Raw genomic sequence first — 56,930 nt, forward strand, 5'->3', positions numbered from 1 at the left:
GAAGTGGGCATCGGCACGGTGGCGGCGGGGGTGGCCAAGGCCAACGCCGACATCATTCAAATCTCAGGGCATGAAGGGGGCACCGGGGCTTCCCCCTTGAGCTCCATCAAACATGCCGGGGCACCTTGGGAGCTGGGCCTGGTGGAGGTGCATCATGCCCTGCTGGAAAACGGCCTGCGGCAGCGCTCCATCCTGCGGGTGGATGGCGGCATTCGCACGGGTTGGGAAGTGGTGATGGCGGCCATGCTGGGGGCAGAAGAGTTTGGCTTTGGCACGGTGGCCATGATTGCGGAGGGGTGCATCATGGCGCGGGTGTGCCACACCAACAACTGCCCTGTGGGAGTGACCAGCCAGAAGGAGGAGTTGCGCAAGCGCTTCCCCGGCACGCCAGATCACGTGGTGACCTTCTTCACCTTTGTGGCGGAGGAGGTGCGCCAAGTCTTAGCGCAACTGGGCTACCGCTCTCTGAAGGAGGTGATTGGACGGGTGGATCTGCTCTGTCCGCGGGCCGATGCCGTTCTGCAGAAAACCCCATCCTTGAACTTGGAGTGTCTGCTGCGAACTCCCCCCGGTTTTGATCCCAACACCCTGCCCGACTGGTTGGAGCATGAGCCGGTGCATTCCAACGGCCCGGTGCTGGATGAGCAGATCCTGGCTCAGCCGGAGGTGCAGAAGGCGGTGGAAACCTGCGGCACGGCCACGGTGGAGATCCCTATCGCCAACACCGACCGCTGTGTGGGCGGGCGCATTGCCGGAACCTTGGCCCGCTTGTACGGAGATACCGGCTTCGCCCAACAGGGGGGGCAGTTGGATCTGCGCTTTGTCGGCAGCGCCGGCCAGAGCTTTGGCGCTTTTACACTGGCGGGGATGCGCCTGACCCTGACAGGAGAAGCCAATGACTACGTGGGCAAGAGCATGTGTGGCGGCGAGATCGTCATCCTGGCTCCCCCTGAGGCGCCCCGCGATCCGGCGGAAAATGTAATCCTGGGCAACACCTGTTTGTACGGGGCCACGGGCGGATCCCTGTTTGCCAACGGCCAGGCAGGGGAACGCTTTGCGGTGCGCAACTCGGGAGCGCAGGCGGTGATCGAGGGATCCGGCGACCACTGCTGCGAGTACATGACCGGTGGGGTGGTGGTGGTGCTGGGGCGGGTGGGCCGCAACCTGGGAGCGGGGATGACCGGCGGCCTGGCCTATGTGCTGGATGAGCAGGGCGACTTTCCCGCCAAGGTCAACGGGGAGATCGTGCGCATTCAGCGGGTGCAGACAGCAGCAGCAGAGGCACAACTGAAGAGCCTGATCCAGGAGCACTATCGCCGCACCCATTCCCCCAAAGCGGAGCGCATTCTGCAAAATTGGGAATCCTATTTGCCTCTGTTTTGGCAGGTGATCCCGCCTTCGGAGGAGGGCAGCGAGCTGACGGATCCCTTGCGATCCCAGCCGCTGGCAGTGGAGTCTTAAGGATCTCTCAGAGCCTGCCGGTAACACTTCTTATCCCCACGACGGCCAGAGAGGCTGGTAAACTGCGAGAGTATACCTGGCCTTTTCATCCGCTTTAAATCACTATGAGTCCCAGTTTGCAAGCTGCTCAAACTCAAGCGCGAGTGCCCACCGAGACCATCCTGACGCCGCGCTTCTACACCACCGATTTCGAGGCCATCGGCAAAATGGGCTTAGGGGATCGAGAGGCCGATTTCCAGGCCATCCTGCAGGAGTTTCGCGCCGACTACAACCGCTATCACTTCGTCCGGGGTGAGGAGTTCAACCAAGACTGGGAAAGCCGCCTGGATCCGCAGGCGCGCCGGCTGTTTGTGGAGTTCTTGGAGCGCTCCTGTACAGCCGAGTTCTCCGGTTTTCTCCTCTACAAGGAGCTGTCGCGCAAGCTAAAAGAGACCAACCCCGTTTTGGCCGAGTGCTTTGCCCTGATGAGCCGCGATGAGGCCCGCCATGCCGGCTTTCTGAACCGCGCTATGGGCGACTTCAACATGGCCTTCGACCTGAGCTTTCTCACTAAGCACAAGTCTTACACCTATTTCGCGCCGCGTTTCATCTTCTATGCCACCTATCTCTCGGAGAAGATCGGCTACTGGCGCTACATTCTCATCTACCGCCACCTGGAGGCCCACCCCGAGGATCGCGTTTACCCGATCTTCAACTTCTTCAAGAACTGGTGCCAGGACGAGAACCGCCACGGCGATTTCTTCGCGCTGATGCTCCTGAGCCAGCCCAGGCTGCTGCAGGGGTGGGTGGCCAAGCTGTGGTGCCGCTTCTTCTTGCTGTCGGTGTTCGCCACTATGTACCTCAACGATGTGGGAGAGCGCCCGGATTTCTACCGCCTCATCGGGCTGGATCCCCATACTTATGACATGGAGGTGATCTACAAGACCAACCGCGAGGCGGCCAAGGTGTTCCCGGTGGTGTTGGATGTGGAAAACCCTGAGTTTGTGCGGCGGCTGCAAAAGTGCGTGGCCAACAACGCTAAGCTGAGGGAGATTGCCCGGGGATCCGGCCCCTTCAAGGGTTTGCGCAAGCTGCCCCTCTACTTGGATAACTTCTATCAGTTTTTGCGGCTGTTCCTCCTGAAACCTCGGAAAGCTGGCTTCTACCTGTGGGAGCAGCCGGAGCCCCGTTTTGAAGGAACGGCTGTTTCTGCTTGAGCCGTCTTGCCCTCAGCTTGGTACCCGTACAGCCTCATAGGTCAGCCATGAACATTGCCGCTGAGATTACGCCGCTCTTTTTGCTGGGAACGCTGGCCTTTTTGGGTTGGGGCTTCTGGAGAGCCCGTCGGCGGGGATCCTTAGCCGTTTGGGTGTGGTTACAGGGATCCCTGCTGCTGCTGCCCTGGGTGGTCTTCCTAGGGCTGTTGCTGCTGGGAATCTACCTCAACTTTGCCGGTTTCCTGCTGCTGTTGCTGGTGTTTACAGGGCTTTACATTGCTGTGGGGCGCAAGACCCGCCAGTTGGCCCAGCAGGAGCTGCAGGCCCGTCGCGAGCAGTTGGCTCGTCTGGAAGAGCAGGGGGAAGCCCCTTCGGCAGGGGAGGCGCCTTTGGAAGCGCCTGCGGTTCTGCAGCGGATCTCGGCTGAGGATCTGCAGGCCATTCAGTCTATTTTCGGCCTCGATACCTTTTTCGTCACCGAGACCGTCCCCTATGGGGAAGGGGCGATTTTTAAGGGCAACCTGCGCCAGGAGGCGGAGGTGGTGGTACCCCTGCTGGTGGAGAAGCTCAAAGAGCAGGTGGGCAGTCGCTACCAGCTCTTTTTGGTGGAGGATCCGGCGGAAAAGCCGGCGGTGGTGGTCTTGCCGGATGAGATTGTCAACTACCGCGCCTCAAGAGGGGCGCAGATCCTGGCAGCCGGCTTGCTGCTGGCTAGCTTTCTTGCCACCCTGGAGGTGGGAGCCAATCTCTTGGGCTTCCGGCTGTTGGATGCGCCGGGGCGCTGGGTGGAAGCCCTGCCGGTGGCGGCCGGGATCTTCGCCATCTTGCTGGTGCATGAGACCGGACACCGCTGGATGGCGGGCAAGTACGGCGTGCGCCTCAGCCCTGCTTTTGTTATCCCCAGCTTGGGGATCGGCACGCTGGGATCCCTAAACCGCATCCAATCGCCGGTGCCCAGCCGCAAGGCCCTCTTCGACATTGCCTTTGCCGGCCCGGCAGCGAGCGGGATCCTGTCGCTGCTGGTGCTCTTGGCTGGCCTGAAGCTCTCCGGCTCCGAGGGTCTGTATGTGCCCACGGAGATCTTCCGCAGCTCCATCCTGGTAGGCACCCTAGCGCGGCTGGTGCTGGGATCCCAGTTGCAGGCGGAGCTGGTTCCCATTCATCCTTTTGTTGCCGTGGGCTGGATTGGCCTGGCAATCACCGCCTTGAGCCTGCTGCCGGCAGGGCAGCTGGACGGGGGTCGCATTGTGCAGGCGGTGTACGGGCGGAAGACGGCGGCCCGCGCCACCTTCATCACCCTGATTGCCTTGGCGGTGGCGGCCATCAGCAACGTCTTGGCCCTCTACTGGGCGCTGCTGATCCTGTTCATCGCCCGCGAGCCAGAGCGTCCACCGCAGGATGAGATTACTGAAACCGACGGTCAGCGGGATGCTTTGGCATTGCTGGCCCTCTTTTTGATGGTCATGACCCTGTTGCCGATTGCTCCGGCCTTGGCGGGCTTTCTCAATTTCCCCAACGGCTGATGGGGTAGAGGCCCAGGATCCGCCGGCGAGAGGAGCTCACTGTGTCTGGACCGGGGAAAGGCTTTGGCCTAGGCAGAGCTGGAAAGGACAGAGGAGAGCACCTGCAGCGTCTGTTGGCCCAAGCCGTTCGCCATCACCAGGCAGGGCAATGGCCACAGGCTGTCTCACTTTACCAGCAGGTGCTGCAAGCCCAGCCCACCCACCCCGAGGCACTGCACCTCTTGGGGGTCTGTCGGCAGCAACAGGGATCCCTGGACGACGCGATTGCCCTGATCCGGCAGGCCCTTGCCCACCAGCCCTGGTTTCCCGACGCCCACTTTAATTTGGGAATTGTTCTCAAGCAGGCGGGGCAGCTGGCGGAGGCGAAAACTCACCTGCAACTGGCCCTAGAGCAGGGGGGGCCGGACGCGGAAGTTTTGTACCAGCTGGGGCTGGTGCTGCGGCAGCAGGGGGATTTGGAGGCGGCCCTTGTCCCCTTGGGACAGGCCCTGGAGCTGCAGCCGGACTTTGCCGATGCCGCCTACACCCTGGCCATCCTGCTGCGGGATTGTGGCCGGGAGGAGGAAGCGGCGGAGCTGTTCTACCAACTCTGGCAAGCGGATCCCGCCGACTTGGCCGCGGCCCTGGGCTGGTGTGTTAGCCAGTTGCCCTTGCTGTACGCCTCGGCAGACCAAGTTTCCGTGGCTCGGGAGCGCTACCGCCAAGCCCTACAACAGGTGAAGGGCCGCTGGGAACACCTGCCGCGGGATCCCGAAACCCTGGAGCGAGCAGCTGCCGGGATCGGCTCCGTCCAACCCTTCTTTTTGCCCTACCAAGGCCAGAACGACCGCGATCTGCAGCAGCTCTACGGATCCTTGGTGAGGGACGTGATGGCGGCCCGCTATCCCCAGTCCTCCGTCCTCTGGCAGCGACATTCTGGCCGAGTGCGGGTGGGCATTGTCTCCGGCCTGTTTCGGGATCACTCCGTTTGGAAGATCCTGACTCGCGGCTGGGTAGAAGCCCTGGATCGTGCTCAAGTGGCCCTCTACGGCTTCCACACCTCGGTCATCCAAGATGAGGTCACGTGCTCCCTGCCCCCTCGTTTTGAGCACTTTGTGGCCGGATCCCGCAGCATAGAAGAATGGCAAGCGGCTATTCGAGAGGCACAGCTGGATGTGCTCCTCTACCCGGAAGTGGGCATTGACCCGGTCTGTGCCCAACTGGCCGCCCTCCGCTTGGCGCCGGTACAGGCGATGGCCTGGGGCCACCCGCAAACTTCTGGCCTGCCGACAATAGACGTTTTCCTCAGCAGCGAGCTGATGGAGCCGCCGGACGGGGCCGGCCATTACACCGAGCAGCTCCTGCCCCTGCCTGGCATCGGCACCTACTATATTCCCCTAGAAGTTGACCCCGCCCCTGTGGACTGGCAAGCTTGGGGGGTGGATCCCGACAGGGTGCTTTACCTCTGCGCCCAATCCCTATTCAAGTACTTACCTCAGTACGACGAGGTGTTCCCCCGCATCGCCCGGGAAGTGGGGAAGTGTCAATTTCTATTTTTGCGGGGCCGCCTCTCCCAAGGGATCCGCGAGCGCTTTTGGCAGCGGCTGCGACGAGCCTTTCAGGCCTATGACCTAGCTGCCGAAGAGTATGTGGTGCTCCTACCGGAACTCTCGCCTGCAGAATATGCCGCCTACAACGCCCTGGGGGATATTTACCTGGATAGCCTCGGCTGGTCAGGGGGCAACACCACCCTGGAAGCCCTGCCCCACGGCCTGCCCATCGTCACCTTGCCCGGATCCCTGCTGCGGGGCCGCCACACCTACGCCATCCTGCAGCAGATGGGGATCCTGGATACCATCGCCCACACCCTCGATGAATACGTCCAGATTGCCAGTCAGTTGGGCTTGGATCCAGAGTGGCGAGAGCAAATGGGCCAGCAGGTGAAAGCACGTCAAGATCGCGTCTACCGGGATCCCGCGCCGATCCGCGCTCTGGAAGAGTGGTTGCGAAGCCTGAAGACCTGAGGGGGCAGTTTGGGTGAAAGGATAAACGGGCGAGTGTTGTCCTCTTGAAGGGATCCCGGACAGATGGCAGGATAGGCGGGGTTGTCTTGCCGGGCTTTGCCCATGTCTTCTGAGTCTGCTCCCGGTCAGTTCCCCAGGCCGGAAAACGCCCCCGACAACTTGCCCTCCCTTTCAACGCGCCTGAAAGAGATTGCCGTGGTATTCCTGCGGCTGGGATCCCTGGGTTTCGGCGGCCCCCAAGCCCACATCGCCATGCAACACGATGAGGCGGTGATCCGGCGGGGCTGGATGAGCCAGGAACAATTTACCGAAGGGGTGGGCCTATGTGAAATGTTGCCAGGGCCAGCTTCTACCCAGATGGGGATCTATGTCGGCTATGTGCGGGCAGGCTGGTTGGGGGCGGTGCTGGCGGGGATTTGCTTCATTGCCCCTGCTTTTGTGATCGAGGTGATTTTTTCTTGGCTTTACTTTCGCTTTCAGGGGGTGCCGCAGCTAGAGGGGATGTTTTTTGGGGTGGCCCCGGTGGTGATCGCCATTATCCTGGCCTTTTGCTGGAAACTGGGCCGTAAAGCTGTGAAGGATTGGAGCCGGGGGCTGATCGCGGTGGCGGCCTTTGCCCTGCTGCTGATTGGGGGGGTGAATATCCTGTTGCTGTTCGGGCTGGCGGCTCTGGTGGGGCTGCTGCTGTATGGGCCCAAAAAAGGCCCACTATCGGGGATCCCGATTTTACTCCCTTGGCCAGTATTGACGTTGGCCCAGACGGTAGTGGCCACGGTTCCACCGGAAACCCTTATCCTGAGCAGCTTTTGGGGTCTGGAGCGGATTGGTGCCTATTTCTGGCCTTTGACCTTGTTTTTCCTGAAAGTAGGCGGCACCATCTTCGGGGGAGGGCTGGTGATCATCCCCTTCATCGCCGACGAGGTGGTGGATCAGTTGGGCTGGTTGACGCCGACAGAGTTCTTGGATGGGGTGGCCATTGGGCAATTTACTCCTGGCCCGGTGGTGCTGACGGCAGCCTTTATCGGCTACAAGGTGGCAGGGGTGCTGGGGGCTCTGACGGCAACAGTGGCCATCTTTGCCCCTTCTTTTGCCTTTATTTTGCTGGCAGCTCCGGTTCTGTTGCGCATACGGCACAATGCTTGGGTGAAGGGATCCCTGCAGGCAATTACCCCAACGGCCCTGGGGGCTGTTGCTGCGGCTACAGTGCCCTTGGCCCAAAATGCGCTGCTACAACAAACAACTCCCGCTTCGCTGGTGGCTTTGGGGATCGGGGTAGCGGCCTTCATTGCCTTGATGCGCTTTCGCCAGCCCACTTGGCTGTTGGTGTTGATGGGAGGGGGGGCGGGTTTGCTGGCCCGAGGTCTGCTGGCCTAAAGGTTTTGCTCCCTGGCCCTGCTTTCTCCTTGGGGGTGAGGGAATGACCCTGATTCAGCCTGATGGCCACGGCACTAACTGGCTTGGGCCAGCCCTTCCTCAGAGGGATCCCTGCCTTCCAGGCGACAAAACAGTTGCCGCATGAGCAGCTCCCGTTGGCCAAGAGACAGGTGAGGGGCAAGGGTGCCGGGAAAGTGGGGCATGGCGAGGGTGACACGATCCAACAGGTCGGCGCGGCGATGTCTCTGTTGAATAGCCCAAGCCCGTTCCAGAAGGTTTTGGGCTGCTTCTGGCGCTAATCCCGCTTGCTCCGATAACCACGCTGCCAGTTGTTCCAAATCGGGGTCGAAGCGCAGCCGGTACATGTAGATCAACATGCCGATCCCGATCACCAAGCCCAAGCCACTGGCTACATAGGCGGCTTTGATGGAAGTTCCCGGCAGATAGGCCACCGCCGACACGCGCAAGATTTCGTAGGGGATGCGGATCAGGCTATAGCCGACAACATAGGTCCAAACCCAAGTGCCATCTTTGAGTTTGGGAAAGCGCCAGAACATTCCCATCAAGAGGGCAAATAGAAGCAGGTTGAGGACGCTTTCGTAAAAAAAGATGGGGTGAAAAAACTCAAATTGGCTGTATTCCGGCTCGCGGGCTTGGGGAGGAATGTACACCCGCAGCGGCCAAGGGCTGTCGGGAGGAATAGGGGCACCGTAGGCCTCAGAGTTGAAAAAGTTGCCCCAGCGCCCAATGGCTTGGCCCAAAATCAACCCCGGCGTGAGCACATCGGCGTACTTCCAGCCGTTGATCCCGGTGGTGCGGCAATAGAGGTAAAGGGCAAGCGCGCCGGCCAACACCCCACCGTGGATGATGAGACCCCCCTGCCAAATGGCAAAGGCCGAGAGGGGGTTGTCTTGGAACTCTGACCAGTGGGTGAGGACGTAGTAGAGGCGGGCGCCCAGAAACCCAGATATTACCAACCACAGGGCCAGTAGCTCCACTCGTTCACTGGCTTTGCCAGGCTCTTTCTCTAGATGACGAGATTCTGCCAACGCTTTGGTCAAGATCAAGCCGACCAACACGGCCACTGCCATCAATAGGCCATACCAGCGTAGGCCCAGCCCTCCCACCAGCGGGGTGCCGGGGGGAAAGCGGAAGACAAATTCTCCAGGTGAGCTGAAGGTAAGGCCCAACAGCCCTGCACTCCATAGGTTCATCGACAACACGCTCTGCACCCCAAAATTGCTCAACTCAGTTCCACCAGTCGGCTTTATCAACCTCACCCGCTTGGGTTAGCGGGACGGAGTCCCTTCCGGGCTCTTCTCCCCTATCCCCGGCAGCCATTCACAGGCTCCAACAGGGATCCATTCTCCCCGATCCTGAAGCAGCGCCAGTCCTCGTTCCCGGTTGACCCGATCCTACAGGCCCGTCACGGGCAAGATTCCACCCTAGAGCCCATACCTTTACCAAAAAGCTAGGTCCAAAGCCCTGCCCTTCCAGGACGGCTTTTGCCCTGTTAGACCTGCGATAAGATACACCCACGCTGGTCAGAGATGCCAAACTCCTCAAGGCCACTCCAGCGCAGTACCAAGCCTTCGATGACGGAGTACACCGGCCAAGTGGTGGGGCTAGATGGGGGCGACAGCAGTGGGCAAGCTGTGCCGTGTCTCCAGTCTTTGCGTTGTACCGAAAGGAGATGGAGGATGTCAACTGGACAGGGGTGTGGATCCCGGATGGGTTGCAGTTGGTATCCATTGCTCCTGAGGCCAAGGCGGTGATGCAACACTGTTATGGCGGCTACACCACCAACCTGACTCTGGAGGAGTTCATCCGCCCCGAAAACTACCTGGTTCATACCCTGGAAGGACAACCGCTCCCGGTAGGGCCGGTGCGCACTTTGATCCCTCACCCATATGCCTGGAGTTTCCCCCCTAAGATCAGCTGGGCTTTTGGGGGAGCAACGGCTACTACATGGGCGGTGAACCCTGGGCCGAAGAACGCTACAGCAATCTATAGAGGCTCTGAAATTTTGCGCTCCTTTAGCAGGGATCCCTCGAAGTTCTTTGCCGCTATCTGCCGTTTTGGCCGCAAACTGAAGAGAGCACCTTGGTTGCCGTTGCTGCGAACGCCTGAGGTGCCTGTGTCTTTAGATCTCAAAGAAAGCTTAAATAGCAAAGCTCAAAAGATCCATTCGACTCCGTTCCGCTTACGCAAACACTAGAAATCATGGGATCCCGTTCACCGCGTCCAGCCCGGCCCATCCGTTCCGGCCGCTATCCGGCCAAAGAGCTGTGCAGCCAGTGCGGCCTTTGCGATACCCGCTACGTGGCCCAGGTCAGAGAAGCCTGTGCCTTCTTGGACCAGCAACTGACCCAGTTGGAAGAACAGACCCACGGGCGATCCCGGGAATCGCTGCGCTCAGGATCCCTTGCCGTCACCGATACCGATTACTTCGGTGTCTACGAGGCGATGTACACAGCCCGCAAGCGGGATCCGATCCCGGGGGCCCAGTGGACGGGCATTGTCAGCAGCATTGGCATGAAGGCCCTCACCACTGGCTTGGTGGAAGGGGTGGTGTGCGTGCAGGCGGATGAGCGGGATCGCTTTCAGCCACGGCCCATCCTGGCCCGTACCCCCGAAGCGGTCTGGGCGGCGCGAGTTAACAAGCCAACTCTTTCTCCCAACTTGTCTGTGTTGGAGCAGGTGGAGCAAAGCGGCCTCAAGCGCCTATTGGTGATCGGGGTGGGCTGCCAAATTCAGGCTTTGCGGGCGGTGGAAAAAAAACTGGGCCTGGAGAAGCTGTACGTGTTGGGCACGCCCTGTGTGGACAATGTCAGCCGTGCCGGGCTGCAAAAGTTTCTAGAAACCACCAGCCGCTCCCCACAGACGGTGGTGCACTACGAGTTTATGCAAGACTTCCACATCCACTTCAAACACGAAGATGGCTCGGTGGAAAAGGTGCCCTTCTTCGGCCTCAAGACCAAAGAACTCAAGGACGTGTTTGCCCCCTCCTGCCTCAGTTGTTTTGACTATGTGAATGCTCTGGCAGATCTGGTGGTGGGCTACATGGGATCCCCCTTGGGCTGGCAGTGGCTGCTGGTGCGCAATCAGCGGGGGCAAGAGCTGTTGGACTTAGTCTGGGAGGAGCTGGAAACCCAACCGGTGATCTCGCAGGGATCCCGGAGGGCGGCAGTGCAGCAGGGGATCCCTGCCTACGATCAAGCCCTGACCCTACCGATGTGGTTGGCCCAGATCATGGGGGCGGTGATCGAGCGGTTTGGGCCACGCGGTTTGGAATATGCCCGTTTTTCCATCGATTCCCACTTCACCCGTAACTACCTCTATGTGCGCCGCCACTATCCCCAGAAGTTGGAGCAGCACGTGCCCCCCTTTGCCCGGCGGATTGTGGAGCAGTATCAACTTCCCAAGGACTGAGAATTACGGTCATTTCGATTCAAGCCAGGACACTGCAACCACCCTAAAACTTTGAAGGAACGGGTCTATAGGGCTTTTCTCAGTGGCGCAGGCGTCTCACCCTAACCTGAAACGACTATATGCGGTCACTTCAAGTAGCCAATCAAAGGGTTTGTCGCGTTGATCCCTAGCTCCCCCTGGGAGAGAGGCCGGGGGTGACGGAGGATCGAGAATGGCTATTGATCTAAATCCTTCAGATCCTTGCCAGAAGGGATCCTCGCGGCTCCTTCATCCTATGGCTCAGCAGTAGCGGATCCCAGCTTCCGCCCAGCGATCGATAGCCTGACCTATGCGCTCGCAATCGGCAATTAGGCTAATCCGCACGTAGCCCTCTCCTCCCTCTCCAAAAGCGCTGCCGGGGGTTACGACCACGCCTGTAGATTCCAGCACCCGCAGGGCAAACTCCGTCGATCCCTCAGGGGTGCCGTCGGCAGCGCGGGGGGTAGGGATCCAGAGATACATCGTCGCCAGTGGCGGCTCGATCCGCCAGCCCAACTCCGCTAGGCGGCCGATCAGATAGTCGCGCCGGCGGCGGTAGCGCTCTTGTACCTGCTCCAGGTAGCTATCCGGCAGGCGCAGGGCAGTTTCGGCGGCCTTTTGGATGGCGGCAAAAATGCCGTAGTCGAGATTGGTTTTCAGGGTGCGCAAGCTCTGGATGATCTGGCGATTGCCCACCACAAATCCCACCCGCCAGCCGGCCATGTTGTAGGTTTTGGAGAGGGTGTGGAACTCCACTGCCAAGTCCTTGGCGCCTGGGATCTGCAGCAGGCTGGTGGGCCGGTAGCCGTCAAAAGCCAGCTCGGCATAGCACAGGTCGTGCACCAGGATGAGATCGTAGCGGCGGGCAAACTCCACCACCTCCTCAAAAAAAGAGCGGGGCGCAACTGCCGCCGTCGGGTTGTTGGGGTAGTTAAAGTAGAGCACCCGCGCCTGCTGAGCCACTTCCGGCGGTATTTCTTGCAGATCGATCAACCACCCCTTCTGGGGGCGCAGCATCATCGGGTAGATCTGCCCGCCGGCAATCATGGGGCCGCGAAAATGGGCTGGATAGGCAGGGCTGGGCACCAACACCAGATCTCCGGGATCCACATAGGCCAGAGCCAGGTGGGTCAGCCCCTCTTTGGATCCCAGCAAAGGCAGCGCCTCTCCATTGGGATCCAGCTCCACCCCGTAGCGGCGCCAGTACCAATCCGTGATCGCCTGGCGGAAGCTGGCCGTGCCCTCAAAGGGCGGGTAGCCGTGGTGGGCGGGATCCGCAATGGCCGCCTGCGCCGCCTCCACCACCGGCTGTGGGGTGGGACCATCGGGGTTGCCCATGCCCAGATCGATCAAATCCAACCCCTGCTGGCGGGCGCGGGCCTTCAGCTCATCCAAGCGGGCGAAGACATAGGCGGGCAGCTTGTTCAGCCGCTGGGCGGGAACGAGAGCGCGGTTCATGGCAAGAATGGGGAAGGGGCACAGCCGGTGCCTGATGGGAGGATAGGTACCTAACTTACCGCCAGACCTGCATCCAAAGCAATGATCGAGATTGGCGGCTTTGGACATCTGGGATCCCAAACAGCTAGGATAGATATCCCAAGTTATCGACGAGCCAACAGTGCCCCTACCTCTTGTGGCCATTGTGGGCCGCCCCAACGTGGGCAAATCCACCCTCGTCAACCGCATGGCGGGGGTGCGTTCGGCCATTGTGCACGATGAGCCCGGCGTGACCCGGGATCGCCTGTACCAGGAGGTGGAGTGGAACGGGCGCCGCTTGCGGGTGGTGGACACCGGCGGCCTGGTTTTTGGGGATGACAGCGAATTTTTACCCCACATTCGCCAGCAAGCGATGGCAGCCATGGCCGAGGCGCAGGCCGTGATCTTCGTGGTGGATGGCCGAGAGGGACTGACACCCGCCGATGTAGAAGTGGCCGATTGGCTGCGCAAACAACCCCTGCCGGTGGTGGTGGCCGTAAACAAGTGCGAGTCGGGGCAGATGGGCCTGGCTCAGGCAGCAGCCTTTTGGGAGCTGGGGCTGGGGGATCCGATCCCCTGTTCCGGCATTCATGGCAATGGGGTAGCCGAGCTGTTGGAGGCGGTGCTGGCTCACTTGCCCGAAGTGACCGAAGAAACGGTGGGTGAGCCGGATCCCATTGCCGTCTCGATTGTGGGGCGGCCCAACGTGGGCAAATCCAGCCTGCTCAACCGCCTGGTAGGATCCGAGCGGGCCATCGTCAGCCCCATTTCCGGCACCACCCGCGATGCCATCGACACCGTGGTCACCTGGGAAGGGCAGCCCTATCGCCTCATCGATACCGCCGGCATCCGCAAAAAAAACCGCGTGCAGTACGGCATTGAGTTCTTCAGCATCAACCGGGCCTTCAAGGCCATCCAGCGCTCGGATGCAGTGCTGCTGGTGATCGATGCTTTGGAGGGGGTTACCGAACAGGATCAGAGGCTGGCCGGGCGCATCGAAGAAGAGGGCCGCGCCTGCGTTGTCGTCGTCAACAAGTGGGATGCAGTAGAAAACAAAGATACCCACACCATCAACGAGTTCACCCGCGAGATTCGCGACAGGCTTTACTTTATTGAATGGGCGCCGCTTCTGTTTGTCAGCGCCCTCACCGGGCAACGCACCCACAAAATCTTTGAGCAGGTGAATACCGTGGTGGCCGCCCACCGCAAACGGGTTCCCACCGCTGTGGTCAACGAAGTGCTCCAGGATGCTCTTGCCTGGCAATCGCCCCCCACCAACCGCCAGGGCAAGCAGGGCAGAATTTACTACGGCACCCAGGTGGCGGATCGGCCCCCCACCTTTGTTCTGTTTGTCAACGATCCCGATTTGTTTAAGGATAACTACCGCCGCTTCCTGGAAAAGCACTTCCGGCAAAACCTGGACTTTACCGGTACCCCCATTCGCTTTCTCTGGCGCGGCAAATCCGAGCGCTTGGTTGGGCGGGCGGTGCGAAAATTGGAGAGATCCCTGACCTCTCGTTAGGCCCTCTGGTCTACTGAAAGCCTATGGCTGTGGATCCCAACGTCAAAACCCTGGTTGACAACCGTCGCGCCCGCTTCGAGTACGACATCTTGGAGACCTATGAGGCCGGGATCCAACTGACCGGCACAGAGGTGAAATCGATACGAGCGGGCAAAGCCAACCTGCAAGACGCTTTTGCCCTCTTTCGGGATGGGGAAGCATGGCTGCACAATCTGCACATCTCCCCCCATGACACCGCCAGCAAAGTGTTTAACCACGACCCTACCCGCCGCCGCAAGTTGCTGCTGCACCGCCGCGAGATCGACCGCCTACGGGGCTTGGTGGAACAAAAGGGCCTGACCGTGGTTCCCCTCAAGCTGGTGCTCAACCGCGGCTGGATCAAAGCCCATCTGGGCGTGGCCCGCGGCAAAAAGCTCCACGACAAGCGGCAGGCAATCAAAGAGCGGCAAACCCAGCGGGAGATTCAGCGGGAACTGAAGGAACGATAAATTTCTCCCTGAGCCCCTGCTGGCTTCCACGTCGTTTGCCAAGCGCCTTTTTGTATTCTCAGATACAGCGATCTGCAGCGGGATCCCGATGATGGATGTAGTCTTCCGGCTTTGGATCCCTGTTCTGTTGGAGCTGCCTGTGAACTGGAATCTTACCCGCGCTTTTTCTCCCTCGAGAGGCTGGGCTATTGGCCTGGCAGTCGCCGCTCTACTGGGATCCACCCCCACAACGGCGCAGGAGACCTTCAAAGTGGGCATGGTGCTGGTGGGGCCGATGCAGGATGGCGGCTGGAGCCAGGCGCATGTGGAGGGCAGCGAATACGTCAAGGCCAAGTTGCCCGGTGTCGAGTTTGATTACCTGGATAAGGTGAACCCGGCGGATCGGCCCAATGTGCGCGCCTCCCAGGTGGCGGATGACATGATCGCCCGAGGGGCCAAGGTTATCATCTTTACTTCCGATGACCACAAAGACGACGCGATTGAAACGGCCCGCAAGCATCCTGAGATCGCAGTTATCCATGCTTCTGGGGACATGGCCTGGAAGGAAGGGAAAAATTACATCGATCTGCCCAACTTGGCCAACATCATGCCCCAGATGGAAGCGATGCGCATGGTGGCTGGCTGTGCTGCAGCCCTGGGCTCCGAAACCGGCAAAATTGGCCTGTTGGGACCTCTGATCAACGATGAAACCCGCCGTTACGCTGCTGCTGCTTACTTGGGGGCCAAATACTGCTGGGAAACTTACCGAGATCGTCCTGAAGAGTTGCAGTTCCGGGTGACCTGGATTGGCTTCTGGTTCAACATTCCAGGGGTTACTTTGGATCCAAGCAAGGTTGCCGATGACTTTTACAACGGCGGCTTTGATGTGGTGATGTCGGGGTTGGATACGCCGGAGGCGGCGGTACAAGGCAAGCGGGCTGCTGAGGCCGGAAAGCGAGTGCGCTACACCCACTACGGCCTGGCCAGCGGTTGTAACTTTGCGCCCGAAATTTGCCTGGGGGTTTCCTACTACAACTGGGGGCCAGGATACAAGCAATTGATCGAGGCAGCTCGCGCGGGCACCTTCGAGAGCCAATTCCTGCGTCCGCCCATCGACTGGTCGGATATCAACAACCCGGACACGTCTTCGGCGGGGTTCATCATGGGAGAAGCCCTGAAGCCGGAAGACAAGGCCAAGCTGGAGGAGTTTATTGCTGGCTTGGGGAATGGCAGCATTCAGCTCTTCAAGGGGCCGCTCAACTTTCAAGATGGCACGCCCTTCTTGGCTGAGGGAGATGTGGCCAGCGAGGTCGAGATTTGGTATCTGGGCCAGTTGCTAGAGGGCATGGAGGGAGCCAGCAACTAGCGGAAGGCGTTCTAGGCTCCGGGGAGGGGGAAGAAGCGGTCGGTGGCTTTCACCCGCTGACACCAGGCTCGGATCTGAGGAAAGGGCTTGAGGTCAAACCCGCCCTGCTCCGCCACATGGGTGTAGGTGAAAAGGGCGAGATCGGCGATGGTGTAGCAGTTGCCCACAAAAAATGCTTTCCCCTGCAGGTGGCCTTCCATGATCTCCAAGGCCTCTGTTCCAGATTTCAAGTTCTGGGCGATCACGTCAGCATGGGCCTCTGCTTGGCCGGCCCGCACCCAGAAGCGAGTGGTGGCGATGTAGCGGGCAATGCGGGTTTGTTCAAAAAGCAACCACTTCAAAATCTCGGCCCGTTCCAACTTGTTTTGGCCGTAGAGGGGGGTGTCTTCTGCCAGGTAGACCAAGATCGCGGCGGACTCGGCCAAGACCGTTCCATCTTCCAGTTCCAAAGCCGGGATCTGGCCCAGGGGGTTTTTGGCCAGGTACTCGGGGCGGCGGTTTTCTCCGGCCCTGGAGTTGACTTCAACCGTCTCATAGGGGATCCCCAATTGCTTGAGGAGCAATTCCACTTTGTAGCAATTTCCGGAGGTTGGGATCCCGTACAGTCGCAACATTGTGGTTAACCTCAGCCCAAAGCACCTTACAAAGAACTTCGTCCTAACAACGCCAACGGCAACCCAATCAACAAAAACCCTCTGTCCCTAACACTTTTTTAGCAGCTTTGTTCTTCCAACTCCTGCATCTGCCGGCGGTATTCCCGCCCAAAGGCTTGCAGCAACCCTTCTGCATGGGAAAGAGGCCCTGCTTCATAGGCACGGGATCCCACCCCTTGCTGGGTGAGCTCGCACAGGTGCCAATCCTGTCGATTGGTGCGATCCCACAATTCCACCACCTCGCTGGGATCAAAACCATCCAGCGCCAAGGTCTCCGGCTCAAACAGCCAATCGCAGACGACCCGCGTCCGGTCGGATCCCTGGGGCCACAGAGTGTGGGTCATGACATAGTCCGGCTGCAGGCTCAAGAATAGATTGGGCATAAGGGTGTAGTAGTAGGCCCGCCGTTGGTTCTCGCCTCGCACGGTGGAGATCAGGGGCAAGCTGCGTTGGCCACTCATGTTTAGGCTGGTCACATCTGGGTTGAGCAACATGTAGCCGCCCAAAAAGGGGCCTTCCATCAGGTCGTTGCGACCGCTGCGAGCCGGCGAAAGACGGGCCAATTCCGGGTGAATGAGGGGGCAGTGGTAGCACTCAGAGTAGTTTTCAAACAGCAATTTCCAGTTGGCCTGAACGTTGTATTCAATACGATGACCTCGCCACAAAGCAGACAGGTTCCACTCTCGGAAACGACCTTGCAATGGGGCAAAAACCTCATCGAAGGGCTGAGGATGGCGGCTGAGGTTGACCCAGACGAAGCCTTCCCATTCTGCCAAGGCAGCGGAGTGGAGGGGATAATCTTCACGGCGAAAGTCTTCCACCTCGTGCATCTGGGGAGCCGCCAACAATTGTCCATCCAGCCCATAGCGCCAGGCGTGGTAGGGGCAAGGGATCCCATCGGCAAAATGGCCTTGGAGCTCGCTGCAGAGTCGGGTTCCTCGATGGCGACAGTGGTTGAAGAAGGCATGGGCTTGCCCCTTGGGATCCCGTACCAGGATCAGGCTTTCTCTGAGCACCTGCACCTGCAAAAAGTCTCCGGGTTGGGCCAGATCGGCACTGCGCCCCACGCAGAACCACTGCCGATAAAAAATCCGCTCGATCTCCGCCTCAAAACGGCTGGAGGAGACGTAGTAGTGGCCCGGCAGGGTGCGGGCGCCGGGTTGAACCGTAGCGGGATAGAAAGCGGTCATAGCGCGGGGCAGCAAAGCAAGATGGGAAAAACTGCCGTTGAACTCCAAAGGCTTTGCTATCCAAGCTAACGCAGGGATCCCATCCGGCATCTATTCCAAGCAGATCCAAGGCATTTTTAAGGCATTTTTGAAGCATTCCCCCCAAGCACGCTGTGCTGCTCGCGCAAATACCCCAGTCTCCTACCCACAAGGGGAGAGGGGGGCATAAGAACTCCGTCCTGCTGACGCAAATGGCTTATTCCCGCTAGGGGGACGTAGCGCTGTAGCCCAAGTCGCGCAGAAGGTGCTCAGAGCGCCGCCAGTGGGGCCGCACCTTGACAAACAGCTCCAGGTACACCTTGCCCAGGATCAGCTTTTGAATCTGCAGGCGGGCTGCCTGGCCGATCCGCTTGAGCCTTTCCCCCCCTTTGCCGATGAGGATCCCCTTTTGCGAGTCCCGCTCTACATAGAGGGTGGCCAAGATGCGGGTGACGTTGGGGGTTTCTTCCACCTGGTCGATGGTCACGGCCACGGAATGGGGCACTTCCTCGCGGGTCTGCAGCAGCACCTGTTCTCGGATCAGCTCCGCCATGATGAACCGCTCCGGCTGATCCGTCACCAGATCCGGCGGGTAGTAGTAGGGGCCGGTGGGCAGCAGATCGATGGTGGCTTGGATCAGGGGTGTCAAACTGCTGGGATCCAAGGCAGACACCCAAACGACAGGAGCGCCGGGGCGCAGGGCTTGGTAGCTCTCTTGGTGAGCTTGGCGCACGGCAGCATCCCGAGGAAGCAGATCCGCTTTGTTGCAGACGATCAGGCAGGGGGAAGCAGCAGGGATCCGCTCGGCAATAAAAGCATCCCCGCGTCCTGCCGGCACCGATCCATCCACCACGAAGAGGATCACGTCCACAGCGGCAATGGCTGCCTGGGCGTTGTGTACCAAGATTTCCCCCAGGCGGTGGTGGGGTTTGTGGATGCCAGGGGTATCCACCCAGATGATCTGGGCTTGGGGTAGGGAGAGGATCCCCTGCAGGCGGTTGCGGGTGGTCTGGGCCACGGGAGAGGTGATGGCAATCTTTTGTCCCACCAGGGCGTTGAGTAGGGTGGACTTGCCCACATTGGGCCGCCCGATCAGCCCCACAAACCCCGACTTAAACCCTGGCGGGGCAGCCGGGATCGCAGACAGTTCCCCACTGCTGACACGACCGGGCGCCGATTCCCCTTCTGCTGCAGCAGCGGAGGACTCTGTCCCGCCGTCGCCAATGGATCTGTGTCCCTCAGGGGAGGGATCCCTCCCGTCTGAAGGAGAATGGGGATGTCCGGCGCTCTGCTCTCGTAGCTCTTCTAAAGGCTCTGTCCCGCTGTCGCGAACGGCCATAACTTTCACCCAACCTCTAGCGGATAGAGTAGGCTGCTGAGGCGGCAGGCAACTGCAAGGATAGGGATCCCAGCGGGGCCAAGGTGGTGCCGGGGTAGTAGAAAGCGAGGATTTGTGCCGCGTTAAACCCCTGCCGAGCCAGGGTATAGGAGCCATACTGGCTCAGGCCCACCCCATGGCCAAAGCCGCCACCGATGAAGCGATAGCCTGCCAATCGCTCCCCTTGTTTCAGAGGCTCTATCCGAAACAGGGTGCTGTACAGGCGAGGAAAAGCCAAGCGTACCTGATCCTTGCGCAAAAGAATCGAGCGGATCCCTTCTGCCGTCTGCAAGTCCAATTGCATCACCTGCACCCGGCCACTGGCGGAGCGCTCCAGGATCTGCATCCCCGCGATGCTGCTCCAGGTGGGCATCGGGATCCCTAGGTAGTCTTGGCCGGCCCGCAACTGGGTGTTCAGCTCCTCCAAAGATAGGGAGAACTCCCAGCGGAATAGGCGGGATACTCCTGCTTCGTTGAAGCCCTCTCGCTGGGCCAAAAACGCCTGGAAGCTGCTCTCCTGCCGCAAATCCAGGGGCTTACCCGGTTGATGGCGCTCCTCGCCCTGCGGAGCACGATGGGCAATATCCGCTTGCGGGCGTAGGTAGGGGCGCGGATCCCCGTCCCAAACATCTTCAAAGGCCGCCGAGATGCCGCCATTGGTAGAGGAATAGACAGCATCCACCAGCTCGCCATTGTAGGTGAGCACCAGGCCACTGGTTTGGCGAATGGCCTCGTCAGCCCGCGGGTGGGTTCCGGTCAATCCCTTGTAAACCTGGCAGTGGGTATTGGCACAGAGCTGATAATCGTCAACCTGAAAGCGGTGGAGGTTCTTGAGGGCGTAGGTGCGCGCCAAAATCGCCTGGGCGGCCATCGCGGCAAAAGGGGCCCCTGGCCCCACCTCGTGGGGAACTACCCCCCGCAAATAGGTTTCCAGAGGCACGGCATTGACCACAGTGTAGCTGCCGTAGGCATTGGGCTGAATGGTAATAGAGCCGGCGTAGTGGCGGTCGTTCACCCGCAGATAGCCAGCATCGGAGGTCACCCTGAGGCGGGTGCGGTGGTAGCGAAAGTGTTCATGAACCCAGCTTAGCTCCGCCCGTTCGCGTCGCTCCTGCACCTCGAGCCGCACATGGGGGATCCCTTCCTTCTGGGCATACTGCTGAATCTGGATCAGTTGTTGCGGGGTGTAGGCGCGGTTGGCCCACACCTGCCATTCTTGCGGCTGGGCGATCTCGGTGCTGATGCCCAGAGACTGCCAATGGTTGGCGTTGGCCTCGGCACTCTCAAAACTTTTGTGGCTGCTGAGGATTAGACGGTATACGGTTTCCGGGGTGGTCAGGGCGCGATTGACAATGCCGATGCTGACCCGAGGCGTTCGCTGGGTCTGGGTGCTGCCGTCTGCTTGAGGGAATTCCAGGGTGAGAAGGGATCCCATCGGCGCTGCCAGCTCCACCTGATCCGTCTCAGAACGGCCAAAGCGTTGCACAATGCCTATATGCAGGATTGGGTTTTCGGGGGTGGCTGCCGTGGCCAAGGTCTCTTCACGAACTCCGGTTGCGTCGGCGGCATGGAGCGCCAAGGCCGTCAGCAACAGGCCCAAGCCGGAAATGAGGGTGCTCTGTTTGCGCCAGCGGGACGGAGCCCCTAAAAACCGACGGGGTTTGGCAGTGAGAGCCTGACAACTGGCCATGGCCGCTTTATCCTAAAACACACCCTGTCGATTTTACCCCCATCTTTTTTGGCCTACCTGCAGCGATTGCGTCAGCAGTGGGGAGCACCATGGATGCTTTTCCTTGCCTGTCTGTTGCCAACAACGGTGATGGATTCCCAATCGCGACAGTGGGACGGAGTTCCTACTTGGCTCGTTCTTCTCTGCACAAGGGATCCGGCTGGAGGCTGGGCTGGGATCCCACCCGTTCCCCTTTTGTTGCGCTGGTGGGGGGAGAAGCCTGGGCGCTGGAGCTCACTCAGGAGGAGTGGCAAGCGTTTGTGCAGGGGGTGCAGCGCCTGCAGCAGGATATGGAGGCCATCGCCTCCCAACTGATGGCGGAGGAGGGCATTACGCTGGAGCAGACTTGCCCTGCTTTGACGTTGATTGCCAGCGGCAGCGCCACCGCCTGGGGCCTCTACGTGCAATTGCATCAAGGCCGGCGCGGAGAAGGTTTTTGGCCTGCTGATGTTGTCCCTGAGCTATGCCAGGCCCTCGCCCAATGCTTTCAGGAAGCTCTCTAGCCCCCTGAAGCCTGCAGTCTGGATCCCTGCCTGAGAGAACCCATGGATCTGCACCATCTGCACACCTACATTCGTCCCCAACAGCTTGAGGGCTTGACCGCATGGGATCCCGGCTGGAACTGGCTGGCCGGGGGGACTTGGCTCTTCTCACAGCCGCAACCCCACCTGCGGGGACTGATCGATTTGCATCCTCTGGACTGGAACGAGCTGGAAATCAGTGCAGAAGGGTTAAAACTGGGGGCAACCTGTACCTTCCAGCAACTGTTGCAATACGATTGGCCACCCCATTGGCCAGGGATCCGCGCCCTGTGCGAGGGAATGGCGTCTTTGGCCTCTTTTAAGGTGGCCCACTTGGCAACGATAGGGGGAAATCTCTGCCTGGCCCTGAGTGTCGGTGTCGTAGCACCCGTGTTGATCGCTCTTGAGGCCACCTACACGCTGATCGATCTGCAGGGATCCCTGCGCCACATCCCCGCTCAGGACTTTCAAATCGGCCCCCAACAAACTCTGCTGCAGCCGGGCGAAGCCTTGCGATCCATCTGGATCCCGGCCCAACGGCTGCGCGGCCCCAGCACCTTTCAGCGGCTCGGCATCACCCAAACGGATCCCGCCTTGGTGATCGTCGCTGGATCCCGCGATCCCGACTCAGGCGATTATCGCTTCGGACTCAATGCTGCCCTTTCACCCCCACAACTGGTGCGGCTGGGATCCCGGCCCGATCCAGAACATCTTCCCCAACTTTTGGCAGAGCAAGCCCACGGCTGGATCGCGGATTTTCGGGCCAGCGCCCTTTACCGCCAACGCATGAGTGAGGTATTGATTCGCCGCTGTATAGACATCTTGGGCTAATCGGGGTATTGCCCCATCCCAACAGGGGGCTGAGAACGACGTACTCATCCTGCCAAAGCTCCCGCCGCTCTGAAAGTAAAGGTTTTAGGCGTGGGTCAGTGCCCCAGTTTGAATCGAAATGACCATAAGTCTGACATTCCCGTCCATAGGATTGAGATAGCCACAGGCAAAAATTCATCTGTTGCTGTTCCAAAAATGGGTAACACATAAAAGTTTGGGGCAGTAGCAACTGGCAGTGTCACCCCATAGACAGCCGCGAAAACAGTTCACAGTGAACTCAGATTTATCTGGCCTTAAAACTTGAAGCCAGTTTACAAAAAATTTACCTACAGTTGATATCCAGTGGGGTTTTGGATTCAGGAGTTCGCGTGATTTGACAGGGAAAGTTTTGGATCCGCAAAGGGTAACCTGAAACCAAGGAAAGGCTGGAATACTGGGGCAAGCTCCTTTGGGTTTAGCTAAGTGCCTGATTTCTCCCGAAGCGGGACTGGAACTGCTATGAGTCGGTTTTCCCCTCATGAAGTGTATCTCCGGAGAATCCTCTTTCGTCTGGCCACTGCGGCTCCTCGTGGCATGACATTGATCGAGTTGCTGGTGGTCATCGTGATTGTCGGTACTCTCTGCGCGGTGGCCATTCCCAACCTGCTCAACCACATTCGCCGCTCCAGAGTTGCTGAAGCCCAAACAGCTTTGGCGACCATTGGCCGCGCTTCGGAAATCTTCCGCATGGACTTTACGGTTTATCCCTCCGGCTACGCCGATATTCAATTCGGAGGGATCCACGGGGATCGTTATCTGCAAGATCCCTGGCAAGCCCCCAACTATCGTCTCCCCGAAGTTGTTCCTCCCACTCCTGGCCCAGCTGGCATGCGTTGGATGACGGAGTCTCACACCTACACAGCTGCTGGTGGGGATCCCCTGCGCTGTGACATCGGCCTTGGGGATCGCCAGCAAGAGGTTTTGGTCTCCGGCTACAACCTACACAACTCCTGCAACCTCTATCGTTGACCTGCCCAGGCAGGAGTCTGGCGGCTTGAGGAAGCGGGACTGGGCGGACTTGAACCGCCGACCTAGCGCTTAGGAGGCGCTTGCTCTATCCATCTGAGCTACAGCCCCTTGTCGAACATCCTACTGCTCTTAGCCCCCATCTCAGATTACAGCCCTTTTGCAGATGAGGTGATACCCGACCAGTTCTCATCATGCCCCAACTGGGTCTGGCGTTATCGGTTGTGTTGTTGACATTGACCTGCTAGACATCTTCTGTGATGCTAAGAAGTGTTAAGCTAAGGACTTGGATCCCAAACCGAGGTCAGCCCTATGGAATCCCTTTCTGATCCCTTCGTCAATCCCCCCATTTACTCTGCCATCGCCTTATTCAGCTTTTTTGCTGTTATCTTTGGCATCATTTTCAAGGACAATTTGGAATACCAGGTGGCCCTTTGGCAGCTCAACCGGGATAGCCAAGCGCAAATTCGCTACCGCACTCCTGGGGTGATCCTCACCTACAGTCTCTGCTGCCTGTTTACCTCTGGGTTTGTGGCCGCGTGTCTGAACGTGTTTGGCCTGTCTATGGCCTTGGCCGCCTGCGTCGGTGGGATCCTAGTGTTGAGCACGGCAGGCTTGGTGTGGTGGCAGTTGGGATCCCTGATGGCTCTGTTGGCTGCCGGTGGATCCCAGGCCATCGATATTGACTCTTACGGAGCAGGGGCCATTTTGGATTCTGAGGCGGCAGCACCCCCCGAGGGAGAATAGGATCTTGGAGTAGTCTTACCCCATGCCCTGGTCTAGCTGGATCAGCTGGATCCAGAAGAGCGTGCCTACAGAGTAGAGAAAGCTTAAGAAGTTTCTGGCCAACTTGTTAAAACGAGAGAACAAGTGCCAGCTCAGCTTTTGAAAAACGCCTCTTTCTGTAAAAAATTACAAATTATAGTCATTCCAAACTAGACTGGGACACTCCCCAAGCGTTCCGCCTCGCCTCCGTGACCGCTCCCAGAGGAGAGGGGAGCTAGAAAGCAATACAACGGAAATGTTTCATCCCTGTTTAAAATGACTATACTGGTTACAATCTCTCGCCACCCTCCTATTTTTCCCAGAAAAAATTACCACTTGACCCCTCTATCCTTTTCCTTTACTTAGGCATTCTGGCTTCACTTGACTTCAGCTTGCTAGCCTTGCCTTGATGCAAAATAAGCAACGGAAAAAGGCTACCACTTAAGCAAGTTGAAGCTCTCCATATCGATAGTGGCGCGGTTGCGGTAGATCCCCAGCACGATGGCCAAGCCCACTGCGGCCTCGGCAGCCGCCACAGTGATGACAAACACCGAGAACACCTGGCCGCGAATCATCGCTGAATCGACAAAGTTGGAGAAAGCCATGAAGTTCAGGTTCACCGCATTGAGCATCAGCTCAATCGACATCAGGACGCGAATCGCATTGCGGCTCACAATCAATCCGTAAATACCAATGCAGAAAAGAATCGCTGCCACCACCAAGAAAAACTGCAGTTGCAACATCGCGATGAGCTCCATGTAGATACACAATGACAGGGGCCTCGGGAAAGCTCTAGGTTTTATGGCCGAGAGCAGTCAGCTTTAGCGGGTGCTCACCAGCTCTGCCGGTCGTTCTGACTCTGATTCCAGCTGGGGTCGGGCCCGCTCCAGCAAGCTCAGATCCCCTTCTCCGGCTTGGGGAAGAACAAACTCCCGCCGCGCCAAGACAATGGCCCCAATCAACGCCATCAGCAGCAAAACAGAAGCCAGCTCAAAAGGCAGAAGATAATCGCTGAAGAAGTGGCCGCCGATCACCAACACACTGCTCAAAGGTTGGATCGGCTGCAGCGGCCAAGGGGTGTTCAAAGCCATCGCGGCTAGAAGGGCAAACAGACCCAAACAGACCACCGCCGTCACTCCGTTGCGCAGCCAGCCCAGCTTCAGAGGAGCAAAGTTGTAGCGCCGATTCACCAACATGATGGCAAACAGGATCAACACATTAACCGCGCCGACGTAGATCAGAACTTGGGCTGCGGCCACAAAATCGGCATTCAAGAGGAGATACAACCCGGCCATGCTCAGGAAAACGCCCCCGAGCAGAAAACCGGAATAGACAATGCTGGGGGCCCAAACCACGCCTAGCGCGAAGCCAATGGCCATCGCCGATAGCACCACAAACGTAACCAGTTGTACGCCTTCTCCGAGGGTCATGAGAGATCCGTCCTTAGCCAGTTTCTATTGCTGCTCCCTTACCACTGTACTGTCCTGGCGGATTTAAGAGAAGCCCGACTCCTTTTTCAGATCGATAGAGAAATCTCTAGAGTTGGGTCTCACCAACTGCCGCCCGCTCCGCCACCTCCGCTGCTACCGCCACCGAAGTCTGAATCTCCACCTGAATCTCCACCGAAGTCTGAATCTGTGTCTGTGTCGCTGAGCTCGGGGATGACCACCTCTCGCTCGCTGCGGTACCCGCAGATAGGACAGCTCAGGATTTCCAGCTTCAAGCCGCTAGAGGAATAGGTGGCTTCCCTGAGAACCTGTGTGGTGAGGTCGAGGGTGAGGGCTTGGCACCGAGGGCAGTAAAGGTGTCGGGAGAGCGTGCCTTCGCGCACAACCACAGCTATTCCTTGACAGGTAGGACAAAACCAGCCGTAGTAGCGAGCTCTGCCGCGGCTCCTGGCCAGGCGATGCTCTTGGGGAAGGTACTTATCCAGAAGCTGGGGCTGGATGAGTCGCATGGGTCGACCACAGGCTTGACAGACCACTGGCTGAAAAGGGATCCCACGCTTCCGGCCCAAGGTGCCGTCAGTGGCCATAGCAGCCACAACCGGCAGAGCGAACCCCAGCCAGTTGCCGCTGGACAATCCTAGGAACACGCCAAGGCAGAGGGATCCCGAATAGAGGAAGAGACGAATGGGGTCGCTCTGAACCGAAGAGAGCACAGCACCTATTCTTGGATCTCTGCGTGTCAGGGAGAGGACTTGTCTTCCCCCTCGCTCAGCCCTTAGAGAGACGGGCATGCGAGAGCGCTGCCACCCCAGTCCCAAAATGATGATCCCCAGCAGCAGCAGGATCCCTTCCACCAGGGAAGAATCAATGCCCTGGGCCACTGCCCCAGAAGAAGTTGCAATCGTTGAGGTGGTAACTCCAGAAGCTGCCGCAGGAACATTGGCAACGGGCTGGCCCTGCAACACCGAGGTCAACTGCCGCACCCCCGCCAGAGTGCCGCCATCGAAATCCCCATTGCGAAACCGAGGCTGGATCTGCTGGTCGATAATCTGCTGGACTCGGCTGTCGGGGAGGATAGCGACCAGGCCCCTGCCCGTTTCGATTTCCACCCGCCGATCCCCTACCGAGATGAGAAACAAAACCCCGTTGTTTTGGCCTGCCTTGCCGATCCCCCAGTAGTTAAATAGCTGCGTGGTGAAGTCTTTTGGTGTTGCATATCCCTGAGTATTCGGCACGGTAACCACTGCCACCTCGGCACTGGTGCGCTGCTCAAGCTGAGTGATAAGACGGTTGAGCTCGTTTTCGGTGCTGCTGCTGAGGATGTTGGCGGTATCGGAAACCCACCCTCCATACTGACGGCGGGGGTTGGGCACTTGTTCAAGGGTAATGGCCCAAGCGGGCTGCGGCAGCAGGGATACAACTAGCAAAACTGCCGCCCAAACTTTCGGCATGGCTTACCTGGCTGAGCGCTGCCTAGGTTCTAGCACAGCTGTCTCGGCTAGACTGGCAGTCCTTTTCCCAGGGAGAGAGGGGAGTTGGGGAACGGTTGAGACAAGCCGCTTCTTGTTGCTAGTAATTGTTAACAGCAACCGGCCCTCAGTCCGGCCAGGGGAGCCAGGCTTCTTCTTGCCATTCCACTTCAAAGCACTCCCGGGCGGCCTGGAGAAAATGTTCGATCAAAGCAGGGATCCCTGGCGCCGTGGGGCAAATGTCGTAGATACCAATCACCTGCGAGCCGGGCAGATACCGTTCCCACAGCTCTAGATTGGGTTGCAATAGGAGGGATCCCTGTTGCAGGATCCCCCAAGGTTGCCACAGTTGGGCGTTGCCCATCAGCTTTTTGCCCTGCCAGCTCAAGTCAGCACGGGTACGGGAGGCAAAGCAACTGGTCTTGTTGCGGTAGCCGGGATCCCGGTGGCTTCGGCCGTGAGCAAAAGCGGGCTCATCTATGGCAATGCCCAGCTCCGCCAACCCCTGCACCCAAAAGCGGCAACAGAAGTCGTACACCCAGGCCCGCTGCAAACTGGGCAACCTGGCTTGCAAGTAAGAAAGGGGCAACACCAAGCTGTAGGTCAGCTCTGCTGCATCCTCAGCCGCCTGATGGAGCACCGCCCTTCCCCCCGTGGGTCGGCGCACAATCGGGATCCCTGGCAGGGGATCTGGCCAAACCTGGTGCCGTCCCAGCGAGAGGGTGAGCCGATCCCAGCCATAAAAGCGCAGGCAGGGGTGAGGGTCATGGCGCAGCCGCTGCAGAAGCCAGGCATCCTGCTCCATTTGCCGGGCCCCAGAGGCCACGCGGTAGGGGAGCCAGTATCCCTGGGATCCCATCCCGGCAAAGCCAGACCCTAAACTTTGGGAAACTCCGCCTGGAGGGGCTCATCATATTCATCGGCCAAGCTGGCCACAATGGTGATGGCCCGGGAAATTTCGCCCGCTGTGATCCCTTCCAAGGTGCGGTAGTGGTTCAGCACCACCTGGTTGTTCCAAATGCAAAAACGCGCCTCTAGGGTGTCGCTCCAATTCTTCTCCAGGAGCTTCTGCATCAACTTGGCGGGTTCTGCCACCGGCAGAGAGAGAACAGGAGACCATACCAAAAGGGTGTCTTCTGGGGATTCGCCGCTCAGATGGACGAACACTTCTGCCGTGCCGTAGGTGAACTTCCAGGTGTGTCCCTGCTCATGGTTTTCGTAGGCCGCATCCTCTTTGAGGCTGGAAACCACCGCCGAGACAACCTCAACGCAGCGAAGGGGCTCTGGAAAAACCTCTGGCGAAGGGTTAAAGGTGCTCATGAGCGGCTCACTGTAGACCATGGTCTTCCCCCTATTCCCTATCCAACCACCTCAACTATACCGCTATACCGCCTAAGACTCCGACCTATCCGGTCATCGCTTTGGGATCCTCAACTCAGGCGAGAATGAAACCGTTGGCAATGGTTCACTAAGTGGCCGGACAGGTGAGGGCAAGCGATCCCCCCCGCCAACTGGAGAGAGAGCCTGTTCAAAAGTCTTTCGAAGAACCTGAGGGAAGCTCTATGGAATCTCCATCTCATCTCCCCCAGAAAGCCATCGGCATTCTCGGAGCCCTGCCCGAGGAAGTGGCCATGCTCACCGCAGCAATGGAAACCTGCTCCATCCATACCCATCTGGGGCGACAGTTCCACCAGGGATCCCTGGCGGGGCAACCGGTGGTGGTGGTACAAGGTGGGGTGGGCAAGGTGCGGGCGGCAACCACGGCGGCTCTGTTGGTGGCCCATTTCCCTTTGCAGGGGATCATTTTTACCGGTGTGGCCGGGGCCTTGGCCGATCACCTGCACATGGGAGATGTGGTGCTGGCCCATGCGGCGATTGAGCACGACTTTGGCACCGGACGACCCGAGGGCTTTGTCTTGGGGATCGACTTTATCCCAGAGCTGCGCCACCCACTGGCCGAGGCCGATAGCGCCCTCTACGACCTGATTGTGGCCCATCCCGAGCGGATCCCTCTCCACCCCCTACAAGGCCGGGATCCCGTCATTCATCAAGGCTTGGTGGCCACCGGCGATGTGTTTGTGGCCGACGCAGACCTACGCCGACAAATCCGAGAACGCACCGGCGCTTTGGTTGTGGAGATGGAAGGGGCAGCCGTGGTGCGAGTAGCGCAAGAAGCCGGGATCCCTTGTTTGCTGGTGCGCTCGGTTAGCGATGCAGGGGACGATACGGATTTCTTGAGTTTTTTTCAAACGGCGGCGCTCAACTCGGCCGCAGTCGTCCGCACCATCCTGCAAAGTCTGCCCCCGTCCTTGCCTTAGCCCAAGTGCGCAGATCCCCTCCTCTAGCGCAAAAGACGCAAAAGAGGAGTTGGGCATGGTTGCGTTCGCGTCAGTTGTTCATCTCCCGCTCCAGCTTGGCCATCGAGATCTGGCTTTCCAGGCGGGAAATGCCTTCGCGAAGGGTTGCCACCTGTGCTTCAACTTCATCCAAAGATTTGCGAACCGCTTCTGCTGCGCTCATGTGCTGGTTGCGCCGGACCAAAGCCTCGCGGGCAAGGTCATCCTGGTTCTGTTGGCTGGCTTTCTCAGCCCTGACAAACCAATCTTCGGCCTTTTGCAAAATTTCGTCGTACCGCCGTTCCAGTTGCTTGCGACTGGCCAGGGTTGTGGTCAGGCTGCGCTGCAATTGTTTCAGATCCCGCTCCATCTGCCGGATGCTCACCCTCTGTCGGCTGGGCTTTCTCCACAGCACCTTGCTCAGACCCACCATCACCACCGCAGTAGCAATCCCCACACCCGCAGCCGCCGCCGGATTTTCACGAATCAAAGAACCATCCAAAACATTGACCCCCGCAAAGGCCGAGGTTTGCGTGGCCGTCTCCCGAAACTCCCAAGGCATCACCGGATTGCGTTGCTGCCAGAAGCCTAACCGCGCCGCTTGGGCCGCCTCTTGGGCTTCTAGGTAGCGTTGCCGATTGGCCCCGTGCAAAAAGCGCTCGTAAACCACCGCCTGACCCTGGCGCAACATCTCCAAATTCACCAAACCATCGGCGTTGTACACCTGGGCAATGTGAAGCCCTTCCGGTGTGACATAGAGGGTATCCACCTGCACCAGGGATCCCGTCGGGAGCAAGTTTTGCAGAGCCTCTTGGGATAGCCGCCCCCAGCGCCCTTGGGTCAGCTCCGGCGCATCCACATAGGCCAGACGGAAACGGGTTGGCCTGCCGTTCAAGTCCGCCCAGAAGGTATCCCCATCCACCACCGACCGCACCCGGGCCGTCCCGGAAGATTGTGCTGCCGCCGGAAGAACAAGCCAACTGCCCGAAAGGACAGCCACAGTCATCAGAAGGGAAGTTCTTGAGGTCATGGGGGTCACTCCTATTGTGCAGAACAAGAACAAAAGTTAAGAAATAATAAGATAGAGAAGTTTGGGGGAACAAACCGGAATCCCAGAGCGTCCTTGGGGATTGCCGTGAGGCTGGCTGCTGCTCTTCCCTGGCAAAGGCAACAGAGCCAGCTGCTCCCTACGTCGGAAAAGCGAACCTCTCCCACGAAAAGCCGCGGCTCTCGAAGAGTCGGCTCGTGGGGTCGGCTTAATTTGGGTTAGAGTTTAGCTCACCTTTTGGGGCAACGTCACAGCCCTAAGGCGCAATCTTTGTCCCCCGGATCAAATCACAGGCGCAAGCGATAGGGTTCTTCGTCGGGGAAGTCGGGCAGAGGAGGGGGCAGGATCTCGATCTCCCCCGTAGGCAGCGTTTGCAGCACGGTACCCAACTGGACCAGTTGTTCCAAGACAAACAGGCGGGTATCCCGGTCGGTGGTGGAGTTATACACGCTCAGCCAAACATCGAATTGGGAACGGCGGCTGAGAGGACTGCGGGCGATGTTATCCCCCAACTGGCGAAATTCATCTCCAGGCAGGCCCACCTGCTCTCGCCAGGCAGCAGCTTGGTAGTAATCGGTGCGGCCCGCTTCCGCGTCCCCCAGAAACATAAAGTTAAGTAGGGCGCGATCCACATAAAGTCGCCAGGCGTCAGGGTTGTTTTGGGGGTTGAACTGCTGCAAGCCGCGATCCAAAATCTCGACGGCTTTTTCCGGCTGGCCGGCCCGATAGGCCAACACCAAACTAGAGAGCCGGTAGCCCAAGAGGAAATGGGGATCCAGCCGCAGCATGTGATCGAAGTAGTCGTAGGCCAGGCCATAGCCAGTCAGGGTGCGAGCCGGTGCATCCCCGTAGTACTGGATCAGCTCCAGCCACAGCCAGGAAGCCCCCAAGTTGCGGTAGCCCAGCCACCCCAGCGTATTGGCCAGGGCAATGTTGCGGTTTTTGCGGGCCTCGGCATTTTCCAATTCTCCCAGATTGATCCGCTCCAGCATCGGCAACTGCAGCCGCACCACCAGGATCCCACACAGAAACGCCCCCCCAACGGCGGCCAGAGTGCCTGCCAGGGAGAAGCGAGAGCGACGACGGGGCAAGGAAGCAGTAGCCATGGCAAGTTTTTTGCGGATCCCTGAGGCTGTCGCGACCAGGGCTACACTCAATCATAAATTGAACCGTTGAGCCTTTCCCCTGCCTATGGCCAGCTCTGCCCTCTCCGCTTCGGAACGAGCCTTGAGCCTTTACGAGGCTCTGCCCTACCCTAATGTGCCCCTCTCGCAGACGGCTCGCAATGCCCTGCCGGAGATGTTTAAGATGAGCTACACCACGGCTCAGTACCTGCGCACCCATACCATCGTCCCGCCAGAGGGCAAGGTGTTGTTGAATGCCGGCTGTGGCTCCGGCTGGGAAACGTTGATGATGGCCGAGGCCAATCCAGGGGCCCAGATTGTTGCCTGTGATCTGTCTCCTGCTTCGGTGAAGCTCACCCAAGAACGCCTGCGCCACCACGGCTTCGCAGATGCCGAGTTTTATGTCCTCAATCTGCTGGAGCTGGAGCGTCTGGGGATCCAATTCGATTTCATCAGCCTCAATGATGTTTTGTATTTGCTGGAGGATCCCACCGAGGGCCTGCGGGCCATGAAAAATGTCCTCAAGCCCGATGGCATCATCCGGGCCAATCTCCACAGCCGCTACCAACGGCAGGTGTTTTTCCGCCTGCAAGAGGGGTTGCAAAAGGTGGGGCAATTTGACGTTCCGCCAGCAGTAGGGGCCAAGAATGTGCGGGAGTTCATGGGATCCCTGCGAGAAGAAGTGGCCCAGGCGGTGTTCTGGAACCCGGCCAACTATGCCGAAGATGCGGCCATTATGAATAATTACCTACTCTCCAACGACAAGGGGTTCACGATCCCCGACCTGTTTCGCATGTTGCAGCAGGCGGGGTTGAGCTTTTTGAGCTTGGTGGATAGGCCCGACTGGTCGGTGGAGTCTTTGTTTAAAGAGGTGCCTGAGTTTGTGCGGCAGCGGTTGGCAACCCTCAGCATCATGGAGCGGCTGCATCTGTATGAACTCCTTCGCCCTGTCCATCGCCTCATCGACTTTTGGGCGGAGCATGCCGGCTCTTCGCCGGTGCTGCCTTGGAGCGACGAAGATTGGCTGTCGGGATCCGTACAATTCAATCCCCTGTTGATGGACAACCCCCGCTTTCGCCAGGAGTACAGCAAAGCCCTGCAAGAGAAGCGGCCCTACGAAATGCAGTGGACAGGAGCCACCCACGGGCGGATCAGCATCCCTGCCGAGAAAGTGAGCTGGTTGGCGCCATTGCTCCAAGGGCCAACGCCGGTTCGAGAGCTGATTCAACAGGCCGTCCAGTTGGGATCCCCAGATGAAGAACGAACAACCGCTGAGGTGCTGACCTTCCTAACCAACCTAGAAGACTTTCTTTTTTTGATGCTGCAGTAGGCAGCTCCCCAAGTTCTGGCTGCCCATACCTGTCTGTTGTTTGTAACCTATGAGTCAGATGTCTGCCCGGTCGGGATCTTACTGGCGCGCAACCCTGACGCGGTGGTTCCCACAGCCTCTGGCTCGCTGGGTGGCCGGGATCACCCTCTGCAACCTGGCCATCGGGGTGATCCTGGTGGTGTTGGGCAACCACACAGCTCCTTACGTGCGGGACTTTAACTGGCAACAGCAACGGGTGGGGGCGCAAGAAGTGCAGATGGTGCTCACCTTCAACCGCCCGATGGATCCCGTCAGTGTTGAAGAGCATTTGGAGATCCAGCCCCCTCTGCCAGGCCGAATGCGCAAGCTGGGTCGCCGCTTTTTTTGGACGCTGACAGAACCAGCCCCTTACGGCCAGACCTACCGGGTGCGCCTGCAGGCAGCCGTGGATGAACGGGGCCAGCCCATGGCCCAGCCTTTCGAGGGAGAATTCCGCACGCCGGATCGGCAGTTGCTGGGGATCAGCACCGAACCTGCCCAGCGAGGGCGAATGTTTCTGTTCAACCTGGAGACGGGAGCCGCTACTCTGCTGACTCCAGCTGGGGTCAAGGTAACCCAAATGCAGCCCAGTGCTGATGGCCGCTTCGTGTACTATTTCGCCACGGCCACCAACCTACAGCACCAGGATCTGTACCGGCTGGATCTGGAGGATCTGTCTTCGCGGTTGCTGCTGGATCATCAGGGTTACCAAAACCTGCGCTTCCAAGTCTCGCCGACGGGGGAACTGGTGGTGGCAGAGCGGATCCCGCTGCAACGGGATCCCATGGCTGCCGTCCAGACGGAGCTGTGGATCCAGAAAACGAGCCGGGATCCCTTTGAACGTCTAGAGCTGGATACGGCGGTGGGGGGAGATTTTTTCATTAGCCCCGATGAGAGCAGCCTGCTCATCTCGCAGGGACAGGGGGTGGGGATCGTACCCTTGCATCCACGGGCGGCAGCGGAGAGCTTTCTAGCCCAGTTCGGCCAAACCTTAGCCATCCGCCCCGATGGGGCTTTCGGGGCTTTGCTGCGCTTCAATCCCGACTACACCCGCAGCCTCTCCATCGTCAGCAATACCGGCAACAGCGAGGAGATTTTGAGAACCCAGGGATCCATCCTGAAAGGGGCTTTTTCCCCTCGGGCGCCCATCTTCTACGCCTTGGTCAGTGAGGTCTCTCACGTTAGCGGTGCGGAGCATTATTCTGTTGGCGAGGTCGCGATGGACTCCCCCAGCTACACCGAGTCGCCCCGCCTGCTGGCGATAACGCTCGGCACTGAAGCAGGCAACGCCATAGAGGTGGTTCGAGCCACCTATCCCGTCGATCTGGACTTCAGCATTTCCCCGGATGGACGCATGCTGGCCTACACGCTCTTGGAACCGTTCCCAGGGATCCCGGATCCCTCGGCTCCCCTTAGCCGTAGCGGGCAAGCCATCATGGCCTCGCAAGTGTGGTTGGTGGATTTGCAGGACGGGCTGCCCATTCCTGATGGACAAAGTGGTTCGCACCGCTGGCGGGAACGCCGCCTACCGCTGGGCAGCAGCACGCTGGCTTGGATCCCTTAGAGCGGGAAAGCCACTTGGGGAGCAAACCTGCCTAGAATCAAGACAGGGTGTGCGAGGAGAGGTGATATGCGGCTCATTGACGAGCAGGGGCGGCTTTTGGGAAAGGTCAGCCTCTTGGATCTGGGAGCTCTGGCAATTGTGGTGGTGGCCATTGTCGCCGTCTTGTTCTTTCCGGGTCGGCAGGCGGGCAGTGTCGTCCAGGTGGGAGGTGGCCCCACGCTGCCGGTGGAAGTGGACATGATTGTGCGCGGGGTCAGCAGCCGCTCTATGGAACCTTTTCAGGCGGGGCAGAAGGCTGACCTGATCATCCGCAACCAGCCCTACGGCCAGGTGGAGGTGGTGCGAGTGGAAAATGTCAGCCGTACCGTGCCGGTGGTTTTCCCCGATGGGCGGGTGCAGAACTTGCCCGATCCCGAAGCCTATCGCCTCGATCTGGTGTTTACCTTGCGAGGGCGCGGCCAGCGGACGGAGAATGGCATCGTCCTGGGCAACAATCGCGTCAAAATCGGTGTTCCCCTAGAGCTAGAGACCTTTGGCTACAACTTGCGCGGCACCGTGATGGACGTGCGGCTGCCGCAATCGTAGAGGATGTCAACCCCAATGCAGCTACAGGAAATTGCCCAAAAATTGGGGTGTGCCTACGAGGGGGATCCCACCCTGGAAATTCACAGCGTGGCCAGCCTGGCGGAGGCTCGCCCAGGGGAGCTGAGCTTTCTCAGCGAGGCCCGCTACCTACCTCTCTTGGAGCAAACCCAGGCCAGCGCCGTCATCGTGGAGGAAGGGCTGGCTTTGCCCTGTTCCATTGCCTGCTTGCGGGGCAGGGATCCCCGTCTGCTCTTTGCCCAGGCCATTGAGCTGTTCTACCAACCCTACCGCCTGCCCGTTGGCATCCACCCCACCGCTGTGATCGATCCCAGCGTCGAGCTGGGGGAGGGGGTGGCCATCGGGCCGCACGCAGTGGTGATGGAGGGAGTGAAAATTGGCGACCACACCCAAATTCACCCCAATGTCACCATCTATCCCCACGTGCGGATTGGATCCCGGTGTCAGCTTTTCGCCAACTGCGTTATTCACGAGCGCACGGAGATTGGGGATGATTGCCTCATCCACAGCGGCGCTGTCATTGGCGACGACGGCTTTGGCCACATTCCTCTGGCAGATGGCTCCTGGCGGCGCATGCTGCAGGCGGGCCGAGTGGTGCTGGAAGACAACGTGGAGGTAGGCAGCAACACCACCATCGACCGGGCCGCCGTTGGCGAGACCCGTATTGGCCGCGGCACCAAGATCGACAATCTGGTGCAAATTGGCCACGGCGTGAAGACGGGATCCCACTGCCTGATCATCGCTCAGGTGGGCATTGCCGGCAGTACCCAATTGGGCCACCACGTCATCTTGGCCGGGCAATGTGGCTTGGCCGGGCACCTGCACATTGGCGATGGCGTGCGTGTGGCCGCCCAAACAGGCGTCACCAGCGATATCCCCGCCGGTCAAACGGTGGCAGGCTACCCCCATCAACCCATTTCCGAATGGCGCAAGAGCATGGCCGTCCAGCGGCACTTGCCTGAGCTGCAACGTACCTTGCGCGAGCTGGAAGCTCGTGTGGCCAAGCTGGAACAGAGCAGGGAATCATGAGAGACGGCAAAAGATGCGGATCCCCATAAGTCCCCCGCCTTGTCCTGTCGGCCCTAGCTCTGCTCCAGCAACGACCGCAAAGTGTTCAGGTACTCGTTGATGTTGCGCCGGTTGCCGCCGAAATCATATTCCCCAACACGGCCTTCGGAAGTAATGTGTAGACGAGTATGGCCAGGATCCCCTTCTATTGGCGACAGCGAAACCGTTAGATCGTCCACGAACTTAAAAAAGTTGGTGCGGGAGATCCCCTTCACTTCCATCGCCTCAGCATCCACAGAGACCAGTTCCCCCCGCTTCCAAACTTGAAAGGCTTGCTCAGCCGCTTTTAACACCTGGTCTGGGCTAGCTGCAATCACAACTTCCTGTTGGGCGCGATTGTAGGGGGATCCACCCAGGGTGGCCGCTTGTAAGGTGGGGATCCCGCTTGCCAAGCCGAAAAGCAGCACCGCTATCACCACCAAAAGTTTCCAGAAAGACATGCGGACAAAAGGAGAAGTTTACATCTCTTATTATGCCTTTCAGTTAGTAGAACGCTCCTGTTATCACCCTGTCAGCCTGAAGCAGAGCACCTGCCGGCGGTTCTATCGATGGGTTAGCCTACAGCTAATTCACTTGCCCCGAGTGCAAAAATGCTGGCCCAAGAAAAACTCCAAGAGAAAGCCGAGGAAAAGATTACTCCCCTCACCCGCCAGCAACTGGCGGAGCTCATGCCCTCGGCCCAGGGGCTGCTCAGTGATGAACCCGAAATGGAACACTCCCTGCATGCCCTGCAGCTTTTGATTCTGGTCAGCTGCCTCGCCCGCCTCTGGCAAGACCGCAACGACTACTTCCTCGCCTGGAACCTCACCGTCTACTACAGCCGAGAGCAACTCAAAAATAAAGACTTCCGCGGGCCAGATCTGTTTTTGGTCAAAGGGGTAGAAAACCGCCCCCGCCCTTCTTGGGTGGTGTGGGAAGAAGGTGGCAAATACCCGGACTTGATCATCGAGCTGCTTTCGGAATCGACTGCCAAAGTGGATCGGGGTGAGAAGCGGGAGCTTTACGAAAGGATTTTCAGGACACCGGAGTACTTTTACTATTCTCCGGAGACGCAGGAGTTTATGGGTTTGCGACTGAGGGGGGAGAAGTACGAGGAGATTGAGCCAACGGAGCAGGGCTGGCGCTGGAGCGAGATGCTGGAGCTGTATCTGGGGATCCATAACCAACAACTGCGCTACTTTTTCCCAAATGGGGAGCTGGTGCCTACTCCTGAAGAAGCTGAGAGAATCGAGCGCCAACGTGCTGAGCAAGAGCGACAGCGAGCAGAGCGCCTGGCCCAGAAGCTGCGGGAGCTAGGGGTGGATCCCGATACCTTGTAAGGGAGAGAGGAGAACTGGCAATGACTAACCCGAACCCAATTACGGAGGTACTGGATCCGGTTTATCTACCCGAGTTGCCCCCCACCCAAGACGAGCTACCCTACGACGACGGCGAACCTATGGAAAGCTGGCGGCACAGGTGCCAGATGGACTTGCTCATCTCCACTACCCAAACCTGGCTGCAGCAGCGCCCTGATGGCTTTGTCGGTGGCAATATGTTTCTCTACTACAGCTTGGAGCAGACCCGCGGCCGCAATTTCAAAGGGCCGGATTATTTTGTGGTGTTGGGTGTGCCTAAAGGCGAGCGCAAAAGCTGGGTGATTTGGGAGCAGGGCAAAGGGCCGGACGTGGTGATTGAGCTTCTTTCTCCCAGCACTGCCCAGGAGGACAAGACAAGCAAAAAGCAACTTTATGAGCAGATTATCCGGGTGCCGGAGTACTTTTGGTTTGACCCGTTTGATCCAGAAGACTGGGCAGGGTTTCGGCTGAGGGGCGACCGCTATGAGCCAATTCAAGAGGATGCCGAGGGTTGCTTGCCGAGCGAGGTTTTGGGATTGTGCCTAGTGAAGTGGGAGGGCAGGTTTCGGGACATCGAGGCCACCTGGATTCGCTGGGCCACTGCTGCTGGGGAACTGGTACCCACCGAGGCCGAACTGGAGCGGCAAAGGGCTGAGCAGGCCGAACAACGGGCAGGGCGCCTGGCCCGGAAGCTACGAGAGCTAGGGGTAGATCCAGACGCCCTGTAGACAGCCAAGTAACTCAAGACAACAGATGGATCCCTAGGAGGCCAACAGCAACACAGGTAGCTTTTGAATAGCAGGCCGTAATCCCTTGGGAAAGCGCTCCCGCTTCAAGAGATAGCGATAGTTGAGTTGGGGAATAAGTCTCTCCCATTGATAGGGGTTCAAGCCAGCTACCACTGAACAGAACGGCTCTCTACTGAGCTCTAACCCCTCTTCCATGAGCCTGAGAGCTATGTTGCCTGCAGCTATCTCCAGAGTTTGATTGGCCAGTTGCGGATCCGGATCCCCTAGGAAGATCAAAGCATAGTCTTCTGGCTGAGGACTGCGCAGAATTGGCTCCAGCAAGCCCTCCAGTTCTTGGATAAGCTGCTCTGTCTCCATTTCCCAGTAGGGGAAAAGGCCCACGTTGATCTTGCTCAGGCGGATCCCTTGTGGTTTGGAGGTTTCTGTTAGGCTATCTCTCATCACTACCAGGTTTTCTGAAGGACTCAGCCAAACCCCTGTGTAATCGACGCTATGCAACCTGAAAAAGGCTCCGATTTCCTGCTCGAAGTCATGAACAGCTTTCCAACATCCCTGCCAGTGTCCGTAATCATCGATTTGGATGAATCCTTGAGAATGAACCTGATCATAGAAATGATGAAAAATATCCATCGTTGATTGATACCAGTCAGCATCTGCATGCAGCAGAGCAATCTCACCCACTTGCTCTCGATAGGCAGGCAAGGTGTCAGCAAACAGCCCTGGCACGGGGACAATGAGATCCCAAACTCCCAGTTCCTTGGCAACCACCTCTAAGTTCTCCGAAATGGGTGCTGCTAAGGCACCGGATCCAAAACCCGTATCGTTGGCACCAACTCCTCGATAATCTCGATCCACCTCTGTTGGATCAGGCATACCTGAGAAGGTATCGAAAGCATATAGCTTGCGAGGTCGACGGCTGTAGTTCTTAATCACCCAGGCCAGCAAAGCTGAGCTTCCACCCCTGCAAACACCACATTCTACAAAGTTCCCAGGAATGTCTTCTTCACAAACCTGCTTAGCCAGTGAATAAAGGCTCCAAAGACGCTCAAAGCCCAGCAAGGTAAAAGATTTAACTTTCTCTAGCACCCTAGACAACTCAAGGTTACAGACCGGATAGTCCTTGAGGTGCTCTGGCAATGTCCAATTCACAGCAGGGTCTGGAATATGCTCAACGGGCTTGACATTGCCTCGCCAGGCCACTCCCATAATTTGCATGGTCTGGTAAATCATCGTGTTCCAGCCCCTGTCTCTCAAGTAATTCAAACCTTCAGCCACATCCGGCGAGGCTAGATCATGAAACAGAATCAAGGCATCCTCAGCAGCATAGCGCTCTGCCACTTGAGCATCCTGCAAGGGGGCTGGTGAGTCATGATTCCCATCGATGAAAATCAGAGACCAGCGACAATCCTCTTGCTGGGCAATCTCCTCCACCTTCCCTGGGCTATAGCCAGGGTAGAGATTGACATTAGAGCTAACTCCAGCCGAGCAGAGAGACTGGTTCACGCTCTCATAAGCCAGTGGATTTTCCAAAATTGGATCGACAACATCGAGAATAACACCTCCTGCTGACAGGTGAGCAGTTGACCAGCCCAACCAACAGCCGATCTCCAGAGCAGATTTTCCTCGAAACTTTAGCGCAGTATTGTACAGAATGTGTGCCTCGTCCCGACTAACAAAGCCGATGGTAGGTTGACGTAGATCCGTATGCCAAAGGTGAGGAACTTCTTTCCGTAGATAAGGCCAGGGGTGAGAGCTTGGCTCGGCCGCAATCATTGAAGGAAAGCTATGGTCAAGATGTATTCTAATCTGGTTAGGCGATACGTAGTCGTATCTCTTGACCGGAGTGGAGATGATGCCTGAATACCGCAAGCTAGCTTCAATTTTAAAACCTTCAGTTGTAAGCGCAATATGAGTCGGTCTCACCTTAACGTCGGCTGTAAGATGTATGATTCCTACTGGATTGTGAGGTGGAAAAGGATCCACCCAAATTTTCCTTTGCAAATCCCATTGGGGCATCTCATAATGGGCTAGCCAGTTGCAATTTAATGGCAAAAGTTCAACTCTATCCAGACCTATATCTCTATAAATAGCCACGTTTAGAGCAAACTGGTCTGTCCACAAATCAAGGCACCTAGAAATAGCTTGACCTAATCTTTTGCCCCATATTGACCAATGAATAGACTGTCTGGCACCAGAAAACACACCAGCATTTAGCAGAGGCTCTATATCTAAACGATCAAATTCCGTGTGGTAGAAGTAAAGGTGGTAGTGCCAAGATATCCAAGTTTGCATCCAGGGTCTATTCTTATGTTTAGCTACTAACTCTGGAACTATTGAGAAGCTCTTTCTTTTTGCTCCTAAGACAAGAAGATCAATCGCAGACCAGTCTTGCACCCAAGCATCTGCATCAATCCAAATGTAAACTTCATAACCTGGGAAATATTCAGGCAAAAAAGGTCTAGAGACCAGCGCTTTGAGGTACCTAGGTTGTTTATCGACATCAGGAACGTTGTAATTCCAATCTGGCTCTACGATATAGTCAACGTACTGACCTATCCATTGCAACTGCTCTGGCGTACACCCTACATCAAAAAATCCAATATCTACAGAGTTGCCCTGTGGCTTTTCTCGAATAGAGAGAATAGTTCCCTGAACCAATTCAAAAAACTTGCTATCGGCACTTGTAACGATGATAGTTGAGTTCATGACTTCTATCTCTCCTCTCTAAGACCTTACTTCTTGTCGAAAAGATGAAATCTGTTTATGTAGCAAAGAGCTCCCTTTTGACCGGCTATGATCTCCCCCTGCCAGAGGAGATGAGAGGGATCCAGCATCTAGTCAATCCGCTTGCGGTCTTGCTCAGAGGTAAACTCCACGTAAATCACCTTGATGTCTTCGAGCTGCTCTTGCAGGCTGGTCAACACCTCCACCTCATCCCCACCCGTAGCTACCCTGAGCACATCGATGGGCTCCAAACCCAACTCCTTGAGGGCTGCCCTGGCTTCCCGGAAAGGGAGCGGCTGCTCCACTCCCCACTTCGCTTGAGGATCCTCCGGCCAGAGCCGACAAGTTCTGCAGCTATTCTGCCCCGCTAGCCCCACCGGATGCACAAAGCAGTTGCCCAGGCCAAGAGCATTCTGCTGCAGCAGGTGCAAGGCCAAGGGATCCACCTCAAAACAATGAATGGCCGCCTCAGGGCAGAAACCCCGAAAACAAACGCTACCAAGGCCTACCCCAGCTCCGATGTCGATAACCGTCTGCACCTGACTAGACAGAAACACAGGAAAGTTAAGATACGTCCTCTCGTAAAAAACGGTGTCTGGGTAGAGCTTTACCGAAAACCTGAGTTTGCCAAAGTCAAAGCCAGTCAACACTGCTTCCATTAACTTACTGGCATTGGCCAAAAGAAGTTGGTGGTCCTCTGCCAAGACAAAAGCAAAGTTAGCCCTCACAGGCCGCCCCAGCCGCTGCAAGTCCTCAGCTGTGCACACCACAGCATCAAAACTAGGCCAACTGGCTGGCTCCCCTCTCACCTCGTGAATTCGCTCGGGCACTCCCTTCTGCTGCAGCAGGGCACAGGGATCCCCAAACCCCTCTTCCACATACAGCTCCAGCCGCGGCAGGTCCAGCAAGTCCGCGGCTATCACTTCCGGACAGCCGCAACTATAGCCAATAAGGATTTGAGGGGTGGCTGGAGAGCATGACTCTAGTCAATAATAAGCTCAACTATACTGAAAATAATGTATAATATGTTCAGTACGGATTACTACCAGTTGATCTTTCTGTTTACTTTCGAGTCTGCCAACATGGTAGCCAAAGCAAAGCAGAAAATTGGTAGTAAGACGACACGGAAACTGCGCTTTGGGTATTCTACTCAAAGCTTTGCGGGATACCGCCATTCTGTTTGGAAACAAACAGAATGCTATCGCTGCATAGTTGAACAGTGATGTTCAGCAGTGTTCAGCGTAAATGTATCAGATACTGAATACCGAGTTTGAAGAGGACATCTGTGTTGATTCTGGACAATGTCCTGATTCAAAGGCCTACAGCCTGCTTTCGGGAACGGACGCTATCTTACTGGCTAGCGTCTCATTGTTGTTTGAATTGACCATCAACTGCCTCCCAAACCCTCTGCGCCGCTCAACCCTCATCCCCTGCCCCTCTCCCAGAGGGAGAAGGGAGTAGCAAGGATAAGGGCAACCTAAACCAAATCCGCTGCCACCCGGTGGGCGCAGGCAAAGCCGGAGAAGGCAACGGCATTGAGCCCTTGGCCGGGGAAGGTGCTATCCCCCACGCAGTACAAGTTGGGGATGGCGGTGCGATTGAAGGGCATGCCCAGCAAGCCCCAGGGATCCCGGCTGGGGATAGGCCCATAGGTGCCGTTGCTGCGGCTCAAGAAGCGGCGGTGGGTGCGGGGGGTGCCTATCTCCTTCAGTTCAATGTGGGATCCCAGTTGGGGCCAAAGGGCCTCCAGGCGGCGGATAAGCCGGTCGGCGGCTTGCTGTTTTTGGATCTGGTACTGGCTTGGGCTTAACCCTTGCCAGGTGGACATCCAACTGGGGGTAAAGGCATGAACAATGTGGCGGCCCGGGGGAGCCAGGTCGGGATCCAACAGGGTGGGGATGGAGACGAAAAGGGTGCCCTGCTCAGCCTCCATCTGATCCCAATCTTCCAGGAGAATGTGGTGGCAATAGCGTTCGCCGGACAGGGCCTCGGCCCGCACCCCCAGGTGCAAGCTCAAGAAGCTGGGGGATTGTTGGTAGCGTTTTTGCCACTGCCGCTCCGCCCTGGGCAGGGATCCCGGCCATAGGCGCTCAAAGGTGTCCCAGCGGGTGGCATTGGAAATGATCGTGCGGGCAAAGAGCTTTTCCCCGCTGGCCAGTTCTACGCCCACCGCCCGACCTCTTTCTTCCAGGATCCGCCGCACGGGTGCTTTGTAGCGGATCTGCCCGCCATGGGCCTCTAGTCCCTGGGCCAGCTTTTGGGCGATCTGCCCCACCCCCCCTTTGGGATAGTTAATACCGCCGTAGTGTCGGTCACAAAACACCATCCCGGCATTGATGATGGGCGTGCGATCCGCCGGCACCACCGACCAGCAGTAGCACTCCATATCCACAAAGCGCAGCAAATCCGGATCCCGCAGACAGCGCCGCGCTACCTGGCCCACATTCACCGGCAAATAGCGCGCCAAGGTCAGGCAGCCGAGGGGATTGCTCACAAAAGAACGAAATAGATAGCCCCACTCCTCCAACGAGAGCAGCTCCATGGCGTTGAGGCTGTTGAAGATGGGCCACAGGCTATCGTAGAACCGGCGAATGCCGGCGGCTTCCCGGGGAAAGTAGCCGGATAGCTCCTGCAAAAACTGCTCGTAATCCCGGTGTACTCGGGGATTCAGCCCCTTGGGCAGGTGGTAGGCAATCTGCACCGGATCGGGGATAGAGTCTATGGACTGGCCCACCGCTGCCAAAGCCCGTGTCAGCAAGTTAGTGGTGCCTTGGGTGCCCAATCCAAAGATCATGGAAGCGCCCACGTCGAAGCGGTAGATCCCGTTGCCTAAGGGATCCGGACGCTCAAAATAGCCGGCACTGCCCCCTGGAATGAGGTATTTCTCCAGCACCAGCACACGGTATCCTTTGGCAGCCAACTGGCTGGCCGCGACCAATCCCCCGATCCCAGCACCGATGACGATGGCATCCCAAGCAGGGGAAGGGGTGTGCAGAGCCTGCAAGAGGGTCTGAGAAGGCAAAGTTGAGGTCAAGGGATCCCTCTGGAAACTCAAACGCAAGATCAGTATCTTTACCGTACCAGAGGTTCTAGGGTTTCCCCATGAGTTGAGCTCCCCTGGGAATGAGTTTGCCCAGATCTGCAAGATCCCCAAATAGAGATTGTGGCGCGGGCTACGGAACCGAATTCACGAATTTGCTATACAGAATCCGGCCACACGACACAGATGGTTTTGCCATGTTGGTGACCCAGCATCCTGTCTTTCGGCGCTTTTGGTACCCGGTGATGCCCCTCAGCCGATTGGAGCAGGGATCCCCGCAACCTTTCGAGCTGCTGGGGGAAAAGATCGTCCTTTGGCTGGACGAGGCCGGACAGCCAAAGGCAGCCGCAGACCGCTGCTGTCATCGGTCGGCTCAATTGTCCAAGGGGATCGTTGGCAACGGCCACCTTCGCTGCCCCTACCATGGCTGGGAGTTTGATGGCACGGGAGCCTGTGTCAAGGTGCCGCAACTGCCGGATCAGGCCCGCATCCCAGAGAGCTACCGCATTCCCGCCTATCTCTGCCAGGCCCGCTATGGCTATGCTTGGGTGTGCTTGCATCCCCAGCCTCTACGGGGGATCCCGGTCATCCCGGAAGCTGAGGATCCCAGTTACCGGCTCATCCACGAGTTCTACGAACGCTGGGAATGTGCCAGCTTGCGCATCTGCGAGAACGAGTTCGATGCCGCCCACATCAGCTTTGTACACCAGAACACCTTTGGCAGTATGGAAGACTTGGTACCCAGCCACTTCGAGGTCGAGGAGCTGGACTACGGGATCCGCACCCGCACAGTGCTCGGTGTAGCCAACCCAGAGCTGCAACAAAAAAACCTGGGCATTGCTGCCGCCAAAACCGAGCGCACCACCACTTCAACCTGGCATTTGCCCTTCACCAACCACCTTCACATCCGCTACCCCAATGGCCGCAGCCATGTCATCGTCAACATCCCCACCCCCATCAACGACCGAGCCTCCCAAGTGGTGCAGTTTTGTTTGCGCAACGACACCGAAGCCGATACCCCAGCCGCCGAGGTTATCCGCTTTGACCGGGCTGTAACTTTGGAAGACAAAGCCATTTTGGAGACCACGGATCCCGACGTGCCCCTCACCCTCAGCACCGAACAGCACATGCTCACCGATAAGCCCGGGATCCTGATGCGCAAGCAACTGGCGGCTCTGCTTAAAGCCCACAGCAGCTCCTCAAACCAGATTTTCTAGGCTGCGGGTGCCAGCGTAGCGGCTGTAGGCGTAGATCAACCCCAGGGTGAGGCCGGTGACCAAAAAGCTGAGGGCCGCCCCGAAGGGATAGTCCAGGCTGGAGCCAAACTGCAACTGAATCACATTCCCGATCAACAGCGTTTTGCTGCCCCCCAACAGATCCGGCACTACGAACATGCCGAAAGCCGGGATCCCCACCAGAATGAGGCCCGCCGCCAGTCCAGGCAAGGTCTGGGGCAGAAGCACCCACCAAAAGACCTGCCAACCCTTGGCATAGAGATCCCGTGCCGCTTCCGCCAGCCGCCAATCGATGCGCTCCACCGCCGTGTACAGGGGCAAGACCATGTAGGGCAAAAACGTGTAGACCATGCCCAGATAAACCGCCAGCCAACTGGGATACAGAGCCGTTTGCGGTGGGATCCAGCCCAGCCAGGCCGCCAAGCGAGCCGGCCACCCTTCCGGGGCCAGCACCACCATCCAGGCATAGGTGCGGATCACCAGGTTCGTCCAAAAGGGCACCACCACCAAGGTGAGCAACAGATCCCGTTGTCGGGGTGGGTGGGCGGCAATGAAGAAAGCCAATGGGTAGGCCAGCAGCACGCAAAAAAAGGTGGTCACCCCCGCCACCAGCAGGCTGCGGCCCAAGATCTGCCAGTAGATGGGCGTCCATCCCAAGGGGCCAAAGCCGAGAATGCGCAGATAGTTCTCCAGGGTCAGGGGCAGTTGAATCTGGCCAAACTCCCCGCGGCTGAGAAAGCTGCACACCAACAGCAACAGCCCCGGCAGCACCAGAAAAAACATCACCCACAGCACCCCTGGCCCAGCAAAAATTAGGCTGCGCCCCAACTCCTGCCAAGGGGTGAGCAGCTCCCCAAATCGCACCTGGGCTTGGCCAGGGATCCACTTGCCCACAGGAGATGGCAGCTTCAACATCCAGTCTCCTCCTGACGGGGATCCGGTCGCAAACGGATTAGGCTTTTCGGGGGTAGGTGGGCCACCAGCGCTGCGCCGATCTCAAACCCTGCATCCTCAATATCGGTGTTGAGGGCCGTGGCCTTGAGCTGCTGACCTTGGTTTGTCCGCAACAGGTATTGGTTCTCAGCCCCAGTGTAGATGAGGTTTTCCACCCGCACCGGCACCTGGTTGGGCAGCAGATCCCAGCCGCTGCGAGAGAGCTGGATCTTTTCCGGGCGAATAGCCAATTGCACCGGTTCCGAGCTGGCCGGGATCCCCAAGACCTTCAGCTTTCCCAAGGGCGTATCCACACAGTCCGTCCCACAGGCGATCCCCTCGATCAGGTTGCTGGCCCCTAAAAAGTCGGCTACGAAGGCCGTCGCCGGGCGCTCGTACACCTCATCGATAAGGCCCACTTGCTCAATGCGCCCTGCCCGCATCACCGCCACCCGGTCGCTGGTCACCAAAGCCTCTTCTTGGTCGTGGGTAACGAAAATAAAGGTCATGCCCAGGCGGCGCTGCAACTCGCACAACTGCACCTGAAGCTGCTTGCGCAACTTGGCATCCAACGCCGACAGCGGCTCATCCAACAAGAGCACTTCCGGCTCGTTCACCAAAGCCCGAGCCAAGGCCACCCGCTGCTGCTGTCCCCCCGACAGCTCATGGGGCTTCCGCTTGGCCAGAGCTGCAATCTCCACCAATTCCATAGCAGCCGCTACCCGCTTGCGCAGAGCTTCTCCCCGCACACCCCGCATGCGCAGGCCGAAGGCGATGTTGTCCTCCACCGTCATAAAAGGGAAAAGGGCATAGCTCTGAAACACCGTGTTGACGTTGCGCTTGTGGGCGGGCAGGTGGCCTACCGGGCGACCTCGAATCACCACTTCCCCAGCATCGGCCATCTCCAGGCCGGCCAGGATGCGCAGCAGGGTGGTCTTGCCACAGCCGGAAGGGCCCAGCAGGCCGAAAAACTCCCCCCGCCGGATGTTCAGCTCAATGCCATTGAGAGCCACAAAATCGCCAAAACGCTTGTGGAGGCCGGTTACTTCCACATCCCAGTCGGGATCCGGGAGGGTAGAAATACTGGAGATGACACCCGCGATCACAGTTGACAGCGCTGATAAAACCATCTAACCCAGTATGCAAGTCTCCGAGAAAATTGCAGTTATCCTCCACACCCGGGGCACAAGTTCCAGGCCAAGCCCTGCAACCGGGGATCCCTGGCCGTAGCCTTTCCAGATGGGAAACGTTGGGAAGAAAGGACTCCGTCTCGCTATCGCGAACGGCCCCATAATAGGGTATGCATGGGTTGCTGCCAAAACAGCTCCTGCCCCGGCCCTCAATAGGTATCAGGGATGGGATCCTCAGGCGGCGCAGGCTCTTGCATGGGCCAGACCCAATCCGTGAGGTCTTGAGAGGGGATCCCTTCCGGTAGCAGCCCATGGCAGCGGGAGCGAAACAGACAACTGTTGCAGCGCTCAGTGTGGGGGGTCATGGGAAAGTCTTGCGCCTCCAGTTGCCGCAGGTGGTTCAGAGTGGCTCTTAGGTGGGCCAGGTCTTGCTCATAGGCGGCGGCGCTGTAATACCGGTGGAAGGGCTGCTGCGGATGTTGCACATACCAAAAGGTCAGTTGCACCTGCTCTGGCTCAAAAGGGCCTTCCAGGGGCAACTGCTGAGCTACCTCGCAGAGCAACAGAGGGTAGAGGCGCACCTGCCAGTCTTGGGCCAACTGTTCATCGCGAGGACGTTGACGCTCAGTTTTCCAGTCCAGGATGTGCAGGGATCCGGGGATAATCACCAGCCGATCCAAACGGGCTATCAACTTAAAGCCCTCAATCCGTTGCCACAGGGGCAACTCCGCCAACACCCGTCCCTGGGGATGGGCATGGGGACTGGCCAAAAACACCTGCCACCCCTGCTGCACCACTTCATCCAGGGCAGACAAACGCGGCTCCACCTGCCGCCCGCGGCTGTGCCACTCCACCAAACGGTGAAACTGCCGTCCGCGCCTCTGCTCCAGCTCGTGCTCAAAAACACTGGCAGCGGGCCAGATCAACCGCTCCAGGTACACATAGCGAAACAGGCGGGGGCAATGGTCCAGCAAGGCCAGCGAAGAGGCGGAGAGGTTGACCTGCTCAAGACTCAACCTCTCCAGAGAAGGGGCAGCAGGGATCCCAGACAAAGTGCTCCGCACCGCTGTCGCGAAGGGGAAGAGCTGGCAAGAGGGGGCTAAGTTCCACTGCTCTCAGGATACCCCCACCGCCACCAGGGGTCGCCCAGCGGAGGAGCTCATTTCCAACCTGCTCCAAATTTCCATCCTGCTGCTCCGCAACGCTTGCGCAGAAGGGCGTGGGCGGGATCTGGACTGCAACCGCCCGCTGGAGCTGGGATCCCTGTCGGGATGGCTAGACCCGGAACCGTCTGTGGTTGCGCTAGGTTCCTACCGGGCTTGCCCAGACCCAGACGGCGACCATCCCATCCCAAAGCAACAGAAGCAGAGCAAAACATCCAAGAAGGCCGTACATCCAAGGCTGAACGTAGGGGCGCAGCCCGTCAATCTCCAGTTGAGCGTGCCGTCGAATCTCAGCCAACAGCTGCTTGAACCTGGTCACCCGCATCGGCAAAAGTACGCGATCCCCCCCTCGGCTGACCAAGTAATACACCATACCACCCTGGCTGGTGGAGCGGGGCTCAATGCGCTCGATATCGGCCCACCGGATCTGCCACTCCTGCCGCACAAAAGGCGGCACCCAACTGGGGTAGGTGGCCTGCATGCCCTCTTCGTCCAACTGAATCTGCTGGCTCAGGGATCCCAGGACTACCCCCCATCCCAGCAGCAGAGCAATCCAAAGGGATCCCAGCTCAAGAGGTGTTGCCTGTTGCCGAGCCAGCAGGATGGGTAGGGGCAGAACCAGTCCCCAGTACAGAGCCTGCACAGCGCAGCGAATTAAGGGAGAGATGGGGAAGGTCATCGTCGGCAAGATGAGGCTGGCTTTATCAAACTTAAGATAGCGCTAGATAGCGCTAGATAGCGCTTAAAAAGGCACCTCCTCCTCCAAGGACTCCGTCCCGCTGAGGCGAACGGCAAGCTGAGAAGACTGCTCACGCCGGTAGGACGGATTCCTTACTGCATTGGGAAAGTCTACGGGATGAGGACTCCGCCCCGCTGACGCGGACGGCTCTGCTCCTGTTGGCGAGCCGTAGGTCTCACCGGAGAGCAGGTCAGGGGATCCCTCGGCTTCTATAGCCTCTATTGAGGAGAGCTCTTCCGTGGATCCCGTCACGTCAGACTCCAACACCCCTTCCAAATCCACCAAGCTGCCGTTGAAGTGGTCGGCAAAACGGCGGGCAATCTCCGCCAGCTCCTGGGTTAGCTCGAAGGACTGCCCACCGTGCAGGGTGTCGCGGCGCTCTGCACGACTTGGAGAATCGGTCGCGACAGCGGTGCGGAGCACTTTGTTCGCACCGGCAGGAAAAAGTCCTTGGGTTGCCAAGCCGGCCACCTTGGGGCCACCCATAGGATTGTCCCGCTCAGGCTCTGGCGAAGGTGGGCTGGAGTCAGAAGGGGAATGTTGCTGTCGCCGGGCAAGGCCGTGGCTCTGCGGTTCTGCTCTGGGCTCCCTTGAGGAAGCACGACTGTTGGTGCTATCGCTCTGCAACCCCGGCGTGGTGACAGGATCTGGGGGGGCGGGGGGCAGGTCTGTTTCTCGGCTGAGCAGTGCCGAGGACTCCGCACCGCTGACGCGAATGGAAACATGCGGCCCGCTGGAGCGCTGCACAATCAAGTTGAGCTGCACAGGGCGCTGCAGCAGGTTGTGGAGCACCGACCGCAGTTCGGCTTCTTTGCTGCGCACTTTTTCCACCAGACCCTTGCTGGGAAAGGCGAGGGTAATTGCTTCAGGAGTCTCTTGGTGCAGGTGGCCGGATCCCATCAGAGCCTTGGTGAGGGGAGAGAGGCGCTTGAGGAACTCGTCCCAGTGGGGGCGCAGCAGCTTGACTGTGGCGGCGTCCCTTGCCGGTTCTCTGGGCTGCTCCGAGGACTCCGTCCGAGTAGCGCGATCTGCCTTCTGGCTCGACGCAACAGCAGGGGAGGCTGAAGGCCCAACAGTTAATTCATCTATCTCACCAACAGTTGATGGGCTTGATGGGCTGATGGTCGCAGCAGGGGCCGGAGGGGCTGTCCCGTCCGGGGGAGTTCTCTGGGGTGCAGGAGATAGGTCAAGGGCTGGGAAAGGACTCCGTTCCGCTGAATCCTCAGCCACCATGCTTGGGCGCAGCTGGCCCAGCAGATCCACTAGGGCAATTTCCAACCACAGTTGGGGCTGTCCGCTTTGACGAATTTGCGGCTCACACTGGCGCAGATGGCTCTGGGCTGCCAGCAGTATCTCCACCGAGTAGCGAGGGGCCCGTTGCTGCAGGGCTGCCCAGGTGGAGTCCGTTACAGCCACCAACTCCCGTTGCTGGGGGGCTGTCTTGACCAGCAGCAGATCCCGGTAAAGGGCCACCAAGTTCTGCAACAGGGCTAAGGGCTCTTTGCCCCGCTCCAACAATTGCCGAGTTTGGCTGAGCACCGCCTGCACATCCTGAGCCAGCAGCGCATCCATCAGAGCCAAAAGCTGCTGTTCCGGGATCCCGCCCACCAAGTCCCAAACGGCTTCAGGGGTGATGGATCCTTCCAAGAGGCTGAGCTGGTCCAGCAGGCGTTCGGCGTCCCTCAGGCCCCCTTGGGAAAGTTGGGCCACCAGTTGCAGCGCCTCCGGCATGATAGGGATCCCTTCTTGGGCGGCGATCTTGCCCAGGTGGGCCACCATGGCGTCGAGGGGGATGCGGCGGAAGTCAAACCGCTGACAGCGGGAAACAATGGTGGGCAAAACCCGCTGCGGGTCAGTGGTGGCCAGGACAAATACCACGCGGGGGGGCGGCTCTTCAAGAGTTTTCAGCAAGGCGTTGAAGGCCGCATTGCTGAGCATGTGGCACTCGTCGATGACATAGACTTTGTAGCGGCTGTTCACCGGGGCAAACTGGGCCCGCTCGATCAGCTCGCGGATGTTGTCTACGCCGGTGTTGCTGGCCGCGTCAATCTCGAGAACATCCAGGGAGGCTCCCGCAGTGATGGCGCGGCATTGGCTGCACGCCTGGCAGGGATCCGGCGTCGGCCCCTGTTCACAATTCAAAGACTTGGCCAAGATGCGGGCGCTGGAGGTTTTTCCCGTGCCCCGCGGCCCGCAGAACAAATAGGCAGGCGCCACCCGCCCCAGCCGGATGGCATTGGCCAGCGTTTGCACCACCGCTCCTTGGCCGACCACATCGGCAAAGCGCTGCGGGCGGTATTTTAAATGCAGGGGTTCATAGTTGCCAGCGGTGGCCATTTCCGGGATCTCCAAGCAAGCAGCGCCCCAACCGGAACCGCGCAAGAGCTCTGCTCTGCTGACGCGATCCCACCGGGGCTCCCCTATTCTGGCTTCTCGATGGCGGGATCCCTCCCTGCCCATCAAGAGCAGGGCTGGACACCAGGGGGGGAGACCGGCAGAGCTTTTGTGCTCCGCTCCGCTGAGGACTTGGGATCCCGGCGACGCAGAGAGGGAAGCTGGATCCAGCCGGGCGAGTCGAGCTGATCTATGTGCTGCACGCGGTAGCTGAGCTGATACACCTCCTTCCTGAGCTGGCGATTCTCTGCCTGGATGGCGGCGATGCGCTGGCGGATGGGCTGCAGGCGGGCTTGCAGCTTGCGCCGGTAGAGCTCTGGCAACTCTTGAATCATCTGCTCCAGCAACTGCTTCTCTTGGTAAAGCTGCTCAATCTCCGCCTCATAGCTGCGAATTTGCCGGTGTTGCTTTTCTTGGCGCAGCTCCAGAAGGTCTACCTGGCCCTGCAAGATGCGATTGCGCTCTCGCAAAAGCTGGATTTCCTGCTCCCGCGCAGCCAGAGCTTGGGCAAACTCCGTCTTGCCGATGCAACCTGCTTCCTGCATCGTTTCTCCCTCAACCCATCCGTACATGGATACCAAGGGATCCGTCCCACCAGACCCTACCCGTCACTGTATCCGGCCCGCGGGGGTGAGGCAAATGGCCTCTGGCCCGCCGACGCCAAAGCTTGCTTCACCTGGGCTTCCAGCTCAGCCAGGGATCCGGAGTTGTCCAGCACCACATCGGCACGGCGCACTTTTTCCGCCAAAGGCCACTGGCTGGCGATGCGAGCTTCGATTTCTGCCGGTGTAAGAAGATCCCGGCAAGCAAGGCGTTGCCGCTGCTGCTCTGGAGTGCAAGTCACCACCCAAATTTCATTCACCCACCCCTGCAGGTGGGCTTCAAACAGCAACGGGATCATCAGACAAACGGTTTGGGATCCCTGCCCAGAAGAAAATCCTACCCCGCTACGCTTTTGGGAGGCAGGCTCTTCCTCAAGCGGCACCCCATGGACTTTAGAGCTCTGCTCCGCCAACGCGGACAGAAAATCTTGCAGTTGAGCTCTAACGAAAGGGTGGATTTGGGCCTCTAGCCAAGCCCGCTCAGCGGCATCTGCAAACACGATCTGGCCCAACCGCCGGCGATCCAGATCCCCGGAGGGTGTTTGGATGGCCTTCCCATAGCGTTCCAGTACCCGCTCGCGAATGGGGGATCCCACCGCCAAGGCCTGGCGGGCCATTTGATCTGCATCGGCTACTGGGATCCCGTGCTGCTCCAGGATGCGGGCCACCGTGGATTTGCCCGTGCCCACTCCGCCCGTCAGGCCGATGATCCTCATCGAGCTGTAGGCCATAGTCAAGAAGAGGCCGCTGGTGCGGCCATTGCCGTTTGCGCTACTCGGACGGAGTCGTTAGAACGGTGCTCTGCAGAAGCGGGCAAGGGGGAGCTGGGCGGCAGCAGGCTATACTCAAAGCCCTCCACCAAGGCCCGACAGGAGGCCTCGATGATGTTGGTGGAAACCCCCACCGTTGTCCAACGGCGGTGACCGTCGCTAAACTCCACCAGCACGCGCGTTTTGGCCGAGGTGCCGGCCCGCCCATCCAAAATGCGCACCTTGTAATCAGACAGGTGAATCGCCTCCAGTTGGGGATAGAACTCCAGCAGCGCCTTGCGCAACGCCCCATCCAGAGCGGCCACCGGCCCATTGCCTTCCGCCGCCGTCACCCGAGTCTGCCCCTGCACCGCGATTTTCACCGCTGCCAACGATTGCACATCCGTTGCTTCGCCACTGGGATCCCAATCTTTGCTGTTCCAATCGGAGCGTGTGGTGGTCGTCACGTTGAAGCTGAGCACTTCAAAAGGATGGGAGCGCTGACCCAACAACCCCCTCACCAACAGCTCAAAGCTGGCCTCAGCCGCCTCAAACTGGTAGCCCTGCAGCTCCAAAGTTTTCAGCCGCTCCAAAATCAAGCGCACCTGCGGATCCGACTTCTCCAGCCGGATCCCGAATCCGGCCATTTTGTGGAGGATGTTGCTCAGCCCCGCCTGTTCCGAGACCACAATGCGGCGACAGTTGCCCACTTGCTCCGGGGCGATGTGCTCGTAGGTGAGGGGGTTTTTCTGAACGGCGCTGACGTGGATCCCGCCCTTGTGGGCAAAGGCCGATAGGCCCACAAACGGAGCATGGTCATCCGGGGCCAAATTGACCACCTCGCTGATGGAGCGGGAGATCTCCGTCAGGTGCTGCAGCTTCTCTCGCGGCAGACAGCGATAGCCCAGCTTCAGTTGCAAGTTGGGAATGACGCTGCACAGGTCGGCATTGCCGCAGCGTTCCCCATAGCCGTTGATGGTGCCCTGCACCATGCGCGCCCCTGCCTGCACCGCCGCCAGGGCATTGGCCACAGCAGTGCCGGAGTCGTTGTGGGTGTGGATCCCTAGGGGCAAGTGCTGCAGGTGATGGGATTCTGCCAAGACAGCTGCCGTGATCGCCGCAATCTCGTGGGGCAGGGATCCGCCGTTGGTATCGCAGAGAACCAGCCACTCCGCCCCCGCCGCCGCCGCTGCCGCTAGGGTTTGCAGGGCATAGTCGGGGTTGTGGCGGTAGGCGTCGAACCAGTGCTCGGCATCGTAGATGACCCGCCGCCCCTGGGATCGCAGATAGGCAATGGTGTCGCGGATCATGGCCAGGTTTTCCTGCAGCGTGGTGCCCAGGCCCTCGGTGACGTGGAGATCCCAAGACTTGCCGAAGACGGTTATATAGCGGGTGCCCGCCGCCAAAATGGCCTGCAGCATGGGATCGTCTGCCGCCCGCCGCCCCGGCTTGCGGGTAGAACAAAAAGCCACCAGCTCGGCTTGCTCTAGGGGCTCTTCCCGCATCTGCCAGAAAAACTGCACATCCTTGGGATTGGCTCCTGGCCAGCCCCCTTCAATAAACGGGATCCCCAGCCGATCCAACAGCTTGGCAATCTGTAACTTGTCTTGCACCGACAACGATAGCCCCTCTCGCTGGGCCCCATCCCGCAGTGTGGTGTCGTAGAGAGTGATGGTGGCTGAGCAACCCAGATCAATCTTCATATCGCATCAGTTTCTTGTAAAAGGCGGTGGAGAAATCCGGCTGTTGTCCGCGCTGCACCAAAGAGACGACATCAATCAGATAATCCACAAACTCGTAGTTGGCAATGGAGAGCTGATAGGTGAGATCTGCATCCTGAGCAAAGATCACCTGAACCACCGTCAGATCCGAGGGCAACGGGGACATGTGCCAACTGGCCAAGAAGCGGACAGGCCCCTCTCCCTCGATGGCCCTCTGCCCTTCCAGGCTGGCTTTTTTGTAGAGGCCCACCGCGAGGGCTAGGTACTGTCGGCGGGCAACGGCGTAATAGGGCTGATAAACGGCCACTTCTGGCGGGCTGGCGGGTTCAAGTTGCAAAGCCATGGTGCGCTAGGAGAGGGGTACCGCTTTTTCTGATTTCATGAAGTTCTACAAAATGGGTGGGATCCCTATAACCAAGTAGATATCTCTGCATTGGCTGTAGCAAGTGTCGCCGGAAAAAGCTGTGAGGTCAATTGCGGCAGAGAACCCAGAAAAAATTATAAGGAGCCACTGCAACCCATTTTATTCAGCGTATCGCGAAGCGGTGCGGTTCCCGGTAGGGTGCCGGAGGCATATCACAATCGCGACAGCGGGTGAGCGGACTACGGATAGATTGCCCAATTGTCTACTTTTCCTTGAGGGATCCCGCATCCCATGCTGGGGAGAAGCGTTGGAAAGTCGGGGATCTCTGGGAAAGAATAGAAAGAGGGGGGATCCCTGCCCCTGATAGCAACCGGCTCTTCTCCTGCCGGCGGTGGCGAGATGGCATCCTTGCCTGGTTATCCAAACGCTTGGCATCTTCTGTCTTCATGAGCACAGCCCAAGGCCCAACCGCCTCTCGTCTCGACCCTCTCCCCCCCGGAGAGGGAGGAACAACGGCCAACCTCCTGCTGGAGTGGGATCCCGTCCTGCAGCACAAGTTCCAGCAGCTTGTCCAGATCTTCGCCGAGATGGAGCAGGTCTTGGTGGCCTACTCTGGGGGGGTTGATAGCAGCCTGGTGGCCAAGTTGGCCTGCGATCAGCTGGGGGAGCGGGCCCTGGCTGTCACCGCTGCTTCTCCTTCGCTGCTGCCCGAAGATTTGGAAGAAGCAATTCAGCAGGCTCGGCAAATCGGGATCCGCCATCAGATCGTCGAAACCCACGAGCTGGAGGATCCGAGCTACGCTGCCAACCCTGTTAACCGGTGTTACTTCTGCAAAAGTCACTTGCACGATACCTTGCGCCTGTTGGCCCAAGCCCAGGGATATAACCATGTGGTGGATGGTCTCAACGCCGACGATCTGGCCGATTACCGACCGGGGGCACAGGCAGCTCGGGAGCGCGGCGTGCGTTCCCCTTTGGCGGAGGTGGGGATGAGCAAGCTGGAGGTGCGGCAATTGTCTCGCCACCTGGGGCTGTCTTGGTGGGATAAACCGGCCCAACCCTGCCTCAGCTCTCGCTTTCCCTACGGGGAGGCAATCACCCCTGAGAAGCTGCGTCGGGTGGGAGCGGCGGAGCGCTACTTGCGCAGTTTGGGTTGGCGGCAGGTCAGGGTGCGCTCGGAGAAGGACACCGCCCGCATCGAACTTCCTCCGGATCAGATCGTGGAGTTTGTGCAGAAAACCAATCTGGAAGCGCTGGTCAAGGCCCTGCAATCCTTCGGCTATCTCTATGTCAGTCTCGATTTGGAGGGCTACCGCAGCGGCAAGCTCAACCGAGTCCTCAACCTTTCCCAGTTGGCCACAAGCTAGCGGGCTGGGGAAGCCGTAGGGGATCTGTGTTGAAGTTTTGCGCCGGGTGATTATGAGAGGGTTGCGGTTGCTCTGGCTCTGCTTGGGGGTGCTGGGGTTGGCAGTTGCCGGCCCTACTGCGGCTCAGGTGGAGTCCCAGAAGAAGGGGGGCGCTCAGCCCATGGATACGACTGACCTCAGCGCCGTTGCCGACCGAACGTTACGGCTGCGTTCTGACCGGCAAACCTTCGATCAACGGGCGGAAGTCTTCCAAGCAGAAGGCAATGTGGAGATGCGGCTGGGCCGCTCTGTGTTGCGGGCGGATCGCCTGCGCATTGAACTGCGACAGCGGCGGGCTGTGGCCGAGGGCAATGTTTCTATTCAACTGGATCGGCAGCGCATCCAGGGATCCCGGCTGGAGTACGACTTTGAGCAAGAGCGGGGATTTTTGGAAGAGGCCTTCGGGCAGGTGGATATTGGCCAGTTGCAGGCCAGTGGATCCCCGGCAGCCGCCCTCTCTCCGCAGCGGCTGGTGCGCTTTCGTGCCGTTCGCATCCGCTTCGATGCCACCACCTGGGAAGGAGAACAGGTGCGGCTGACCAACGACCCGCTGGATCCGCCGGAGTTGGAGATTCGTAGCCCACGGGTGACCTCCACCCTGCAAGCCGATGGTTCCAGCCTGCTGATTGCCGAGGCGGGGCAATTGGTTTTCGACCAGGTCTTGTTTCTGCCCCTGCCCATTCGGCTGCGCTTCGACTCGTTGAACCG

The 56,930-nt window shown here is 58.7% G+C and carries 50 protein-coding genes and 1 tRNA gene (2 of these 51 running past the window's edge); 24 read left to right on the forward strand and 27 right to left on the reverse strand.

Translation table 11 applies throughout. The features are described 5' to 3' along the window. The 5 genes from ACVWZG_RS02180 to chrA form a co-directional block, all read left to right on the forward strand. Positions 1-1,461 carry the final stretch of a glutamate synthase-related protein gene (locus tag ACVWZG_RS02180; protein WP_457405477.1) on the forward strand. It extends 3,147 nt beyond the left edge of the window, so 1,461 of the gene's 4,608 nt are visible here — the last part of the coding sequence; the start codon falls outside the window, past its left edge; it ends in the stop codon at positions 1,459-1,461. A gap of 104 nt (positions 1,462-1,565) precedes the next feature. Then, on the forward strand, positions 1,566-2,657 hold the full coding sequence (gene acsF / locus ACVWZG_RS02185) for a magnesium-protoporphyrin IX monomethyl ester (oxidative) cyclase (protein WP_457405480.1): 1,092 nt from the start codon (positions 1,566-1,568) through the stop codon (positions 2,655-2,657). A gap of 47 nt (positions 2,658-2,704) precedes the next feature. Next, positions 2,705-4,180: a site-2 protease family protein gene (locus tag ACVWZG_RS02190; protein ID WP_457405481.1), complete on the forward strand. Its 1,476-nt coding sequence runs from the start codon at positions 2,705-2,707 to the stop codon at positions 4,178-4,180. A gap of 41 nt (positions 4,181-4,221) precedes the next feature. Further along, positions 4,222-6,183 carry an O-linked N-acetylglucosamine transferase, SPINDLY family protein gene (locus ACVWZG_RS02195; RefSeq protein WP_457405483.1) on the forward strand — a complete coding sequence of 654 codons (1,962 nt, stop codon included), beginning with the start codon at positions 4,222-4,224 and terminating at the stop codon, positions 6,181-6,183. A gap of 102 nt (positions 6,184-6,285) precedes the next feature. After that, positions 6,286-7,557 carry a chromate efflux transporter gene (chrA, locus tag ACVWZG_RS02200; RefSeq protein ID WP_011432884.1) on the forward strand — a complete coding sequence of 424 codons (1,272 nt, stop codon included), beginning with the start codon at positions 6,286-6,288 and terminating at the stop codon, positions 7,555-7,557. A 74-nt stretch (positions 7,558-7,631) separates the two neighbouring features. Here the strand turns inward: chrA and lgt are convergent, their stop codons facing one another. Continuing rightward, on the reverse strand, positions 7,632-8,771 hold the full coding sequence (gene lgt, locus ACVWZG_RS02205; protein WP_414350359.1) for a prolipoprotein diacylglyceryl transferase: 1,140 nt from the start codon (positions 8,769-8,771) through the stop codon (positions 7,632-7,634). 446 nt (positions 8,772-9,217) lie between these two features. Between lgt and ACVWZG_RS02210 the strand changes: the two genes are divergently transcribed. Both ACVWZG_RS02210 and ACVWZG_RS02215 read left to right on the forward strand, forming a co-directional pair. Continuing rightward, the gene (locus tag ACVWZG_RS02210) at positions 9,218-9,775 is read left to right on the forward strand and encodes a molybdopterin-dependent oxidoreductase (protein ID WP_457415171.1); all 558 of its coding nucleotides are present in this window, start codon (positions 9,218-9,220) and stop codon (positions 9,773-9,775) included. 5 nt (positions 9,776-9,780) lie between these two features. Next, positions 9,781-10,989 carry a Coenzyme F420 hydrogenase/dehydrogenase, beta subunit C-terminal domain gene (locus ACVWZG_RS02215; protein ID WP_457405488.1) on the forward strand — a complete coding sequence of 403 codons (1,209 nt, stop codon included), beginning with the start codon at positions 9,781-9,783 and terminating at the stop codon, positions 10,987-10,989. A 279-nt stretch (positions 10,990-11,268) separates the two neighbouring features. Here ACVWZG_RS02215 and ACVWZG_RS02220 read toward each other — a convergent pair whose 3' ends face one another. After that, positions 11,269-12,465 (reverse strand): aspartate aminotransferase, encoded by a 1,197-nt coding sequence (locus tag ACVWZG_RS02220; protein WP_414350355.1) that lies wholly within the window; start codon positions 12,463-12,465, stop codon positions 11,269-11,271. A gap of 160 nt (positions 12,466-12,625) precedes the next feature. On the opposite strand from ACVWZG_RS02220, the gene der reads away from it, so the two are divergent. The 3 genes from der (at position 12,626) to ACVWZG_RS02235 (ending at position 15,838) form a co-directional block, all read left to right on the forward strand. After that, the gene (der, locus tag ACVWZG_RS02225) at positions 12,626-14,005 is read left to right on the forward strand and encodes a ribosome biogenesis GTPase Der (protein ID WP_414356313.1); all 1,380 of its coding nucleotides are present in this window, start codon (positions 12,626-12,628) and stop codon (positions 14,003-14,005) included. A gap of 23 nt (positions 14,006-14,028) precedes the next feature. Continuing rightward, positions 14,029-14,493 (forward strand): SsrA-binding protein SmpB, encoded by a 465-nt coding sequence (gene smpB, locus ACVWZG_RS02230; RefSeq protein ID WP_011432891.1) that lies wholly within the window; start codon positions 14,029-14,031, stop codon positions 14,491-14,493. 88 nt (positions 14,494-14,581) lie between these two features. Further along, the gene (locus tag ACVWZG_RS02235) at positions 14,582-15,838 is read left to right on the forward strand and encodes a BMP family lipoprotein (protein ID WP_457405490.1); all 1,257 of its coding nucleotides are present in this window, start codon (positions 14,582-14,584) and stop codon (positions 15,836-15,838) included. An 11-nt stretch (positions 15,839-15,849) separates the two neighbouring features. On the opposite strand, the gene ACVWZG_RS02240 is transcribed toward ACVWZG_RS02235, so the two are convergent. From ACVWZG_RS02240 to ACVWZG_RS02255, 4 genes are all read right to left on the reverse strand, one after another. Beyond that, positions 15,850-16,452, reverse strand: a complete 603-nt coding sequence (locus ACVWZG_RS02240; protein WP_457405492.1) for a glutathione S-transferase family protein — start codon at positions 16,450-16,452, stop codon at positions 15,850-15,852. 98 nt (positions 16,453-16,550) lie between these two features. Continuing rightward, positions 16,551-17,681, reverse strand: a complete 1,131-nt coding sequence (locus tag ACVWZG_RS02245) for an aromatic ring-hydroxylating oxygenase subunit alpha (protein WP_457405493.1) — start codon at positions 17,679-17,681, stop codon at positions 16,551-16,553. Positions 17,682-17,925: 244 nt separating this feature from the next. Continuing rightward, entirely contained in the window at positions 17,926-19,038 is a 1,113-nt protein-coding gene (gene era, locus ACVWZG_RS02250) for a GTPase Era (protein WP_457392094.1), read from the reverse strand. Between the two features lie 16 nt (positions 19,039-19,054). Then, positions 19,055-20,767 (reverse strand): SpoIID/LytB domain-containing protein, encoded by a 1,713-nt coding sequence (locus ACVWZG_RS02255; protein WP_457405495.1) that lies wholly within the window; start codon positions 20,765-20,767, stop codon positions 19,055-19,057. Between the two features lie 167 nt (positions 20,768-20,934). On the opposite strand from ACVWZG_RS02255, the gene ACVWZG_RS02260 reads away from it, so the two are divergent. The 3 genes from ACVWZG_RS02260 (at position 20,935) to ACVWZG_RS02270 (ending at position 23,166) form a co-directional block, all read left to right on the forward strand. Then, complete coding sequence (locus ACVWZG_RS02260) at positions 20,935-21,309, forward strand: DUF1818 family protein (protein ID WP_414421756.1); 375 nt, start codon at positions 20,935-20,937, stop codon at positions 21,307-21,309. Between the two features lie 42 nt (positions 21,310-21,351). Beyond that, positions 21,352-22,158, forward strand: coding sequence for an FAD binding domain-containing protein (locus ACVWZG_RS02265; RefSeq protein ID WP_457405498.1), 807 nt, complete (start codon positions 21,352-21,354; stop codon positions 22,156-22,158). Positions 22,159-22,731: 573 nt separating this feature from the next. Then, a complete protein-coding gene (locus tag ACVWZG_RS02270) occupies positions 22,732-23,166 on the forward strand; it encodes a type IV pilin protein (RefSeq protein ID WP_457392082.1) in 435 nt (144 codons plus the stop codon). Positions 23,167-23,200: 34 nt separating this feature from the next. Here the strand turns inward: ACVWZG_RS02270 and ACVWZG_RS02275 are convergent. Then, positions 23,201-23,274, reverse strand: a tRNA-Arg gene (locus tag ACVWZG_RS02275). Between the two features lie 201 nt (positions 23,275-23,475). Here ACVWZG_RS02275 and ACVWZG_RS02280 point away from each other — a divergent pair. Next, entirely contained in the window at positions 23,476-23,910 is a 435-nt protein-coding gene (locus ACVWZG_RS02280) for a hypothetical protein (protein ID WP_011432900.1), read from the forward strand. Positions 23,911-24,362: 452 nt separating this feature from the next. On the opposite strand, the gene nuoK is transcribed toward ACVWZG_RS02280, so the two are convergent. The 5 genes from nuoK to ACVWZG_RS02305 all read right to left on the reverse strand — a co-directional run bounded on the left by nuoK (position 24,363) and on the right by ACVWZG_RS02305 (position 28,186). Further along, on the reverse strand, positions 24,363-24,668 hold the full coding sequence (nuoK, locus tag ACVWZG_RS02285; protein ID WP_414328814.1) for an NADH-quinone oxidoreductase subunit NuoK: 306 nt from the start codon (positions 24,666-24,668) through the stop codon (positions 24,363-24,365). Between the two features lie 81 nt (positions 24,669-24,749). After that, positions 24,750-25,358, reverse strand: coding sequence for an NADH-quinone oxidoreductase subunit J (locus ACVWZG_RS02290; protein WP_011432903.1), 609 nt, complete (start codon positions 25,356-25,358; stop codon positions 24,750-24,752). A gap of 119 nt (positions 25,359-25,477) precedes the next feature. Then, positions 25,478-26,827, reverse strand: coding sequence for a TPM domain-containing protein (locus ACVWZG_RS02295; RefSeq protein WP_457405500.1), 1,350 nt, complete (start codon positions 26,825-26,827; stop codon positions 25,478-25,480). 145 nt (positions 26,828-26,972) lie between these two features. After that, a complete protein-coding gene (locus ACVWZG_RS02300; protein ID WP_414417249.1) occupies positions 26,973-27,704 on the reverse strand; it encodes a lipoyl protein ligase domain-containing protein in 732 nt (243 codons plus the stop codon). A 17-nt stretch (positions 27,705-27,721) separates the two neighbouring features. Next, positions 27,722-28,186, reverse strand: a complete 465-nt coding sequence (locus tag ACVWZG_RS02305) for a YbjN domain-containing protein (RefSeq protein ID WP_414328810.1) — start codon at positions 28,184-28,186, stop codon at positions 27,722-27,724. A gap of 221 nt (positions 28,187-28,407) precedes the next feature. On the opposite strand from ACVWZG_RS02305, the gene ACVWZG_RS02310 reads away from it, so the two are divergent. Continuing rightward, the gene (locus ACVWZG_RS02310) at positions 28,408-29,163 is read left to right on the forward strand and encodes a 5'-methylthioadenosine/adenosylhomocysteine nucleosidase (protein WP_414357952.1); all 756 of its coding nucleotides are present in this window, start codon (positions 28,408-28,410) and stop codon (positions 29,161-29,163) included. 70 nt (positions 29,164-29,233) lie between these two features. On the opposite strand, the gene ACVWZG_RS02315 is transcribed toward ACVWZG_RS02310, so the two are convergent. Continuing rightward, positions 29,234-30,211 (reverse strand): PspA/IM30 family protein, encoded by a 978-nt coding sequence (locus ACVWZG_RS02315; RefSeq protein WP_011432908.1) that lies wholly within the window; start codon positions 30,209-30,211, stop codon positions 29,234-29,236. A gap of 305 nt (positions 30,212-30,516) precedes the next feature. Continuing rightward, positions 30,517-31,335 (reverse strand): hypothetical protein, encoded by an 819-nt coding sequence (locus ACVWZG_RS02320; RefSeq protein ID WP_414416993.1) that lies wholly within the window; start codon positions 31,333-31,335, stop codon positions 30,517-30,519. 85 nt (positions 31,336-31,420) lie between these two features. Between ACVWZG_RS02320 and ACVWZG_RS02325 the strand changes: the two genes are divergently transcribed. From ACVWZG_RS02325 to lpxD, 4 genes are all read left to right on the forward strand, one after another. Further along, the gene (locus ACVWZG_RS02325) at positions 31,421-32,683 is read left to right on the forward strand and encodes a class I SAM-dependent methyltransferase (protein WP_457405503.1); all 1,263 of its coding nucleotides are present in this window, start codon (positions 31,421-31,423) and stop codon (positions 32,681-32,683) included. Positions 32,684-32,741: 58 nt separating this feature from the next. Continuing rightward, positions 32,742-34,265: a hypothetical protein gene (locus tag ACVWZG_RS02330; RefSeq protein ID WP_457415174.1), complete on the forward strand. Its 1,524-nt coding sequence runs from the start codon at positions 32,742-32,744 to the stop codon at positions 34,263-34,265. Positions 34,266-34,331: 66 nt separating this feature from the next. Next, on the forward strand, positions 34,332-34,850 hold the full coding sequence (locus ACVWZG_RS02335) for a DUF4330 domain-containing protein (protein WP_414342569.1): 519 nt from the start codon (positions 34,332-34,334) through the stop codon (positions 34,848-34,850). Positions 34,851-34,865: 15 nt separating this feature from the next. Continuing rightward, positions 34,866-35,897 (forward strand): UDP-3-O-(3-hydroxymyristoyl)glucosamine N-acyltransferase, encoded by a 1,032-nt coding sequence (gene lpxD / locus ACVWZG_RS02340; protein ID WP_457405507.1) that lies wholly within the window; start codon positions 34,866-34,868, stop codon positions 35,895-35,897. A 53-nt stretch (positions 35,898-35,950) separates the two neighbouring features. On the opposite strand, the gene ACVWZG_RS02345 is transcribed toward lpxD, so the two are convergent. Continuing rightward, a complete protein-coding gene (locus ACVWZG_RS02345; RefSeq protein ID WP_414342567.1) occupies positions 35,951-36,376 on the reverse strand; it encodes a DUF1499 domain-containing protein in 426 nt (141 codons plus the stop codon). Between the two features lie 150 nt (positions 36,377-36,526). On the opposite strand from ACVWZG_RS02345, the gene ACVWZG_RS02350 reads away from it, so the two are divergent. Next, a complete protein-coding gene (locus ACVWZG_RS02350; protein ID WP_457384496.1) occupies positions 36,527-37,255 on the forward strand; it encodes a Uma2 family endonuclease in 729 nt (242 codons plus the stop codon). Positions 37,256-37,275: 20 nt separating this feature from the next. Then, the gene (locus tag ACVWZG_RS02355) at positions 37,276-38,001 is read left to right on the forward strand and encodes a Uma2 family endonuclease (protein ID WP_457405510.1); all 726 of its coding nucleotides are present in this window, start codon (positions 37,276-37,278) and stop codon (positions 37,999-38,001) included. A gap of 33 nt (positions 38,002-38,034) precedes the next feature. Here the strand turns inward: ACVWZG_RS02355 and ACVWZG_RS02360 are convergent, their stop codons facing one another. The 3 genes from ACVWZG_RS02360 to crtH all read right to left on the reverse strand — a co-directional run bounded on the left by ACVWZG_RS02360 (position 38,035) and on the right by crtH (position 43,780). After that, on the reverse strand, positions 38,035-40,728 hold the full coding sequence (locus ACVWZG_RS02360) for a class I SAM-dependent methyltransferase (RefSeq protein WP_457405513.1): 2,694 nt from the start codon (positions 40,726-40,728) through the stop codon (positions 38,035-38,037). Positions 40,729-40,856: 128 nt separating this feature from the next. Continuing rightward, complete coding sequence (locus tag ACVWZG_RS02365) at positions 40,857-41,654, reverse strand: hypothetical protein (RefSeq protein WP_457405515.1); 798 nt, start codon at positions 41,652-41,654, stop codon at positions 40,857-40,859. A 569-nt stretch (positions 41,655-42,223) separates the two neighbouring features. After that, positions 42,224-43,780 carry a carotenoid isomerase gene (gene crtH, locus ACVWZG_RS02370; protein WP_457405517.1) on the reverse strand — a complete coding sequence of 519 codons (1,557 nt, stop codon included), beginning with the start codon at positions 43,778-43,780 and terminating at the stop codon, positions 42,224-42,226. Between the two features lie 203 nt (positions 43,781-43,983). Between crtH and ACVWZG_RS02375 the strand changes: the two genes are divergently transcribed. Then, a complete protein-coding gene (locus tag ACVWZG_RS02375) occupies positions 43,984-45,003 on the forward strand; it encodes an aromatic ring-hydroxylating dioxygenase subunit alpha (RefSeq protein WP_457405519.1) in 1,020 nt (339 codons plus the stop codon). Here ACVWZG_RS02375 and ACVWZG_RS02380 read toward each other — a convergent pair. The 9 genes from ACVWZG_RS02380 to ebsA form a co-directional block, all read right to left on the reverse strand. Continuing rightward, positions 44,986-45,936, reverse strand: a complete 951-nt coding sequence (locus ACVWZG_RS02380) for an ABC transporter permease (protein WP_414342559.1) — start codon at positions 45,934-45,936, stop codon at positions 44,986-44,988. The two genes, ACVWZG_RS02375 and ACVWZG_RS02380, sit on opposite strands and share 18 nt — an antisense overlap. Further along, entirely contained in the window at positions 45,930-47,084 is a 1,155-nt protein-coding gene (locus ACVWZG_RS02385) for an ABC transporter ATP-binding protein (protein ID WP_457405521.1), read from the reverse strand. Before ACVWZG_RS02385 ends, ACVWZG_RS02380 begins: the two co-directional genes overlap by 7 nt. A gap of 209 nt (positions 47,085-47,293) precedes the next feature. Next, entirely contained in the window at positions 47,294-48,148 is an 855-nt protein-coding gene (locus tag ACVWZG_RS02390) for a PD-(D/E)XK nuclease family protein (protein WP_457405523.1), read from the reverse strand. A 238-nt stretch (positions 48,149-48,386) separates the two neighbouring features. Then, positions 48,387-48,926: a hypothetical protein gene (locus ACVWZG_RS02395; protein WP_457405525.1), complete on the reverse strand. Its 540-nt coding sequence runs from the start codon at positions 48,924-48,926 to the stop codon at positions 48,387-48,389. A 63-nt stretch (positions 48,927-48,989) separates the two neighbouring features. After that, entirely contained in the window at positions 48,990-51,323 is a 2,334-nt protein-coding gene (locus tag ACVWZG_RS02400) for a DNA polymerase III subunit gamma/tau (protein ID WP_457405580.1), read from the reverse strand. A 122-nt stretch (positions 51,324-51,445) separates the two neighbouring features. Next, positions 51,446-51,925, reverse strand: coding sequence for a hypothetical protein (locus ACVWZG_RS02405; RefSeq protein WP_011432929.1), 480 nt, complete (start codon positions 51,923-51,925; stop codon positions 51,446-51,448). A 56-nt stretch (positions 51,926-51,981) separates the two neighbouring features. Further along, positions 51,982-52,698 (reverse strand): dephospho-CoA kinase, encoded by a 717-nt coding sequence (coaE, locus tag ACVWZG_RS02410; protein ID WP_457405582.1) that lies wholly within the window; start codon positions 52,696-52,698, stop codon positions 51,982-51,984. A gap of 17 nt (positions 52,699-52,715) precedes the next feature. Next, the gene (cimA, locus tag ACVWZG_RS02415) at positions 52,716-54,434 is read right to left on the reverse strand and encodes a citramalate synthase (protein ID WP_457405527.1); all 1,719 of its coding nucleotides are present in this window, start codon (positions 54,432-54,434) and stop codon (positions 52,716-52,718) included. Next, complete coding sequence (ebsA, locus tag ACVWZG_RS02420) at positions 54,424-54,795, reverse strand: type IV pilus biogenesis protein EbsA (protein ID WP_011432932.1); 372 nt, start codon at positions 54,793-54,795, stop codon at positions 54,424-54,426. The genes cimA and ebsA overlap by 11 nt, the downstream gene beginning before the upstream one ends. A gap of 467 nt (positions 54,796-55,262) precedes the next feature. Here ebsA and larE point away from each other — a divergent pair, with 467 nt between their 5' ends. Together larE and ACVWZG_RS02430 are read left to right on the forward strand one after the other, a co-directional pair. Continuing rightward, the gene (gene larE / locus ACVWZG_RS02425; protein WP_457405529.1) at positions 55,263-56,183 is read left to right on the forward strand and encodes an ATP-dependent sacrificial sulfur transferase LarE; all 921 of its coding nucleotides are present in this window, start codon (positions 55,263-55,265) and stop codon (positions 56,181-56,183) included. Between the two features lie 52 nt (positions 56,184-56,235). Continuing rightward, positions 56,236-56,930 carry the beginning of a DUF3769 domain-containing protein gene (locus ACVWZG_RS02430; protein WP_457405532.1) on the forward strand. Its footprint extends 1,138 nt past the window's final position, so only the first 695 of its 1,833 coding nucleotides appear in the window; its start codon is at positions 56,236-56,238; its stop codon lies off the right edge, out of view.

The sequence above is a fragment of the Thermostichus sp. OS-CIW-33 genome (genome assembly GCF_054059615.1).

What these genes read in the sequence shown, in the direction of transcription:
- acsF (WP_457405480.1), top strand. Translation starts at nt 1,566, where the DNA reads ATGAGTCCCAGTTTGCAAGCTGCTCAAACTCAAGCGCGAGTGCCCACC.
- ACVWZG_RS02190 (WP_457405481.1), top strand. Translation starts at nt 2,705, where the DNA reads ATGAACATTGCCGCTGAGATTACGCCGCTCTTTTTGCTGGGAACGCTG.
- chrA (WP_011432884.1), top strand. Translation starts at nt 6,286, where the DNA reads ATGTCTTCTGAGTCTGCTCCCGGTCAGTTCCCCAGGCCGGAAAACGCC.
- lgt (WP_414350359.1), bottom strand. Translation starts at nt 8,771, where the DNA reads ATGAACCTATGGAGTGCAGGGCTGTTGGGCCTTACCTTCAGCTCACCT.
- ACVWZG_RS02215 (WP_457405488.1), top strand. Translation starts at nt 9,781, where the DNA reads ATGGGATCCCGTTCACCGCGTCCAGCCCGGCCCATCCGTTCCGGCCGC.
- ACVWZG_RS02220 (WP_414350355.1), bottom strand. Translation starts at nt 12,465, where the DNA reads ATGAACCGCGCTCTCGTTCCCGCCCAGCGGCTGAACAAGCTGCCCGCC.
- smpB (WP_011432891.1), top strand. Translation starts at nt 14,029, where the DNA reads ATGGCTGTGGATCCCAACGTCAAAACCCTGGTTGACAACCGTCGCGCC.
- ACVWZG_RS02235 (WP_457405490.1), top strand. Translation starts at nt 14,582, where the DNA reads ATGATGGATGTAGTCTTCCGGCTTTGGATCCCTGTTCTGTTGGAGCTG.
- ACVWZG_RS02240 (WP_457405492.1), bottom strand. Translation starts at nt 16,452, where the DNA reads ATGTTGCGACTGTACGGGATCCCAACCTCCGGAAATTGCTACAAAGTG.
- ACVWZG_RS02245 (WP_457405493.1), bottom strand. Translation starts at nt 17,681, where the DNA reads ATGACCGCTTTCTATCCCGCTACGGTTCAACCCGGCGCCCGCACCCTG.
- era (WP_457392094.1), bottom strand. Translation starts at nt 19,038, where the DNA reads ATGGCCGTTCGCGACAGCGGGACAGAGCCTTTAGAAGAGCTACGAGAG.
- ACVWZG_RS02255 (WP_457405495.1), bottom strand. Translation starts at nt 20,767, where the DNA reads ATGGCCAGTTGTCAGGCTCTCACTGCCAAACCCCGTCGGTTTTTAGGG.
- ACVWZG_RS02265 (WP_457405498.1), top strand. Translation starts at nt 21,352, where the DNA reads ATGGATCTGCACCATCTGCACACCTACATTCGTCCCCAACAGCTTGAG.
- ACVWZG_RS02270 (WP_457392082.1), top strand. Translation starts at nt 22,732, where the DNA reads ATGACATTGATCGAGTTGCTGGTGGTCATCGTGATTGTCGGTACTCTC.
- ACVWZG_RS02280 (WP_011432900.1), top strand. Translation starts at nt 23,476, where the DNA reads ATGGAATCCCTTTCTGATCCCTTCGTCAATCCCCCCATTTACTCTGCC.
- ACVWZG_RS02290 (WP_011432903.1), bottom strand. Translation starts at nt 25,358, where the DNA reads ATGACCCTCGGAGAAGGCGTACAACTGGTTACGTTTGTGGTGCTATCG.
- ACVWZG_RS02295 (WP_457405500.1), bottom strand. Translation starts at nt 26,827, where the DNA reads ATGCCGAAAGTTTGGGCGGCAGTTTTGCTAGTTGTATCCCTGCTGCCG.
- ACVWZG_RS02300 (WP_414417249.1), bottom strand. Translation starts at nt 27,704, where the DNA reads ATGGGATCCCAGGGATACTGGCTCCCCTACCGCGTGGCCTCTGGGGCC.
- ACVWZG_RS02305 (WP_414328810.1), bottom strand. Translation starts at nt 28,186, where the DNA reads ATGGTCTACAGTGAGCCGCTCATGAGCACCTTTAACCCTTCGCCAGAG.
- ACVWZG_RS02310 (WP_414357952.1), top strand. Translation starts at nt 28,408, where the DNA reads ATGGAATCTCCATCTCATCTCCCCCAGAAAGCCATCGGCATTCTCGGA.
- ACVWZG_RS02315 (WP_011432908.1), bottom strand. Translation starts at nt 30,211, where the DNA reads ATGACCTCAAGAACTTCCCTTCTGATGACTGTGGCTGTCCTTTCGGGC.
- ACVWZG_RS02320 (WP_414416993.1), bottom strand. Translation starts at nt 31,335, where the DNA reads ATGGCTACTGCTTCCTTGCCCCGTCGTCGCTCTCGCTTCTCCCTGGCA.
- ACVWZG_RS02325 (WP_457405503.1), top strand. Translation starts at nt 31,421, where the DNA reads ATGGCCAGCTCTGCCCTCTCCGCTTCGGAACGAGCCTTGAGCCTTTAC.
- ACVWZG_RS02330 (WP_457415174.1), top strand. Translation starts at nt 32,742, where the DNA reads ATGTCTGCCCGGTCGGGATCTTACTGGCGCGCAACCCTGACGCGGTGG.
- ACVWZG_RS02335 (WP_414342569.1), top strand. Translation starts at nt 34,332, where the DNA reads ATGCGGCTCATTGACGAGCAGGGGCGGCTTTTGGGAAAGGTCAGCCTC.
- lpxD (WP_457405507.1), top strand. Translation starts at nt 34,866, where the DNA reads ATGCAGCTACAGGAAATTGCCCAAAAATTGGGGTGTGCCTACGAGGGG.
- ACVWZG_RS02345 (WP_414342567.1), bottom strand. Translation starts at nt 36,376, where the DNA reads ATGTCTTTCTGGAAACTTTTGGTGGTGATAGCGGTGCTGCTTTTCGGC.
- ACVWZG_RS02350 (WP_457384496.1), top strand. Translation starts at nt 36,527, where the DNA reads ATGCTGGCCCAAGAAAAACTCCAAGAGAAAGCCGAGGAAAAGATTACT.
- ACVWZG_RS02355 (WP_457405510.1), top strand. Translation starts at nt 37,276, where the DNA reads ATGACTAACCCGAACCCAATTACGGAGGTACTGGATCCGGTTTATCTA.
- ACVWZG_RS02360 (WP_457405513.1), bottom strand. Translation starts at nt 40,728, where the DNA reads ATGAACTCAACTATCATCGTTACAAGTGCCGATAGCAAGTTTTTTGAA.
- ACVWZG_RS02375 (WP_457405519.1), top strand. Translation starts at nt 43,984, where the DNA reads ATGTTGGTGACCCAGCATCCTGTCTTTCGGCGCTTTTGGTACCCGGTG.
- ACVWZG_RS02380 (WP_414342559.1), bottom strand. Translation starts at nt 45,936, where the DNA reads ATGTTGAAGCTGCCATCTCCTGTGGGCAAGTGGATCCCTGGCCAAGCC.
- ACVWZG_RS02385 (WP_457405521.1), bottom strand. Translation starts at nt 47,084, where the DNA reads ATGGTTTTATCAGCGCTGTCAACTGTGATCGCGGGTGTCATCTCCAGT.
- ACVWZG_RS02395 (WP_457405525.1), bottom strand. Translation starts at nt 48,926, where the DNA reads ATGACCTTCCCCATCTCTCCCTTAATTCGCTGCGCTGTGCAGGCTCTG.
- ACVWZG_RS02400 (WP_457405580.1), bottom strand. Translation starts at nt 51,323, where the DNA reads ATGGCCACCGCTGGCAACTATGAACCCCTGCATTTAAAATACCGCCCG.
- ACVWZG_RS02405 (WP_011432929.1), bottom strand. Translation starts at nt 51,925, where the DNA reads ATGCAGGAAGCAGGTTGCATCGGCAAGACGGAGTTTGCCCAAGCTCTG.
- coaE (WP_457405582.1), bottom strand. Translation starts at nt 52,698, where the DNA reads ATGAGGATCATCGGCCTGACGGGCGGAGTGGGCACGGGCAAATCCACG.
- cimA (WP_457405527.1), bottom strand. Translation starts at nt 54,434, where the DNA reads ATGAAGATTGATCTGGGTTGCTCAGCCACCATCACTCTCTACGACACC.
- ebsA (WP_011432932.1), bottom strand. Translation starts at nt 54,795, where the DNA reads ATGGCTTTGCAACTTGAACCCGCCAGCCCGCCAGAAGTGGCCGTTTAT.
- larE (WP_457405529.1), top strand. Translation starts at nt 55,263, where the DNA reads ATGAGCACAGCCCAAGGCCCAACCGCCTCTCGTCTCGACCCTCTCCCC.